Here is a 57,008-nt window from a genome sequence, read left to right on the forward strand (position 1 = left end):
GTCCACAAAATTTCCAACAATTAGTGGGGCAAGAGCACGTTCAACGCGCTATCGTGAACGCCATCGATCAAGGTCGGTTGCATCACGCCTACTTATTTACCGGAACTCGCGGTGTCGGCAAAACCACTATTGCTCGAATTTTTTCAAAATGTTTGAACTGTGAATCTGGCGTGACTTCTTCACCGTGTGGTGAATGTGCTATCTGCCAAGAAATCGAGCAAGGGCATTTTGTTGACTTGATGGAAATCGACGCTGCATCTCGTACCAAAGTAGAAGATACGCGTGAAATTTTAGATAACGTTCAATATCGACCTACGCGTGGTCGTTACAAAGTTTACCTCATTGATGAGGTTCATATGTTGTCTAACAGTAGTTTTAATGCGCTACTCAAGACTTTGGAAGAACCGCCTCCGCATGTCATCTTTTTATTAGCAACGACCGATCCGCAAAAATTACCCGTTACCGTTTTATCGCGGTGTTTGCAGTTTCATTTAAAAAGAATGACTCCCGAAGCGATTGTTGGTCACTTGCATCATATTTTATCGAATGAAGCTATCGAGTTTGATGCCGACAGTTTGAATCTGATTGCACGGGCCGCCGATGGAAGTATGCGTGATTCTTTGAGTTTATTGGATCAAGCTATTGCGTTTGGAGGAGGTACGCTTAAACAGAACGACGTTGCCGATATGTTAGGTGCGGTTGATCATCAATTTGTCGCAGAGTTCATTTTAGCTCTAGCCAATAAAGATGCTTCAGCATTATTCGATATTACTGAACGAATGAGTGAGTTTTCTCCCGACTACCAAGCCGTACTTGCAGAAATCATTTCAATGTTGCACCGATTAGCCGTTGCTCAAGCACTGGGAACAAATGGAAATGAGCTTGAAGAATCTATCGCGCAACTGAGTCAACAGCTGAGCCAACAAGATTTGCAGTTGTTTTATCAGCTGGCAACACATGCTCGAAAAGATTTGCCGTTGTCACCGGATCCGCGACAAGGTTTCGAAATGGCATTGTTACGTATGTTGGCATTTCAACCGGCAGTTGCGGGTCAAAAGATTACTGAAACTCAAAAGCCAAGTGTGCAGTCATCGCCAGCGATGCACTCTGGGCAAAAAAAAAATTCTGAAGGTATAGGCAAACTAACGAGTGAGCCTACAGAACAGTCAACACCGCATCAACAAACAACGCCGTATCAACAAAGTGGGACGGCAAAAAAGACTGTACAAGAATCAGATGAGCGTAATAAAGCGAACGATCCTTCTCCGGCCAGACTATTGAGTTCATCAGAATCAATGCCCTTGGAAAATCATTCATCGCAGCCGCCATCACCGACTAATCCTGTTTTGAACGAAGCGCCAGTATCATCGACACAAGAAATAAACGAGCCAATGGCGAGTCGGTCTCCGGTTTTACAAACAGACTCGATTGATCAAAATCAATTGAAATCCGCCGAGCAAGAAGCCGAGGATGAAGTTGTTGTTTGTGAAGGCGATAATCGAAACGAACAGGATCAAGAACCCTTAATATCCCGTGATATTTTAGAGATGCAAGCGGCAGCAGCAGAAGTGTTGTCGGTTGAACCGGCAATCAAGGAAAAAGCCAACCATTCAGACTCATCAATCACAGACGACTCAGTTAAGCCATCGAAAACTAATGAATCGAGTTCGTCTGCAGATGCAACCCAAGAATTAACGCAAGGTATTGAAGACAATATTCAACAGACTGAAGAAATCTTTGAACCGGCTTCGTTAGATGAACTTAAAGATACCACGAGCTGGCATAAGTTTGTGCAGCAACTGGGTTTATCAGGATCCATTTTTCAGGTTTTAAATAACAGTCGAGTTGTGTCGGTTGAGGGAGCAAAAGTAACACTGAATTTATTACAATCAGTCGAACATTTTTTAACAGACAATGCGCGCCAAAAAATTGGTGACGCATTGAATGAGTCATTAAACGATTCGTTAGTTGAGTCGCTAAACTCAAAAATTAAATTGGATTATTTATTCGTTGAAGAGGCTAGCGATACGCCTAAATTGATCTCTGAACGATTACACATTGAAAAACTTAAGTCAATTAAAGAAGGCTTTGAGAATAATCCAAAAGTTTCAGCATTGTTAGAGACCTTTGGGGCCAACATTTCGCTGGACGATATTCAATTAAATTAAAGTAGCTTGAGGTATTAAAGGTATGAAAGGGTTAGGTAATATGATGAAGCAAGCGCAAGAGCTTCAAGAAAAAATGAAGCGTGCGCAAGATGAAGTTGCTAATCTGGAGGTAACGGGGGAGTCCGGTGCGGGTATGGTCAAAGTTGTTATGACCGGTCGTCATGATGTTCGTCGTGTTGAAATTGACGATTCGCTGATGAAAGATGATAAAGAAATTGTTGAAGACTTAGTTGCTGCAGCAATTAATGACGCTGTTCGAAAAGTTGAGTCAGAAACACAGTCTCATATGTCTTCTGTAACTGAAGGCTTACCGATCCCGCCCGGCTTTAAGTTTCCTTTTTAACTTACTATGAAACAATCACCACTTTTGGAGAGCTTGATAGAAGCTCTCCGTTGCTTACCTGGTGTCGGGCGCAAAAGCGCCCAGCGCATGAGTTATCATTTATTGGAACGTGATCGAATGGGTGGCGCTCATTTGGCTGCTATTCTGAGTCAGGCAATGGAGCAAATTAAACACTGTAAGCAGTGTAAAAATTTTACTGAGCAAGAGCTCTGTTCTATTTGCAGTAATCCAAAGCGTGATTCGTCGCTTGTTTGTGTGGTTGAATCTCCAGCCGATGTGATCGCGATAGAAAGTTCTGGTGTTTTTAGCGGTACCTATTTTGTATTAATGGGACACTTATCACCGCTCGACGGAATTGGACCTGATGACCTGGGCCTTGATATATTTCAACAGCATCTGGCACAAGGAAATGTAAAAGAAATTATTATGGCAACGGGATCGACTATCGAAGGTGAAGCAACCGCGCATTATATTCGTGACATGGTTGAGTCTTATAATATTCCGGTGACGCGAATTGCTCAAGGCGTTCCTATGGGGGGTGAGTTAGAGTATATCGATTCCAATACTTTGGCACGCTCGATTACAGAACGAAGAAAGTTAGAGTTTTAAGTCGATTTTTTATAAGAAACTTATAATTCCATAAATAATTGATTTAAGAGACACTCCCCAGGGCAGCATGGAGCGGATATAAGCTGCTATAGTTAAGGTAGGATTTCGTAAAGGAATGTGCTGCCTTGTTAACCTACAAAGGGTTCGTTGCCCAGCTCGAATATGAGCCCGAATCCGATTGCATTTTAGGCGAAGTAATAAACGCACAAGATGTTCTCATATTCGAAGGCAAAAGCCTCAAAGATTTAAAATCCCGCTTTAGTCAGGTCATTGATGAGTATTTAGAGCTCAATCGAGACAGTCATAAAAGTAGTGTTACGCCGTTTGTTGGTCGCTTCACGATTTGTTTGAATCCAGATGATCAGGAGCGGGTATTTTCCGCTGCTAAAAAGGAAGCCATTGGTGTGCAACATTGGTTGAATCGCGAACTGCAGTTTATCATTAAAAAAATTCAGGATTAATGCCTCTAACCTGTTGAAAAATATTTGCCTGCCCCCATTAAACTCTCACTGAATTGAAACTCATATTTTAATGATTCTTATCTGACGGAGGTACAGGTTCAATGAGTGAGACAGCGTCTATGGAAAAACACAGTTTTCAGACTGAAGTTAAACAGCTATTGCACTTGATGGTTCATTCTTTGTACAGCAACAAAGAGATCTTTTTGCGAGAGCTAATTTCTAATGCGGCTGATGCCGTTGATAAATTGCGTTTTAAGTCGCTCGATAACGCCAATTTAATTGCTGATGATCCAGAATTCCGCATTCGGATTACGACGGATGAAAAGGCCGGCACTTTGACCATCAGTGACAATGGTATCGGCATGAGCAAAGACGATTTAATGTCGAATCTGGGAACCATTGCACGCTCTGGCACCGCGGAATTTATCTCTCAACTTTCTGGCGATCAGAAAAAAGACGCTAATCTAATTGGACAATTTGGAGTTGGGTTTTACTCCGGCTTTATTGTTGCCGATAAAATGACGGTTATTTCAAAAGCAGCCGGTTCAGATGAAGCTTGGCAATGGCAGTCAGAAGGTGAAGGTGAATTTGAATTAGCAGAAGCCGAGCGTAGTACACGTGGAACCGATGTTATTTTACATTTGAAAGAAGCTGAAAAAGACTTTTTAAACGATTGGCGCTTGCGTTCAATCATTAGCAAATACTCAGATCACATTTCAGTGCCTGTTGAAATGCTAAAACCGGCCGAACCAGCTGAAGAAGGCGAAGAAGCGAAACCATCGACTGAATTTGAATTGGTTAATAAAGCAACGGCTTTGTGGACGCGCTCTAAGTCGGATATTTCTGATGAAGAATATAAAGAATTTTATAAACATATTTCGCACGATTTTGCTGAGCCTGTTACATGGGCACACAACAAAGTCGAAGGGAAGCAAGAGTACACCAGCTTATTGTATATCCCTAAAAATGCGCCTTACGATATGTGGAATCGAGAGCGTTCTCGTGGTGTGAAGCTGTACGTCCAGCGAGTATTTATTATGGATGACGCTGAGCAGTTTTTACCGGTATATCTGCGTTTTGTACGCGGCGTACTTGATAGTAATGATTTACCTCTCAACGTTTCTCGAGAAATTTTACAAGACAGTTCAGTCACACAATCTTTGAAAAATGCTTGTGTGAAACGAGTGTTAGGTATGTTGGAAAAATTAGCAAAGTCTAATGCTGAGGAGTATCAACATTTCTGGGGACAATTCGGAAATGTAATTAAAGAAGGTCTGGGGGAAGATTTCAGCAATCGAGAAAAAATTGCAGGCTTATTACGGTTCGCTTCAACTCACAACGACACGGAAACACAAGACGTTTCGCTTGATGCTTATATTGAGCGAATGGGTGAAGCGCAAGATAAAATTTATTATATTACCGCTGAAAGTTTTGAAACGGCCAAGAATAGCCCTCACTTAGAAGTTTTCCGCAAAAAAGGCATTGAAGTTTTACTACTTTCGGATCGTATTGATGAATGGGCAATTTCTCAATTAACCGATTACAAAGACAAGAAACTTGTTTCTGTTACACAGGGTGATCTTGATTTAGGTGATTTAGAAGACGAAGCCGAGAAAGAAGAACGCGAAAAGGTTGAGAAAGAATCGCAACCGTTAGTTGAGCGTTTTAAAGAAGAGCTTGGTGAGCGGGTTAAAGAAGTGAAAGTTACCCATCGTTTGACCGATTCTCCGGCTTGTGTTGTCTCTCCCGAAGGTGATATGTCGGCACAAATGGCGCGATTAATGGCCGCAGCAGGGCAAGATATGCCTGAGATTAAGCCGGTGTTCGAGATTAATCCTGAGCATCCATTGGTTAAACTAGCGGCAGAAAAAGACGGCGATGAGTTTAAAGATTGGGCATTATTCTTATTTGACCAAGCCATGTTGTCTGAAAGTGGTTCACTGAAAGATCCGGGCACGTTTACTCGTCGCTTGAACAAGCTATTGATGAAGTAAGACTATCTTGACTTAACTGAATCAAAAAGGGCTGCCGTTGGGCAGCCCTTTTTTCTAGGTCAATGAGTAAAAATCCAGTAAGAAGGCATCAGGCGAGATAATTGCCTGAAATCTAATCATATGTTGCTAAATTTTCTCGACATTCGATATTACTCTGGAAAAGAGCCACAATTTCCTTGAGTTAGCCTTGCGTGATCGGTATCTTAGCGTCTACACAGATGAATTGGTCATTGGTTTGGCCGGATAATCGGCCTTCAGAATAAAAAACTCCCGGAGAAGAGTGTATGCGAGTTATTTTATTGGGTGCGCCAGGCGCAGGAAAAGGAACTCAAGCTCAGTACATAAAAGATAAGTACGGCATTCCGCAAATATCAACTGGTGACATGCTGCGTGCTGCCGTTAAAGCAGGCACGCCACTGGGTTTGGAAGCCAAAAAAGTGATGGATGCAGGAAAATTGGTTTCCGATGACATTATTATTGGCCTGGTCAAAGAGCGTGTTGCAGAGTCGGATTGTAAGAATGGGTATTTACTTGATGGCTTCCCTCGGACGATTCCACAAGCTGATGCCATGCGCGAAAATAATATTCACGTCGACTTTGTGGTTGAAATTGATGTCGATGATGAAGAAATCATAAATCGATTAAGTGGTCGTCGTGTCCATCCTGATTCAGGTCGTACTTACCATATTGAATACAATCCACCCAAGCAAGAAGGTAAAGATGACGTTACCGGTGAAGATTTAATTCAACGAGATGATGATAAGGAAGAAACGGTCCGTCATCGTTTGAATGTCTATCACGATCAAACGAAGCCTCTGGTTGACTATTACATGAAATTTGCAGAAGAGCGATCTGAACACTCACCTGAGTACGTAAAAGTACCCGGGGTCGGCACTATGTCCGATATTCGTGATAAGATTTTTGAGGCGCTTGCCAAGTAGTCACTTGCTCATACTATGACAATTTCAAATAAATTAGGTGTGCTTTTAGTTAATTTGGGCACACCTGATGAACCGACATCTGCTGCGGTTCGAAAATATTTAGCAGAATTCCTCCACGACAAGCGCGTTGTCGATCTTTCTCGCTGGATCTGGTGCCCAGTACTTCACGGGATTATTCTCCGGGTTCGTCCACCAAAAGTCGCTAAGTTATACCAGGCTATTTGGACGGACGAGGGTGCGCCGTTACTGGCTATTTCTAAAAAGCAAACGAGTAAATTACGGCAATTCTTTCGAGAGAATGAGGTTAACGTTTCTGTCGAGTTAGCCATGAATTACGGTAACCCTTCGATATCGAGTGGATTGGAAAAATTGCGCGACTGTTCGCGAATTTTAGTACTTCCCTTGTATCCGCAGTTTTCATCGGCGACGACGGCTTCGGTATTTGACCGAATCGCAAAAGTACAGGCTGCCCAATGGAATTTGCCAGCAATGGATTTTGTGCGTGATTATCATGATCATCCGCTCTATATTAAAGCGCTTGCTGAATCCGTCCGTCGACATTGGCAAAATAACGAGCGGGGCGATCGTTTGTTAATGTCCTTTCATGGTATACCACAACGTTATGCAACAAACGGTGATCCTTATCCAAATGAATGTGCAAGAACCGCAGAGTTATTGGCTGAGGAGTTAGGTTTGTCGAGTGACGAGTGGATTCTGTGCTTTCAGTCCCGATTTGGTAGAGAGCTCTGGTTACAACCTTACACTGATAAAACTATGGAAAAGTTAGGTCAGCAAAAATTGTCGGTTGATGTTATATGTCCTGGTTTTTCTGCTGACTGTTTAGAAACGATTGAAGAAATAGAGCAAGAGAATAAAGAGATTTTTCAGCAAAGTGGTGGACAGCGATATCATTATATTCCATGTTTGAATGATGATGATCAACACATTGTGATGATGGCCGAAATTATCCAATCGCGTTTAAATATTCAATCGACAGTAACCGCCGTTTGAACAAGAGGTAACATCAATTAAACAGAAGTTTGGGCAATGCTTATTATGTGGAAGAGTGACTGATCTTACTTTTCATCACTTGATTCCGCGTAAAATGCATCGTCGAAAACGCTTTCAAAAGCTATACTCCAAGGAACAACTGAATCAGGGCATTGATATCTGCCGGTTATGTCACCGTGGCATCCATAAAATATATGATGAAATGATTCTGGCAAACCAATTCAATTCATTGCAACAATTACTTAATGACGAAGTCTTAGCCCGGCATTTTAGTTGGGTATCTAAACAAAAAGTTAAAGCCGAAAAGCGTAGGTAATCGTATGAAGAAAGTTAGCTGGTTATTGGTGTTTTTTCTTGTACTAATCTGGTCGGGAATACAACCTAAAGATACTCTCACCTGGTTTCTCGAAGTCTTGCCGGCAATCATCGGTTTAGTCATTATCGCTTCAACTTATCAACGTTTTCCATTAACTCAATTGTTATATATCTTAATTTTAATTCACTCGGTCGTTTTAATGATCGGTGGACATTATACTTATGCCGAGGTGCCTTTGGGGCACTGGTTTCAAGATTGGTTTGGATGGCAAAGAAATAATTACGATAAACTCGGGCACTTTTTGCAAGGGTTTGTGCCTGCAATCATCGCACGCGAATTATTTGTTCGACATCAAGTCATAAATGGACGTCACTGGCAAAACTTGTTGATCATTTCGGTGTGTCTGGCATTCAGCGCTTTTTATGAGTTAATAGAGTGGTGGGTTGCTCTGTTGTCCGATGAGGCTGCAGAATCTTTTCTTGGTACTCAGGGATACGTTTGGGACACTCAATCGGACATGATGTATGCGCTGATTGGTGCTATTGTCGCCTTAGTAGCTCTCGGACATTGGCACGATCGCCAAATCCGAGCGCTGAAATAACTGAGACACTGTTCGATTTAAGTTAATTGCCGCGCAACACGACTCGTTTCTGCGAGTACAAAGTGATTGGTATCGATGTTGTGTCGTTTAACAATTTTATAAAAATCTGAGCGATTTCGACCTGCTAGTTTTGCGGCGTCAGGAATTGAGCCATTCGTTTGTTTAAGCAATTGCTTAACGTAGTTTCTTTCAAAAGCTTGTTTGGCTTCTGTTAATGGTGTAATAGCTTGCTCATCGGTTGGTAAGCTGGAGCGAACTAAAGACTCTGATATAACTTTGCTTGGACTCAAAGCAACGGTTCTTTCTACAAGATTTTGTAGTTGTCGAATATTACCTGGCCAATGATACCCCATGAGTAATTGCATTGCTTCTTCAGAAAACTTTCGTTGTGTTTGATTATTTTGTGATGCTACCTGATTTAGAAAGTGATTTACCAGTAAAGGAACATCTTCTTTTCGATCACGTAACCTTGGTAATTCGAGATTCACGACATTGAGACGATAAAATAAATCTTCACGAAATTCGCCGGTAGAAATTTGTTTTTCAATGTGTCGGTGCGTTGCCGCAATTACGCGAACATCAACGGGTATGTGCTGTGTCGAGCCGACGGGGCGAACGGTCTCTTCTTGTAAGACACGTAATAATTTAACCTGCAATGAGAGTGGCATGTCACCAATTTCATCCAAAAATAAAGTTCCCTGGTCTGCAGCCTGAAAAAGTCCTTGATGATCATTATTTGCGCCAGTAAATGCACCTTTTTTATGACCGAATAATTCAGACTCAAGTAACTCAGAAGGAATCGCTCCACAGTTGATTGGAATAAATGGATTATTATGGCGTCGGCTGGCAGAGTGAATCGCTTGCGCTAATAATTCTTTTCCAGTACCACTATCGCCAGTAATGAATACACTCACATTACTTTGGGCAACCATTTTTGCTTGCTCTAATAATTCAAACATACGTGGACTTCGGGTGATAATATTTGAAGACCACTCATCGGGCTGATTGACAACCGTTGTTGTGTTGCAAGCTTGCTCTAACGTAGTTATTAATTCCTGTTTATTAATAGGTTTTGTTAAAAATGCAAAAACACCTTTTTGAGCTGCAACGACAGCATCAGGAATAGAACCATGAGCAGTTAGCATAATAACGGGTAATAGCGGGCGTATCTGATGAATTTTTTCGAGCAGTTGCATACCATCCATGCCGTCCATCTTGAGGTCGGTGATGACTGCTGAAGGTGAAAAGTTATCGAGTTTATCGAGCGCTTCCTGACCAGAGCTACAGCAACAGGTATTAAAGCCTGCCGCAGTTAATCGCATATCGAGTAATTGTAGTAAGTCGTGGTCATCGTCGACAACCAGTACCGAAACACTGTTTGAATTATTGTCTTTCATTTTATCGCTCCCTTAAATTTATTTCTTGCTCAATTTTTGTGAGCGCTTCGATCGTTTTATGAAGCTTGTTAATAACTTTGTCTTTTTCTTGAATGCTATCGTTATGTATTTTTAATTGAGCATTCAACATGGTTGCCAACGAGTGATAGGTGTCTGGCCAATGTTTCTCATGCATTAATTTGTTTAACTGTTTTTTAAAAAGCTTTGAGAAACTTTCTGGGTAACAACTTGTCAGAACAAAAATCTCTAACTCCGAAGAGGGCTCCGATTCTTGTTGGTATTTCGAAATTTCCTGTTTTACCGAGCGGTTGTTTAATTGACAACGGTGTGTTCGGTAGGTCAAAACAGTGTCGATATTTGGAAATAATGACTTCTCTAAATTAATCGGAAGTGGTGTTTGCCACTGGCCATCAACTGTTTTGTAAGCGGCATCTGAACGTTGTGTTTGACATCCAGTGATTAAACCCAAAACCGTAGTAAGCAATAGTGTGAGTAGCATTATTGATTGTTTTGTCATGAGATACTCACTGTATTAGGAAACGAAATAGTAAATTCAGTGCCTTGATTGAGTTCGGATGTCACAGAAATTTCTCCCTGCATGGTTTCAACGCACTCTTTAACAATAGCAAGCCCAATACCGCTTCCCTTAACGGCACTTTGACGTTGACTATTTCCTTGATAAAAAGGTTCAAACACTTTTTCAAGTTCGCTTTCCTCAATTCCTAACCCGTTATCTTTCACCGAAAGATACCAGTTTGAATCGTTTTGCTTCCAATCTACATTGATTTTGGCAACTTCTTTAGAGTAATAAATTGCGTTTGAGAACAAGTTCCGCAAAATCATCTCGACTCTTTGTCGGTCGGTTGAAATAACCAATCCTTTGTCGGGAATCTGCCATTCTATCTGTTTATGAGACTGCGAAAGTTCCTTAATCAATGGGCTTACGAGTTCCTGCAAATCGAGTTCCTCGGTGAAGGTTGACTGCTTCACCAACGCGGTATTGTAGCTAAGCATGGTGGCAATTAAATTGTTTAATGTCTCAGAATTGACCTTCAAAATGTCTAGAACATGGGCCTGCTTCTCATTTATTTGACCCGGAATTTCGTCTCTTAGCAAAGAAGCGGCTTCCATAATCGCTGATAAAGGGGTTTTTAACTCATGGGTGACGTGTCTTAATATCAATTTTTTTTGTTCATCAGACTCCTTCAGTTGACGGCGCATCCATTCGAGACGTTGCCCAAGTATTGTCAAATCGAGCGGGCCAACAATGTTGATAGGATCTTGCCAGCGGCCACGTCCTAACAAATTGATGGCGCGGCTTAACGATTGCACCGGACGAGTAATCGATTTTAAGCTGTAAACAAAAAGCAGAATAGACAGAGGTACCACTAAACTTCCTAGTAAAACAATGTGCAGTTCTGCGGTTTTAAGATCCTGTTGGCTGTTGCGTAAATTATCATTTATCGCGTTATCGACAATATCGCTAATATTGGCTAACCATTCATAGGGCTTATCCATTGCCACTCGATTCGCATCCTCTGTTTCTACAGCCTTTACCATTTGAGACAGATGCTGATTTAATTCACCAAAGGTGCTCGCCAATTGTTTTAGAGCGAGTTTATTAAGTAAGGGACTTTGTAAGATGTGACTTTGTGTTGCTTTAAAATCGATTAGTTTCTGATTGAACAATTCAATGAGCTCTGGATTTTTGAGAACTATGTATTGTTTTAACGGCCGTTCCAGACGCGCCATCATACTGTTGAGTTTTAAATTTTGCTTTTTGAGATCCAGAGACTGCCGAGTTAACTGGTTTTGCAAATGCGATTGTTGGTCAATTGTCCAGAGCGCAAAAACGACTGAGCCAATGAATGGAAGCAGTGATAAGCACAGCGATAATGCCCATCGTTGCAAAATGGATAATTGAATGAATGGGCGATTTGTCACGAGTTGATGACTCTATTGATCACGTTGGTACACCTTGTGTTTCTTTTTTGCAACTTGCTAACCGTTTGATTTTAAATTGCTTTTCAAAAGTATTCTGATAACCAGTTGCTCTTTTGCAACGAATCAGCACTATTTTTCCTTTCTCGCCGGGATACTGCAAGGGCCGTTCCAATGTCCGTAAATATAACTCATTGATTAATTTGAAAAATATAAATGTGGCACAGTTTGTGAAATAGAGTCAGTGAACTTTGATAAACCACAATAAAATCCGAAAGGAGAGATAGATGAAAAAGCTAATCACATTATCAATTGCCGCAACGTTATCGTTCGTTTCTGTTGCTGATGAGAAGAAAGACGTTGAGAAAGTTGAAGTAGAGGTAGCAAAAATTTCAACTGATTTTAAAGCAATTGATAAAGATGCTGATGGATTCATTTCTATGGATGAATCTAAAGCAGTTCCGCATCTTACCGATGTATTTAAAAAGCTTGATACAAATCTTGATGAAAAACTAAATCGTGATGAGTACAAAGTATTTTTAAAAGCATCTAAGTAATTTGCTTAAGCGGGTGAGCTCAAAATTGGGTGAGCCCGCTAAATTGAGGGCCGAAAAATATGCACGACCAAGCGGTTATGATTGAGCCGGCACACATTAAAGTTGAGATAAAAGAAGAAACAGCAATTATCTCTGGTGTGGTATCTCAAGAAGAATACAAAGGTGATGTCGCAACATTATTTGGTCAACTTAATGGAATTAAAACAGTAAAAAATTATTTGTGTGTAATTGCTCCGTTTAAACCTTTTACCAGGATATTCGGACAAAACATAAAATCAAAAATTGACGATGACAGTATTCCTTTGGTTACTGTGACACAAATAAGAAAGCACCCTGATGATTTCGGACATGTGATATACCACAACACTTTAACGAGGGCTCAGGAATTTTTTAGACATAATTTGGATTATGTCGTTACAAGTTAATCTAGGAGATATTATGAAACTTAACTTACCTCTATTAATGATTGCGAGTGCGATAGCGTTAACGGGTTGTTCCAGTATGTCAACTCAAGAGTCCACTGCGAGTGTAGAAACCGAAGCACCGGTTGAAGAAACTGTCATTGTTGAAACACCGACAGCTCCGGATCATCATTTATTATTTGCTTTCGATTCTTACGAATTAAGCTTTTCGCAAGAAAGCACCTTAAATGAATGGATCGATTACTTACAAGAGTCCGGTGCGTCCGATATTTCTATTCATGGCCACGCAGATGAAGTTGGATCAGAGATGTATAACTATGAGCTTTCTAAAAAGCGGGCTCAAACAATTCAACAGGCGTTAACAGAAAAATTAGGCCGTAATGTATCGGTTGAAATTTTTGCTTACGGTGAAACGATGCCTTTAGTAGAAGGCTCAACTGACAGCGAACGTCAATTGAATCGTCGTGTTGAAATTAAAGTCTCTGAGTTCGACACCAGTTTGGCCATGAAGCAACAGTAAACCAAGCGCTAGAAGGCTGTAAAGAGCAACCATGCAAGCCTCAACTGACAGGATGTCAAACCACTTCGGTGGCTATTGTACCCGTGCTCAAGGATGAGCCAATCTTATGTTTTAACGACTCCTCTTTGTTTTAATTTTATAACTAAGTTTTGATTAAAAAATCTCAATCATTAATTTGTTACCTTTCTTCACAGATCTTTTGTTTTTTGCAATTAAAAAGTAGCGCATAATGCTTTAGAGTTTTTAGAGTTTTTAGAGTTTTTAGAGTTTTTAGAGTTTGTGAGACAAGGAGCAAGCAATGGGAATAAGAACTGAATATCAACCCGGCACCTTTTGTTGGGCCGAATTAGCGACAAGCGATGCGGAGAAAGCAAAAGCTTTTTATGCCGAGATTTTTGGATGGAAGTGGTCTGATATGCCAATGGAACAAGGTGACTATTCTATGTGGCAGCTTGACGACAAAGTCGTTGGTGCAATGTATCCAATGACCGAAGAGCAAATAAAAGCAGAAGTTCCACCACATTGGTTATCTTATGTATCGGTTGCGAATATCGACGATGCTGTAGATAAAATTAAATCTCTTGGTGGAAATGTGAGTTTAGGTCCTCATGACGTGGGTGATGCTGGGCGAATGGCTTTTGTCCAAGATCCTCAGGGAGCTGGTTTTGCACTTTGGGAGGCTAAGAATAATCATGGTGCGGAAATGGTGAATGAGCCAGGTTGTCTTTGTTGGAATGAACTGGCGACCAAAGACAGTAAAGCAGCAGCCGAGTTTTACTGCAATTTATTTGGTTGGACTGTGGAAACTGAGAAGATGTCGATGGGTCCGTACACCATGATTAAAAATGGTGATCAAGCCGGTGGAGGAATCATTCAAATGACCGAAGAGTGGGGTGATATGCCTTCTCACTGGATGACTTATTTTGCGGTAGATGACACGGATAAAGTTTGTGAAAGGGTCAAAGCCGCTGGAGGACAAGTATGTGTGGAGCCTTTTGTTGTTCCTGAAGTTGGTAAGCTAGCCGTTATTAACGATCCTCAAGGCGCTGTTTTTTCCATAATAAAGCTAGACGCTCCAGATCTATAACTTAATAACTTTCGTCTGTTGTTAAAAATGCAGCTTTATAGCTGCATTTTTTTATTAATGACAATATCTATGATATATCTTTATAGTGTATTTTTGATATAAATACTTTAATAATTAAAAGTCATTAAAGCGGTCACATAATAGGATGTGAAAATGAGTTACTCAAGCGGATTAAACAAAAATAGTATTTTCATTTGGCTGGCCGTAGCGACCGGAATATTGTTGTTGATTCCTTTGTTTGCTATGAAAATTACCGATAGTGTGAACTGGAGTGTTTTGGACTTTATGGTAATGGGGACGCTTTTGTTTTCCTCGGGCTCTCTCTTTATATTTCTTGCCAGAAAAATGGTACCCCAAAAGCGAGTATATCTCGCCTTGACTATTTTAATGGGTTTCCTTTACGTGTGGGCTGAATTGGCTGTAGGCATACTGTTTAACTTTGGTAATTAACGTAACAAGTGATTATAACGCGTCAAAATTATTAAAACTGCCTTATGATTGATTATCGATTAAAAGAAGAAAAAGACGTGGCTTTGTTTTTTGCAAACAAGCTTAATGATGGTTATGCCGAAGAGATAATTAATAGAGGACAAGTTGAAACAAGCGCTCAAGCACGTCATCTGGCACAGTTTTTTTGGAACATGGTCAATTACTCCAGTCAAAACAGTATTGACTTGCCGGTAGATGGTTCTAGTGAGTTATGGTTGGAAAAATTGTACAACACACTGGGTGGGTATTTGGAATCTCTTGGTTATGAAAAACAATGGAACGAGGAAGTTGATAAAGCTTAATGTCTTGGTTTCTAAGCTCAGTAAGTAGCAATACTCGGCAGAGGTTAAATTTGAGTAAACTTTACTACATCGGTAAAAGCTTTGTTTTGTCAGTTTTAATTTTATCTTTAACGGGATGTGCCGATCCGATTCCTACCAATCGATTCAACTATGTTGGGGAATGGCAAAGTAATGAGATGTCATTACTGATTTTGGCCGATGGATCGGTTTCATACAAGCGTTTGAAAAATGGTGGGTCAGTATCGGTAAATGGGCCTCTCAAAAAATTTGAGGGCGATAATTTTATCGTCGGTTTTCTATTTTTTACGACAACTTTTGAGGTCACAACACCACCCCATGAAATTGACGGTATCTGGAAAATGACGGTGGATGGTGTTGAATTAACGCGCGTTAATAATTTTGATAAATAAATTGAGTTTAATAAACTTCTTTTAATTCAATGAGATAGTGGTTTTTTACCCGTTTCCCTTCCAAATATTTGAGGTTTTGTTTTTAAAAACTTCATCACATAAAAGTCCTCTCAACTTATTTACTATGGCGTTTCGCTTAATGATTCAATGGAAAGTTATAAGGGTAGTCCAGAATGTTTTACAGGATGGGTTTACACAAATAGCAGGGTAGTGAGTAACGATGAGTTTTTATTCTTTAATTTTTAAAATGATGCCGTTTCTATTTCCGATAGTTGCGGGTTATGCTTTAGCGCGTTGGACTGGGCTGAATGCTCAGACACTGTCTATTTTAGTTCGTTTCGTTTGTTTACCACTCGTTCTTTTCAGTTCAATTGCTGGACGATTAAGTATCGAATTGTTTTTAAAGCTGTCTCTGACGGGGGCTGTCGTTGCGTTATTGGGATACTTACTTTTTACATATGGTAATCGACTGTTAAAAGTGCCCATGGGACCCTCTGTAAGCTTGCCTAATGTTGGTTATTTTACGATTCCATTTCTCGCATTATCGATGGGCGGTTCCGGACTAGGTACTGCGAGTGCGTTTCTTATTGGTGTTTTAGTAACGACATTTTCCATTCAAGTGGTTAAAAGCGGTGACTTTAAAAGTATTTTTAAAGAGCCCTGGGTGTATGCAACGGTTCTTGGCATTATTTTCATCCTGACACCGTATAAACTATCTTTATTGTATCAAACAATTGACCCTGCAATTGATGCTTCTTTCGTAGTATTCCTCCTTTATTTGGGGAGTTTCTTATTCCCATTTAGAGGTTACAAAGATGCCGAAGTCTATGTCACCGTATTTTTCCGTTTATTCTGTGGGTTTACGGTTGCTGCGATCGCTATTAATGTCTTGTCCTTGTCTTCGGTGATTGCTCAAGCTGTCATGATTAGTGCATTAGCTCCACCGTGTGCCATGAATATGGTATTTAACGCGAATTCGTCTGAACAAGATCAATCTGCGGCAAAAGTCGGGGTTTTGGTGTCGCTCGTTTTAGTCTGCTTGATTCTATTCTTTGGTTGGAGACCTTGGGCAATATTCTAATTTCTTTCAGGAAGTGAGAGTAACTTTCTCACTTCCTTCACTTTATACCGTCACTAACAAATTTTTATTAATTTCCATTATTAATCAGGGTGCGAAAGACGGTATCGAATTCTTCTTTTTTCGGTGCTTTGTAAGATTGTAATTGTGTCGCTTTCAATTCTTTTATCTGTGATCTTGAGTACTCAATTAACAACTTCGGGCAATCGATAGGTTGCTTCTCTGTTTGTTCTTTCTTTGCTGTTATAATTATTGTTAAGGCATCAAAAACATCTTGCCGATCATGGAGAATGTCTGTCATTAAGTCTTGAAATTTCATTGGTGGCGGTGTTTGATAGTTTTTCACCCAAAGTGCGCAGAGTAGTGTGCGATAAGCATAAAGTAATCGTTTAGCACTGAAAGATTCATTACCGTCCAAATCGAATTTCTTCGCAGACATTGCCAAATAATGGTGAAAAGCTTTCACTGGATTAAAAGCTGTTTGAGAAAAGTTTCTGAGGATGTTGGATGCCATTGAATTTTCCTGATAAATGATGGGGGAGTTTAGCCACTCGTGCACGACGGCATTTCCGGCATACATTAATTTTAATGCTTTGGCTATTTCCCAGCCCGCAATATCCAGCTCATTGGTAATTGGAACTTCTAAAGTGTCTTTACGATCAAATACGGAGAGATAATGTTGGACAGGATGAGAATAAATAATTCGAACATCGTAGTCACTGTCTTGCGATGGAAATCCCCAGGCTCGACTACCGCTTTCGATGGCTAGAAGAATGTTAATGCTGCGTTCTTGCTCCAGACTTTTCAAATTGTCCAATATGTCTTGTTCGATTGTCATGAGTTATACATTATGCCTTCATCTTTTAATATATTTGCAATTTTTTTCAATGCATCATACGAACGATCAACAGGTATAACAATATCCTCAAATGTATCATAGTGTTCTTCAAGGCAATCGATCAGTAGATGCCGAATGCTATCGATATCGGGTTTTTCTGGCAAAGAGCTTTTGGTGTATATCTCCTCCAAATGACTTTCTTTATCGCTGAAATACTGTTCCAATTGAGCTAAAGACCATTCTCCTCGACGAATCGACTTTAATTGCTCTTTATTTCGACTAAGATTGAGTTCTTGTGTCGTAAGAAGTTGTTCAACTTCATCCAGTAAACGAACAACATGATAAGCAAACTTTACATCATATCCATATTTTTCGATATACTGTTTGCGCGATCCTTCAGGTTGCTTGGTTCTTATTTTATGCAGCTGGGAGTAAGCATAACCTTTAAATTTTGACCAGCAACCTTTATGTAAAAAGATTTGGCGTTTTTCTCGAATGCGTTTGGCTATTGGTGAAGCGTATAAAATACAGTTCTCAGGAACATACAGGCTGTCGATAATATTGGGATTATTGTCCATTAACAGACGGAAGTATTTGGAGATAGAGTAGACTGTTAAATCGTACTCTCGTCCTTTACCACCGAGTGCTGTTGCATCCCATATATGATGTTGTTGAAATTGATGGAAGAGTGGCTCAAATGCATCAAAGCCTGGTATCTCTCCACGTACGTGAGGAAATAAGATATCTTTGGGCGGTATAGCAAAGCCATAAACATCCATATCGGATGTATCATTGGAAACACCATAAGCTACCGAGCCCATAATAACCAGATATTGTGCGGAGCTGGCTAAAAAACTGGGAGCATGAGGTAGTAACCCTTTGGAAGAAAGCTCGGATATTATATTTACCATAGTTGTTGCGATTCACAAGTTAAATTACATTTAATATTGAACCATGATGTCGGGTGATTCAAGTCTAAGTCAATACGCATCAAGATGAGCAACAGCTTTAAATAACTTCTAGAAAAGCTATAGAGCCGTTTGTATCAATGACTACACCTTCATTATTGTGATTATTCAAAAAAATAAAAGATGGGTTGTTAATTTCTTAGACCGTAGTTATTTATTGTGGTCCAGTTTGTCTGTCGAGTAATGGTGGAACGGTAATTCCATTATCCAGTTCATACTGATACATCGATGTATCATTTAAAACCCAGGTGTCGCCAGTGTGGCGATACAAACTATCGCTGGAAATACCACGATATTCATTCGTTGAATTACCACCGTCAATATAACCCGTACCTTCATTCCAATGTGGTCTTGAGCTGTTTTCAAAATAATTGGCTTCAAGCTTTGCTTGCGCGCCATTTGAAACGCTTACAGCGAAATAGCTAATATTTTTCCAGAGATTATTATATAAATGCGCTCGAGTGTCATCGCCCGTTAATTTGGGGTTTCGGCCTGACGTTCCATTCCAAAAGTTGTGGTGGAAAGTAACCTGGGAGTTGTGTGCTAAATTCGTATAATGATGTTGACTTCCGCACACTGCGTTATTGTACCCCTCAAATCGATTCCAACTAAGCGTGACATTTTGGCTGTCTTTTATATCGACATGGCCATCGCTGATGTGACGAAATCGAATGTGGTCGATAATGACGTGGCTCGTGTTCTCCAGTGTAATACCGTCACCTGCTTCAACTAAATCCGAGTTGACTTCTTCTAAGTGAAAATTGCGCAAAATAATGTTTTGTGAATTTCTTACATTAAAGTTGACGCCGCGAATTTTTGAGCGTGATCCTTGACCGATAATGGTAGTATTCGAGCCTACATCGATGCGTCGTTCATTACGTGTCTTTTCGACAAGGCGATCAGAAGAAGATCCAAGTTCGGAGCAGCGCTGGTTTCCTACGGGAATGCGAAAAATGGATTTGCCGGGATCTTGATAATCCGGACAGCGTATTTTACAGGCTTGCTGGGGTCGTGGTGAGGTGCGGCAGTCAAGAGTTTTGTTTGGCAGTACTAATACGTTCGGATTATTCGAAGCTGCAAACTCTACAAGTTGATCGCAGGACTCAATTGATATTGGTTGACTGTTTCCACCGCCCGTTGTTGTTTGTAATTCATTATTGCCTGGTAGCGAGGCAAATCCGCTCGCGCCTCCTTGTCGACCACATTGAGCATAAACGGGATTGAAGTGCCAACGTTGAGAGACATTTCCAGTATCGTTGTTTTGATAAATATTGGCGCCATTGTGGCTTCCTTCGACAGTGAGTAGCTGCCCGCTGTGTCGTGCAATAAGAGCAAATGAGCCATTGTCTTTCCTTTCTAGTCGCCATTGTTGATTATAAGTATTGGTTGCGTTCCATTGAATGATGTTGGCGCCACTAGACTGAGAAAATGCCAAAACATCTAAATTCATGCCGCTAAGCTGTGATTGGATGGTCCAATAACCGTTATCTAATTGCCGCAAATAAAAATGTTGGTTGGGACTGCCTTTATAACGCCAACTTAGAATATTAGCTTCTGGCTCTTTTGAAAACCCGGCTACATCTAAAGCGGCGCCTGAGCTGTGATTAATAATACTGTATAGGTTGCCATCAACGGGGCGATCATTGCAATTGTCCGCTAGCAAAGGAAATGATAGTAAACTGAGACAAGATAAAATTACCGGACGAAAAATTGATGGTCTAATATAGTCGAAAGAAAAACACGTATCCATGCCGCTACCTTTAAGGTATCTGTTTTTTTTATTATTTAATTTGCACCAGAGTATGAAGATAGGCTTGCTCAAAATCCAGAGGCTTAACCGACCTGTTTATAATTCTGCGTGAGAGTTCACATATTCTTGTGATACAAAAATATACGTCGAAGAAGAAGTAAACATCTATAAGATCATTGTGTGAAGTACTCGACATTTTTCATTTGAGTATTCAGCGAGGGCTGTATATAAACGACAAAATGTTCTGCGAGAAATAAATGCTTGATTGAATGAGTGGTGAATACCTGGGAAAAGTGTTGTTTGATAGATACTTTAGTTTATTGTTCCCCTTCGATTAGATCTTTGCCTTTCTGTGTTTCAAGCATATCGGCAGCTTTGATAAGCGCCTTACCCAGAGAGTTGATGTTAATCGGTTTTGGAATATAGTCACTCATACCGGCAGAAAAGCATTTCTCTTTGTCTTCTGAAAGTACATTAGCCGTCATAGCTATGATGGGAGTTTTCTTATAATTCGTCATTGTTCGTAAAAATTTAGTTGCTTCAACACCATCCATCTCTGGCATTTGCATATCCATAAAAATAATGTCATATTGCCGCTTTTGAGCTTGCTCAATCGCTTTCTTTCCATCCTCGGCGATTTCAATAGTGTAACCAAGCTTTTCTAACATTTTTTTGGCAATAACTTGATTTACATGGTTATCTTCGACCAGTAAGATATCAAGATCTTTATTGAACTCGAACTGAAAGTTTTTCTTTTTAACTTCAACTTCTGATCTTTTTGATTTTTTGAAGGACAGTTCAAAAAAGAATTTTGAGCCTTTATTTTCTTCGCTTTCTATATTGATATCACCACCCATTAGATTCACGAGCTGTCTGGATATCGTTAGTCCGAGACCAGTACCTCCAAACCGACGCGTGATAGAAGTATCTGCTTGAGAAAAGGGTTGAAATAAATAATCGATGTCATCCTCACTAATACCAATACCTGTATCAATGACAGAAAAACGAATAACAACATTCTCGTCAGACTCTGAACAATTTTTAACTTCCAGGCTAACTTTACCTTGCTTAGTGAACTTTATGGCATTACTTATTAGGTTTATTATGACTTGTTTTAATCGAAAAACATCACCAATAATGTAGGATGGAAGTGTATTCAAGCCCTTGTAATATTCAAATCCAATATTTTTCTTGTTTGCTTCGTTTGAAAAAATAAAAGCGAGTTCTTGTACCATTGCTTTTAAGTCAAAGGGTTGGTTTTCCAGAGTTATTTTTCCTGATTCGATTTTACTAATGTCCAAAATATCATTCAGTATGGTTAACAAACCTTCGCCTGACGAAGAGATGGTATTCAGCATTTCTTTTTGTTCTTGGTTCAAAGGTGTTCCTTGCAGTAAGCTGACCATGCCTAAAATTCCATTCATGGGCGTTCGAATTTCATGGCTCATGTTAGCCAAAAAATCGGATTTTACTTGCGTTGTCTTTTCCGCTTTTTCTTTGGCTTTCTGTAATTGCTCACTCATTCGCCTGAACTCATTAGCTGCATTAGCGAGTAGACCAATTTCATCTTTACGCTGTGAACCTGGTACGGAGCTACTGTAGTCACCATCAATATACCTTTGAAAAGCAATGGCAACTTTTTTAATTCCATTTGAAATGTGATAGTTATAAAATAGAAATAAAGAAAATAGAACGGGTACGGATATAATTAAAGTGAGTAGGAGTAGTTCTTCTCCATTGTCGAGATTAAGTTGACTTGTCTCTTTAATTTTATTGAGCCTATCCAGTGATATTTCTTTGAGCTGATTTGCTAAAGTTGTAAACTCGAGGGCTTCGCCTGCCATGACAACGTTAACCAAAGAAAGGTAGATTCTATTGGCTTGTACGCTTTGCTCAAACGTTTCCTGAAGCTGAACAGCGGTCTCTAATAAACTCGAAAATAGTTTTTGGTTTTTTTCGATAAAGTCATCAGAAAAATATTCGGGTGTATTTTTTATATCTTCTATCGTTTTCAAAAAATCTCGTTTTTTAACATATTTTCGGTTACTTATAAAATCGATGGCGCTTAATTTTAGGTTTAGCCATAAAGATAGTGTTTGATGAGATAAAGCGTAGTTTTGAGTGCCAACTTGCGAGTGAAGAATAATTTTGTTGATAATTCCTATACCCTCATCATGGAGTTCAGGTAGTTTTATCGATATCAACTCTCTTCGATATTGAAACCGGTTTTCCAATACATCAATATTTTCACCGTATCTTAGAACCACTTCTCGCATATTTTGAATAAGTCGTTCACTGGCTTCATGATTCGTTTGATAACTGACCTGCTGAAGTCGTCTTAGAATATCAGACTGGTTTTCTTTCATATTCTCAATGACTGATTGGCTACCCGAAATGCCGTAGACTGAAGCCGCTTTTTGAAGTTCTGCGACATCTTTGTTGATTTCTAAAACTGTCGTAGAAGTATTCGAAATGGTTGCTAAACGATCGACAGAGCTTTCAATAGTTTGGAAGGTTCCCAAAATTAGATAGAAAACAAGTCCAAAAAAGGCAATGATTAGCCCAATTCCTAAACTAATTTTTAGCCCAATCGTTGGGCCAGATGTTTTCATCAATTTATTCTCAAGAGTTTAAGAACTCATACCAGCGGTCAAGGCTGTAATCGTAATTATCCATTACGGTGTTCCATACGGCGATATTCGAAAAACGTTTAATATAACTGCCACCATCTCTAACTTCTCCCGATTTTACTGATATGCGCCCATCAGTGCCTTTTAAAGCTTCAGTCGCTTCTTTTCCCTCATACCAATAATTCCATTCAGGAACCGACATTAATTCTCTCGAACGTTCTGGGTTCGAAATGTAATAGCCTTGTCGCGCGATAAAGGCACCTGGATAACCCGATAGCCACCAGTTCATATATTCATAAGCTGCATCCTTAACATGACCTTCGGTTTTTGATGATAAACACATGACTCCATGCCAGGCTCGATAGCCTTCTTTAGGTGCGGCATAAACGACAGGAATCCCTTTGCCTTTGCAGGCAGTGACACCGGGCGAAAACATGCTTTGAATGATTACCCGCTTCGAAACCATGTAATCGACCGATTGAGGAACCGATGTCCAAAATCCTGCAAAATGACCATTTTGCTTTTTCTCAATTAAGATATCGAACAGTTGATCGATTTCATCGGTCGTCATATTTCCTATGTTTTTAAACCTCATTAGTCCTTTTGCTTGTGCGGCTAAAGCAGCATCGAAAATTCCAATCGTTGGTGCATTGACCAACGCGACTTTACCTTTGTGCTCATCGTCTAATAACCAGCCCCAACTTTCTGTTTTATAAGATTCTCCTTTAGGAATGACTTGGGTGTTGTAACCAAAAGAATCTGTGTTGTGTACATAGGGCATATAACTGATTAATGGCGATGGTTGGCGACTGAGTTTTCCGTCGGGTTGAATAAATAATATTTTATTGGGCGCATCTCCTGCGCCTACGTTTGCTGACTCGATGATTTTTCCAGTTTTGGTTAATGAGTTTATCTCATTCCAATATTTCAAACGTTCAACTTCAATAGGTTGTATCGCTTTGGCTTGCCACAGAATGTTAATACTGTCAGACCATTGTTCATATAAATCAAATGAGCCTGGATTTGACGCTGCTTTTTGTAAAACGGCAGCACTGCCTTTCGGTTCGAATTGAATCTTAATACCCAATTCATTCATCGCTTTTTGTCGCAACTCTTCTTGCAACGTAACATGCGTTCCCATCACACGAAGTGTGATTTCTTTTTTGCCGAAAACAAAAGGAGCTTTGGCAGCGGCGGCACACAAGGCGGTGGTTTTTAATAATTTCCTACGAGATATTCGTTGAGCTGACACAATCAATTCCAATAACTAAAGTCCTTATAGAATTAGTTTAGTCGAAGAGTGACTGATTTACCGAGTTTATCTCATTGAAATGACTTGAATTAATAGACTGTTAATTAAAAAACACGTTTAATAAAAACATTAGGTTAAATAAGGTTATAAATTCTTTAGTGAAGAGTGTTGAGGCATATAGTGGAGGATGGCTTATGCCTCCTCCAGCTCCAATAAATCACCAGGTTGGCAGTCGAGTGCTTGGCAAATTGCGAGCAGTGTTGAAAATCGAATGGCTTTCGCTTTTCCTGTTTTTAAAGTCGACAAGTTTGCCATGGTAATTCCGACTTTTTCAGACAGTTCGGTTAACGACATTTTCCGTTGAACCAGCAACAAGTCGAGATTTACTTTAATTGCTTGACTCATATTAAATTGTCAGCGATTGTTCTTTCTGAAGAATCGCTGCCTCTTTAATAACTTGCGCTAATACGATAATGGACAAACCCATAAATAATCCGTACAAATTAGTAGAGACAGCAGGTGTTAAGTGAATGTACTCACTGTGTTCACCAATGTCGCTTAGGATCGCCATGCCACCCAGATAAACCAGTATCGGATACACGATATTCCAAACAACGACAACAATCCCAAATTTACGAATGCAATTAGCATTTTCGTCTGCAAAAGGGCGTTTGTCGTTTAAGTTTATGAAAAGTTTTCTAATGTACATTAAGCCAAACAAACCAATAACGCCCATGATCATCATGATGCCATTAGAAATAAACCAGGCAGAATAACTTTGTGTGTTACTCAATTTTATATCGGCCTCTCCTTTAATCAGTTCACTCATATTACCTAAGTTTTCTGCCGATGTTATCGGTTCAGGATAAACTTTAAAATTCAAAAGAAAAGTAATGTCGGTATGTCTGTCTTGCGGGGCTTCTGGAATGCTCAGTCCGTTAAGCACCATGAAAATACACCAAAATATCAATGAGCAGATGGTGAAATACCAAATGAAGTTAATGAATTTGGTGACGATATTGGTTAATCGTAAATAGCTTTGCTCATTCAGCGTTGAGCTCTCGGAAGTAGGAGAATCTTGCATAATGGCGTTCCGTAATGATGGTTGATTTGCATCCACTATAATGGCGGATGAATCGTAATTCAATAATTAATTATCGAAAAACAATAAATACATTTCTTTAATCGATAAACTTACCGGCTGGGTATGGACGGTTACTTTTCAAATCTCGTTAATTTTGTCGACAATAAAGGGTGAAAACCTTGAGTTTGGCTGTTTCTTTGCTAAGATTGTCGACAATTCTGAATGCCATGGTGCTAAACGTGTTAGTTGCTGAACAACCTATCACCAATGCCGACAAAACCTTTGTCCGTTTACGTAACGATATCGTGGAAGGCGTGGTTCCTGCAGGCTCAAAATTGAGCGAAATGGAGCTATCGACCAAGTATGCGGTAAGTCGAGCCGTAGTGCGAGAAGCCATTAATCGGTTGGAGTCATGTCATCTGGTAGAACGCAAGGCTAATGTTGGCGCTAAGGTTGTTGCGCTTACCGAACAAGGGTTAAATGAGCTTTACCAGGTTAGAGAGTCGCTGGAGGGTATGGCGGCGCGATTGGCGGCTACACAAATGACCGATCTAGAAATCGCCGACCTGAATGATCTGCTAAGCTCTCATTTCCAAACGGTGAAAACAGGCGAAACTTATTATCAAGAAGCAGGAGATGTCGACTTTCATTATCGGATCATCTTAGGCAGTAAAAATAACCATTTGATTACGATGCTTGTCGACGGCATTTACCATCTTATTAGAATGTATCGGGTTCAACTTGGTATGGCCGGTCCCAGAGTAACTACTGCATTCGATGAACACAAACACATTGTGCAAGCCATTTCTAATCGCGATCCGGAATTGGCGGAAATGCTGATGCGCAGACACATTCAGTACACCAAAAAGAATTTAGCAAAAAAACTTGAGTCTTAAATTTAATACATTAATCGGGAAGTTATTATGAACACGAATTATCGTAAAAAATTAGAAGGTACTAATCTCAGTTATTACGACACGCGCCAAGCGGTAGAAGATATTAAGCCCGGCGCATATAAAACTTTGCCTTATACGTCGCGTGTTTTAGCTGAGAACTTGGTGCGTCGTTGTGAGCCCGAAAAATTAACCGATTCTTTAAAGCAAATTATCGAACGCAAGCGCGACTTAGATTTTCCATGGTTTCCAGCGCGCGTTGTGTGTCACGATATTTTAGGTCAAACCGCATTGGTTGACTTAGCGGGTTTACGTGATGCTATCGCGGAGAAGGGCGGCGATCCAGCGAAAGTCAATCCGGTTGTGCCAACTCAATTAATCGTTGATCACTCGTTAGCGGTCGAACACGCCGGTTACGAAAAAGATGCATTTGAGAAAAACCGTGCCATTGAAGATCGTCGTAACGAAGATCGTTTTCACTTTATTAACTGGACCAAAACTGCGTTTAAAAATGTTGATGTGATTCCACCCGGCAACGGCATTATGCATCAAATTAATTTAGAGCGTATGTCACCAGTCATTCAAGCTCGCGATGGCGTTGCTTTTCCAGATACATTAGTCGGCACCGACAGTCATACACCGATGGTTGATGCACTCGGTGTAATTGCTGTGGGCGTCGGTGGTTTAGAAGCGGAAAGTGTTATGCTTGGTCGTGCTTCTTACATGCGTCTTCCTGACATCATTGGTGTTGAATTAAAAGGTAAACCACAACCTGGCATTACCAGTACCGATATTGTTTTAGCCATTACTGAATTTTTAAGAAAAGAACGTGTGGTGTCGAGTTACCTGGAGTTCTTTGGTGAAGGAGCTTCGGCATTAACTTTAGGTGATCGAGCTACCATTTCTAACATGACGCCAGAGTTCGGTGCGACCGCTGCTATGTTCTACATCGATCAACAAACTATCGATTACTTAACTTTAACCGGTCGTGAAGACGATCAAGTGAAACTCGTTGAACAATATGCAAAAGAAACTGGTTTATGGGCCGACGAATTAACCGAAGCGGAATACGAAAGAGTATTAACTTTTGATTTGTCTTCTGTCGGTCGAAATATTGCGGGTCCTTCGAATCCACACGCACGTGTTTCAACTTCCGATTTAGCGGCAAAAGGTATAAGCGGTGTTGTTGAAAACGAAGAGGGCAAAATGCCCGACGGCGCTTGCATTATCGCTGCGATCACCAGTTGTACAAATACCAGTAACCCACGCAACATGATCGCGGCGGGCTTGATTGCGCGTAACGCGAATAAATTAGGTTTGGTACGTAAGCCTTGGGTTAAAACGTCTTTAGCACCCGGATCAAAAGCCGTTAAATTGTATTTAGAAGAATCTAATTTATTGCCTGAACTCGAAAAGCTTGGCTTTGGCGTGGTTGCGTTCGCTTGTACATCGTGTAACGGAATGAGTGGTGCATTAGATCCAAAAATCAAACAAGAAATTGAAGAGCGTGATTTATATTCTACAGCGGTACTATCGGGTAACCGCAACTTCGATGGTCGAATTCATCCGCACGCGGATCAAGCGTTTCTTGCATCACCTCCACTGGTTGTTGCTTACGCTATTGCGGGAACCATTCGTTTCGATATCGAGAAAGATGCTTTAGGGACCGATAAAGACGGCAATCCAATTACGCTAAAAGATATTTGGCCAACGGACGAAGAAATCGATGCGATCATCAAAGAGCACGTTAAACCAGAGCAATTCCGTAACGTTTACGAACCGATGTTTAACGTTAATGTTGATATGGGTGAAAAATCAGAACCGCTTTACGACTGGCGTCCAAAAAGTACTTACATCCGTCGTCCTCCGTATTGGGAAGGTGCATTAGCCGGTGAGCGTACTATGAAAAGCATGCGTCCATTAGCGGTCTTGGGTGACAATATTACAACCGATCATTTATCACCGTCGAATGCCATTCAAGCGGCCAGTGCTGCTGGTGAATACTTAGCGAAAATGGGGTTACCTGAAGAAGACTTCAACTCTTATGCGACGCATCGTGGCGATCACTTAACGGCGCAGCGCGCAACCTTTGCTAATCCAAAACTGTTAAATGAAATGGTTCGTGATGAAAACGGTGATATCAAACAAGGTTCGCTAGCCCGCGTTGAGCCAGAGGGCAAAGAAACGCGCATGTGGGAAGCGATTGAAACTTACATGAATCGCAAACAACCCTTGTGCATTATTGCGGGAGCCGATTATGGACAAGGTTCATCGCGCGACTGGGCGGCCAAAGGTGTTCGTTTAGCGGGGGTTGAAGTGATCGTTGCCGAGGGATTCGAGCGTATTCACCGAACCAACTTAATTGGCATGGGTGTGTTACCGCTTGAGTTTATGAATGGTGAAACCCGCAAAACCTATAACATTGATGGCACCGAAACATTCGATGTGGAAGGCGAGCCAACACCCGGTGCAACATTAACATTAACAATCAATCGTAAAGATGGTGAGCGTGTTGAAGTACCTGTTAAGTGTCGTTTAGATACCGCTGAGGAAGTGTCTATTTATTCTGCCGGTGGTGTACTGCAACGTTTCGCGAAAGACTTTTTAGAGTCCGAAGCGGCTTAATCATCACATTAAAATTTACAACGTTTAAAGAAGCCATCACTTTGTGTGATGGCTTTTTATAAAAGTCTCGTTTAAAGACTTATCTTAAGGAATGGTTTTATGTCTCACGCACCTCAAATAAAAATACCCGCAACTTACATGCGTGGCGGCACCAGTAAAGGTGTCTTTTTTAAATTAACGGATTTACCCGAAGCGGCACAAGTGCCAGGCGAAGTGCGCGATAAAATTTTATTGCGTGTTATTGGTAGCCCCGATCCATACGGTAAACACACCGATGGTATGGGCGGTGCAACGTCCAGTACTTCCAAAACTGTTATCTTGTCAAAAAGTGATAAAGAAGATCACGATGTAAACTATTTATTCGGACAAGTAGCGATTGATAAACCTTTTATCGATTGGAGTGGTAACTGCGGCAATTTAACGGCAGCTGTCGGTTCCTTTGCTATTTCTAATGGTTTGGTTGATCCATCACGCATTCCAGAAAATGGCATTGCCGTGGTTCGTATTTGGCAAGCCAACATTGAAAAAACAATTATCGCTCACGTACCGATTACCAATGGCGAAGTGCAAGAAACGGGTGATTTCGAGTTGGATGGTGTTACCTTTCCCGCAGCAGAAGTAAAAATTGAATTTATGGATCCGACCGATGCGAAATTATTTCCTACCGGTAATTTAGTCGACGAATTAGAAGTTCCGGGCATTGGGACTTTTAAAGCAACGATGATCAACGCTGGGATCCCCACCATCTTTTTAAATGCCGAAGATATCGGTTACACAGGAATCGAATTGCAAGAAGCCATCAATGGCGATCCCGAAGCCTTGCAAAAGTTTGAAACCATGCGAGCTCATGGTGCGGTAAAAATGGGATTGATTAAAGAGATTGAAGAAGCCGCAAATCGCCAACACACACCAAAAATTGCGTTTGTGAATGGTCCGGCCGATTACGTGTCTTCAAGTGGCAAAAAAATTAATACTTCTGATATCGATTTAAACGTACGTGCATTATCGATGGGTAAATTACATCATGCGATGATGGGCACAGCGGCGGTTGCTATTGCAACGGCGTCAACCATTCCCGGCACGTTGGTAAACCTCGCTGCAGGTGGCGGTGAGCGCCAATCGGTTACCTTTGGTCATCCTTCTGGAACGTTGCAAGTGGGTGCCGAAACGGAATTAAAAGGCGATGAGTGGATTGCCAATAAAGTAATTATGAGCCGTAGCGCACGTGTATTGATGGAAGGTTGGGTACGAGTGCCTGGAGATTTATAATGCTTCTTTTTAATAATTGAAAAATGTGGCAAGGAAGCCATTTTTCTTTTAATACGATAGAAAGTCTTTTTTAATAGCCGCTTTTATATAAAGGCTCTACCAAAAAAATTGTGCCTTTGACTATTAGATTTGCAGGAAAGTAAGCTCGATAGGTTCCTTTAAGAACTTCGTCAATTACAAAAATTAAATAGCCGTCTTCTATTACCTTCTCCAAGAATATAACGATGTTAATGTCGTCTTGTTCGTAATAAATACTTCCGTCTTTGTAACTTACTTTCCAGCCTAAGTTGTTAAAAGAAGAATTTTTATCTACTTTGTTCGATAGCGATAATGGCAGTTGACTCACATTAACATTTTTATAGATTTTATCTAAAAATTCTCTCTTATTATTAATGTCTTCTTTAGCAAGTAAATAAGAGCACTCTAGATATTCTCCTGCAACACTTCTATTCCTATTTGTGCTTAAAAGTCCTACCTCATTTCTGAGTGAGTTATATTTTTCACAGTTATTGGTTACACGCCCATCTAACATTTTAATTTTTGTTAGTTTGATTTTCTCTTGGGCAAAGGATTCGAAAGTTATAAAAATAAAAACAAGTATCAAAAGTCTCATTTAATTCGCCTTCGTTTTGTAAGCCTATAATCCCTGTGAGGAAAAGGTAAATGAACTATGTTAATTGGATATAATTTTGTATGTAAAGAAACTAAGCGATAGATAACCCCTAAGATTTAATCGCTCCGTTTATATCGTTTCATTGTTTATATCTACTCATTAAATTTTCGTGTTTACGGAATAGCAGTTTGCTGTATCGTTGCAATACGATTACAGCAGTAGGAAGTGGGTTTGGTTTATTTAACTGGCATTTTAACCCTAGTTTTGGGTCTTCTCATACTGATTGACTACACCGATAATTCGAATGGTACAGGCATGTGGTGGATGGGAAAAGTATTACCACCGTTGGGTCTTCTTGCTTTTAGTTTCATTCCTGTTGACTTAATAACCTCTATTTTTTGGTTGTTGGCTGCAGTGGTTATGTTGGTTTCTGTTATTAGTCTTTTTATAAAAGTATTTAAATGGACCATTAAATGTTACCGCAAACGTTCGATTGATTTCAGGTACATCGCAGAAGAGGGTGTTCGTCCACTGTTGTGTATTATTTGCTTTTACACCGCAAGTCACATTGTCAACCTGTCGGTTTATTCTGCGAATGAAAAAGCACTTCAGTTAGCCTTGGAGATGAAGCAGTATGTGCACGAAAATGGCACTTGCAGTGTAGAAAAACCAGTTTGGGCCAATGAACATCTCTCGAAAGGTCACAGCTCATTTTCAATGCGATACGGTGAGTATGGCACCCAATATCAAATTAATTATCAATGTGATCCAGAGAACGATAAGTTTTCCTATTGGGTTAGAATAAGCCAAGATGAGTCGTTTGGTATTGAAGGAAGCTTTGACGGAAAAATGGAAGTTACCTATGGCGACTATGGTAATCCAACAACAGTCACTTTGGATGATAGTATAGATATTTCAGCTTTAATTAAAATGAATCTCGATCTTGAAGGAAGAAAATTGTGAGGTTATTAACTTTTAATAGTGAGAAATGGTAGTCTATACATGTAATCGAAATTTCCACCTATCCTGATGGTGTTAATGTAAGGCGTAAAGCTCGCATGATAAACTTAAATGACCATTTGATAACAAACTTGATAAAAGGATGCTAAACCATGCCAAAAGCGAACGGTGTTATTAAATCGGATTTTTTCTGGTTCTGAGAGTCTTATCGATCTATAGATTGTTGAGTATGGACAAGCGTTAAATTGGTAAGTACTACATTTAAATCCTACACTGAATTAAACGAAAGAAATATTCATGCTTGGTTAACAAGGAAAAATAATGAAAGTGTATTTAACTAGAGTAGCAATATTAATATTCTGTTTGATGTTGAGAACCGCGTTAGCAGATAATCATCTGGTTATTTCAGAATCACTTCCGTCCGATTCTCTTTCTCAACAACACTATAGGGTATGGTTGCCTGAATCCTACAAGAGTGAGGGTAATACTCGATATCCACTTCTTCTTGTTTTGGATGGACAAAAATACGGTAACTTAGTTGCGAGTAATGCCAAATTTTTAGCCTATTCGGAAGATATTCCTGAGCATATTATTGTGACGCTTGATGTAAAAAATCGACTTTTAAATTACACACCCACTGATTCCTCAGATTGGGATGGTGATGGCGGAGCCCCAAAGTTCTTGACGTTTATCACTGATGAATTACTACCAGAGTTGGAGAAAAAGTTTCGTTTTTCTGAAACTCGGATTATGTGGGGACATTCTGCGGCGGGCTTGTTTGCCATGTACGCTTTTATGAATGCTCCACATGGTTTTAATGCCTTTCTTGTCAACGATGGATCGCTTGATTGGGATAATCGATATATTTATAAATCGCTCTCTCTGTATTTACAGAAATTTCCTAAGCGAAATCGGTTTTTGTATTTGAATACCAGCTTTCTTGATCCAGATGCTCCAGATGAGTTTAAGTTTATTGAGCCAATCGTTAATTTACTTGAGGCTCGAGCTATCCCTCAGCTGCGCTGGGTGTATCAGCCGATGCCTGATGAATCACATGCGAGTATTCCTTTGTTGGGCAGCATTCATGGCTTAAAAGCGTTGTATAAAGGTTTTCGTATTCCTGAAAGTATTATCCTTAAAGGTTTACCTGCCGTTAAGAGTTATTTTGAGTCGGTAAAGGGACAAATCGGTGCTCGGAAGAAAATACCAGAGTCAGTGTTACTAATGACTGGTATCATTGGAATACAGCATAACAAGAAGGAAGCGATTGAAGCATTTCGTTTTTGTATTGAGTTGTATCCAGAGTCTCTAGATGCAAGAGAGCAACTCGCGGAAGCTTATCTTATGAATGAACAAACAAAGCTTGCTATTATGGCTCTAGAAGAAGCTATTCTCGTTGCAAATGAATTAAAAAGTGAACGTACCGAAGGTATTAAGCAAAGACTTAAATTGTTAAGAAAGAAGCTTAATGATTGAATGAATTAAAAGCTATAAATCTAAGTTAATATACGATACAAACTAACTAGCGATTTAATTTATTCTTTTGATTATCCTAATATTAAGAATAGTCGTGTTAAAATATCCTGATGCTTATACTCAAAAAAAAATCCAAAGGAAGTGTAAATGGAATCCATTTCTTCTAGAAAAGAGAAGGTTTTTCAGCTACTTAAACGTGGTTTTATTGAGCTTATATCGGTATTTGTAGCAATCCTTTTAGCATTGTGGGTAGATGAGTTGTACGAAGATTATCAGCGCCAACAAAGAATAGGACTGGCGATGCAATCGGTAATGTCTGAGATGAAAGATAATCATAAATTGTTGTTGAAGGCACACGACTTTCAAACTAAAACCTTATCGATAATCAGAGATAAATTTTCTAAAAATGAAGATGTTACTGAAGTGCAGGCGGAAGAGTTACTTGCTAAAATGTATCAGCGTAGCATGTTTCACCCGGCTCGCCTGATAGACACTGCGTGGCAGGTGATGCTACAGTCTCAACTACTTAATTATATGCCCCACGAAACAGTACTTAAATATGCACACCATTATAAAGCTCAGCAAGATATGATGGAGAGACAAAAACTAATACTCCAAAACTTGGATAATTATCGTATTAACTCTGAAAATTATTCTCAAATGTTATACTTATATAACCACTCGGTAAATGAGATTTGGTGGAGCGAAAAGAATTTATTGGCATCATTTTCTAATCTTGGAGTGTCTGCTGATAACTCAAATAAATAACAAGCCCAGTACTCGGGAGATTTATTTACTTTTCAAAAAAAGCAGGGGATTCGGTATTGGTATGGTCGGGTAAGGTAAATTCTCAGTTTTTTTCTTTTTTTTATAACCTATTTCTTTTGGCTATTTTCTGGAAAAATAATGTTGTGGTTTGCCATAATTCTTATGCGGAAAGTCATTAAATAGCTAGTGAGATGTAAGCTAGAGTGAAAGTTTAGGATAAGACAATTAGTCGAAGGTGTCCGTTTACTGTTGTGTATTAATTGCTTTCTACACCGCAAGTCACATTGTCAATCTGACATTTTATTCCGCCGATAATAAAGCATTTCGGTTAGCTTTGGAGATGAAGCGGTGTGTGCACGAAAATGGCACTGGCAGTGTAGAAAAACCAGTTTGGGCCAATGAACACCTCTCGAAAGGTCACAACTCATTTTCAATGCGATACGGTGAGTATGGCACCCAATATCAAATTAATTATCAATGTGATCCAGAGAACGATAAGTTTTCCTATTGGGTTAGAATAAGCCAAGATGAGTCGTTTGGTATTGAAGGAAGCTTTGACGGAAAAATGGAAGTTACCTATGGCGACTATGGTAATCCAACAACTTTAATCTTGGACGAAACTGTTAACTTGTCTGACTTGGTGACAATGAAAATCAAGCGCCAAAAAGCCGAGTAAAGGTATTTTACATGAAACTTCTGATATAAACCTTAGCACATCAGTAACCGATAGAACTTCACCCGGTCAGCTACACATCTTATAATCAATCCATATTATTATTAAAAATAACCCACTTCTCGTGAACCGACTTCGGGTTTCAATCGTCTTTTCTATAACAGCAATAACAATGAGCAGCGAATGCAGCAGGCAGAGCAGGATTTATTAGTACTGGAAGCACAAAGTGGCAATGCACAGGCGCTTGAGTGTTTGATCGCTGTGTTTCATCCGTTGTTGGTGCAATTTGCTACGAGCTTGTCTGGCAACCATGCTTTGGCGAAAGACGCAGTACAAGATGTTTGGCTAAAGATTGCCAAAAAGTTGCGTCAGCTGAATGATCCGCGGGCGTTTAGAAGTTGGCTTTATCGAGCGGTTCGTTGGCGTGTGAGCGAGCTTATGCGAGGCAAAGCGGAGCAGTTTGAGCGACTGGATGAATCGGTTGCAACGACTGAACTCGACGAAACCGAAATCGAGAACCGAGCGTTAAGACGGCTTGTTCATCAACTCGCGGATACCGAGCGAGAAGTCATTTATTTGCATTATCTGGCTGAATTGTCGGTCGCTGAAATGGCTTTAGTGTTGGAAATTCCGGCTGGGACGGTTAAATCTCGCTTAAGCCGGGCTCGTAAACAATTGCAACAGATGATTGATTCTTAATGAAATTGAGTTGACACAACCTGAGGAGGTTATCATGAACTTGGATGATAAAATTAAACAGGCTCTTAAAATGGACCAGGCGGAAGTTGAGCAGGTTTTACTGAGTGAGAAAGGTTTGTTACCCAGAGTATTGGGTGTTTTTAAAGGAAGTATGAAAGGCTGGAATATTATGGGATTTATTTTAGCGGTCGCGACAGCCATTGGTATGTTCTGGTGTGGCTACTACTTCTTTGTCAGTGACAATCTAATGGAACAAGTCTTTTGGGGATTTATTGCATTGGCATTTCTAACCGCTAATATGGCAACTAAAATTTGGTTTTGGATGGAAATGAATCGTCACTCAACCAGTCGAGAAATTAAGCGACTAGAAGTTGTTATTGCTCAGTTAGTGGCTCAACTTAATGAGTCGAAATAACATGCTTGAGCGGAGTATCTGTTGCTCCAAGGTGTTAATCTCTGTTGAAGATTAAAGAAAGTTCACGTAAATTGGGATATGGCCTATTTTATTGGTTGAAAATTGCTCATTGGTAATTTTTGTTATATTGACGTGTGAGCAATTTGGAGAATAATGCCATCGATGCGGAAGTTGGAGAGAGTTAGTCTGTATTCAAGGAGATAGAATGAAGAGTTATGCATGAGTCTTTCAGATAGCTTTTGGTGCAAATCGTTTTAGATGGATTGTTTTTGATGTGTTTGAAGGAGTGTATATGAAACATTTAATGATTGTTTTGTTTTTGTCATTTGCAAGTCTCGCGTTTGCTCAAGATAAAGAAAGCGTTATTGAAGAGTTGATAGACCAAATTATTAGTACTAATGAAGATATTCAAAGAACTGAAGAATACTTAAGTAAAAGTCGTGAGGAACTGATCGATTCTTTTAAACCGGATTATAAAGGTAACGTTTCCTCTAAAGTGCTCGCGATGCAAGAGCAACTGTATAATGACGTTAAAGCATCTTCATTGTATTTAGGTTATATTGAAGGAACTCGTAAGGCTTATGCTGAAGATTTGAGAAGTGAGTTTTCGACGCCCGAGCTTGTCGAGTTGTTAGAAATGATAAGGAGTCCATTGTTTGAACGATTGAAGAGTATTCAACTTTCGGGTAACTCACAAGGTATGAAGTTTATTGAACAGTGGACGAAAGAAAATGAAATATTGGTTGAGGAGTTTATGAAAAGAGACGAAGCGATCAATTATGAATTAAAAATTGACTTGATGACCAAACCTAAACAACGGGATCAAGAAGAAAAGTAGTTATAAGAAAGGATGTTTTAAATGATTTTTGAAGGAATCGTCACATTAGTCATTATTTATTTCTCTGCTAAGTTTGTTTTGAGTCGTAAACAAAAAACGCAACTTGCGTATATTCAGAATTATAAATTTAACTCGGCAATTAGCAAAAAGGTAAAGGAAAAATATCCTCATTTATCAGCTCAAGATATTTCGTTAGTGCTTAGAGCGTTAAAAGATTATTTTTATATCTGTAATAAAGCGAAACGAAAAATGGTTTCGATGCCTTCGCAAGTAGTTGATGTGGCATGGCATGAATTTATTTTATTCACGCGACAGTATCAACAGTTTTGCGATAAAGCGTTGGGGCGCTTTCTTCATCACACGCCTGCGGAGGCGATGACAAAGCCAACCGCAGCACAAGACGGTATCAAGCGAGCTTGGCGAATTGCTTGTGAGAAATACAACATTCATCCCTCTAGTCCTAATCGACTTCCGTTAATTTTTGAAATTGATACTAAGCTGAACATTCCAGACGGTTTTAAATATTCAACAAACTGTCTATCAAAATCAGCTAAGTCTGCAGGTGCAGATTATTGTGCCGCTCACATAGGGTGTTCGTCGGGATGTGCTGGTGATTCTGGCGGCGATTCTGAGGGTGGTTTCTTTGATAGTTTCGGTGGTGACTCTAGTGGCTGTGGTGGAGGCTGCGGTGGCGATTAAAATAGTAAGCAATTTTTGCAAAACGTTAGTTTTTGCTATTCGGATTTAATAAGCAATGCCAATTAAATTCCATTTAATTTTATTAACTCTTTCTAAGGTAATCGCCTTAATCGGTATTTTTATCTTAGGCATGAGCTTTTATGAATCGATTCATCAACTGCTACCTGAGGTGATGCAAGAAAAAGTAATTGGTTTTGTCGTTTTCGGAATGATTCCGGCAGGATTAAGCCTTCTATTAGTCGACTTCTTATTTAAACACTTTATTAGCGCTCGATGCAGTAAATGCGATGGTAAAGCGGTTTATCGTCCCAGTCAACAAGAGAAGGGACCATTTGGTGGTAAGCAGAAGACGGCGATATCTTATGAATGCCAAAAGTGCGGTTACGTCCATCGCACCAGTGTTTTTTCTGGTATCCAAAAGGATATTACTTAATTCAATTCAGCGCTGTTGACTTATACCAAATCTGGACGAATAGAGTTTAAGCATCTAAACTTTTTCGTGCTAATATTTAGCGTTATTGTCTTCCATATTTGTGTTAGCAATCTATATAAGGATAAAGCTGAAATGAAGGTGATTTTCAATATATTTTCTTTATTAATAATCGTATTTGCCATTCAAGGGTGTTCTGGCAATTTAATGACTAAGTCAAAAACAGGTGTTGTTCCCCCTCCAGCGAGTGGTAAGGCGACTATTGTATTTATGCGTTCGTCGTTTGTTGCCAGCGCTATTGGTGTTGAGTTATTTGAAATTAATAATGGGGAGTTAACATTTGTTGGTGAGCTGCCCAATGGTAGTAAGATAGCGCATCAAACGACACCCGGTGAGAAAGTGTATATGGCTTACGGAACTGCGGCCGATTTTATGATTGCGAAAGTGATTGGTAATAAAACCTATTACTCAATTGTTCGACCGAATTGGGGCACGGGAGGATTTGCTCCAACTCCTATTAGAGCGGATGGTTCGTCAGATTACAATATGAACTCGTCTGAGTTTGAAGACTGGAAAAGTGATACCGATTTACTTGAAAAGAAACCTGATGCAAGAGAGTGGTTTAAGAAAAATAAAGATAAATATAAGAAGATTTATAATGAATACTGGAGTCGCTTTCAGAAAAAAACTGCAGCAGAAAAATTAGAGAGAACGATGCAAGTTTCGGATGGCATTTAGTCAATTACATTGAATAAGATAGATGTTGTAGATTAGCATTTTTGCATAGACACTTTTATCTTGGATAGGAGTGTCTGGGCTTTTTATATTGTTGCTATCCAAGGCAGGACATAAAGTATTATTCATTGTATTCGGTTAGGGTTTGTATCTTCGGATTTTAATTAACTTTTAGTGAGTAGCAAATACTCAGCTGCTGCTATTGTTTTTAAGACCTTTTGGGTGTGAAGATAGCGGCATTTAAATCGCTTATGATTTTTTGCACTATTCTCTCCTGCGAGTCCATAAGTCAGCATAAATCCCTAGATATGAATTGTCTTCGGTACGCCCAGCTAAACCGTAGTCAATAGAATCCATGGGTGATATATAAGTCCCGAGCAATTTATCCCAAATGACAAACAAACCGCCAAAATTTCCATGGTGATGTTTACTGTGATGAACGCGATGATTTGCGGGAGTGTTAAAAATAGCGTCAAAAACCTTGTTGGGGCCGATGAGTTCGGTATGTAGCCATCCTTGATAATGAAAAACAAATAGCTGAGCGGAGAGTAATACCAATGGTTCAATGCCTAGGAGCAACCAGGGTAAATAAAATAGGGGAGCAATAAACAGATTTAGCCCATTGACGCGAAATGCCAGAGGTATATCAAATTGTTGACCGGTATGATGCGTTCCATGATAAAGACGCCAAAGAAAAGGTATTTTATGAGCAAACCTATGTTCACAATAATAGCTAAAATCACACAATAGTAAGCTTAATGGAAAAGCGATGAAAATATTGCTCACGGAATAAACGGCAAAATCGTTTAACCATAGATAGAGAGCTTCCCAATAGGGCGCAACTACTAGGTAGATCACAATATTGGGTGGGATCGTGCTAATAGAAATTAAGTTTTGTTTTGATAACTTTTTATTTCTAAGCCATTCTATTAACCCAAGGATTATTGCTGCAGTAATTATCAAACCAATGATAAGGCTCAATATTAATTTTTCTATATTTAGGTCAATCAGCATCAATAAATTTATGTTTAATTGCTAGCGCCGTTTGCGTATGTTTGCCATGAATTTTAGGCTTATGATTCCAACTGTCTTGCTTACGGAATAACGTATTGTACTCGCAAAAAGACATGAGTTGCCCATCGGTACTCAGTATGTGGTGACAGCAATTGGAAACTCGATCTGAGTCATAGTTATAGTGGTCCATAAATGGTTTTATCGCAATACCAAAAACATCTTTTGGGCGAACTAATCGTTTAGCAAAAGCAATTAATTTTCGATGTAGCCAAGGTAGCTTTCTGTTACCGAGTACAGATTGTATCTCATCTTTTTCAAGTCTTGTTTTGTAAGCGACGTCATTGATGATGGATTCTAGATTGATTTTTGGGGTAATATTAAATAACAATCCAAATCGTCGAGCAAATAAGCTTGTCCATCCACAGTTGGGATGTGAGCAGGGGATAGGCAAAAAGTCCTTAATGCCTACTTTCGAACTTAAGGCTTTAGATATTGCATGGACAACAGTTGATAATGTTGGGCGTTCGCTACCACTTTGAGACAGTTGGTACCGACCTGTGTAAAATGAGGGTAGAAAACCGACCAGTCGAATATGTTTTTGCTTTAATCCTTGATTCAATACCCAGCCAATTTCGTCCTCGCTAATGTCTTGAGCAACAGTCATTGTTAATTGCATACAAATACCATATTTTGCGAGAAGCTCAATAACTAACTCTCTGGACTTTAAAGTGTCTGCTCTTCTCAAGGCTTGATTTGTTTCTTTTTTGCTTCCATCAAATTGCAATAGAATGAGTAGTTTTGCCTTTATGGGTATCAACTTTTGTAAAATCATGTCATCTGATAGAACAAGACCATTTGTCGGTAGATAGATCATCCCAATTGATGGTTGTTCATATAGCCAAGTAATGATGTCCCAGAATTGAGGGTGGATGGTCGCTTCTCCACCGGTGACTTGTACTGAATCAATAAATTTCTTGTCATTAATGAGTTGGTTAATAAAAAGCTTAAACTCTTCGAATGGTAGGATCCTGTCGCCAGATGCATCGGCATAGCAGACGCGGCAGGCTAAATTACAGGCATTTGTTACCTCCACTAAAATAGTGCAGGACTTATTAGTTAACTGCTTAGTGTACTGGTTGTCATTAATACTGCATTTGTCTTGAAGCTTTGAGGAAGTAGGAGTGTGATCCTTACTAAGTTCAAACGGATTATTACTTGCGACTGAAGAACTATCACACGAACTTTTACTGCCACAACAAGTAGAAACTTGAGGAATGAAAAATTCTTTGTTCGAAACGTAGCTGACTCCCCAGGTATCCTTATTTGAGGTTCGATAAAAAGACGCATCGTTCTCAATTAAGTTAATGGATTCTTTATTGATGGACTTATTTTTTTTATTTTCGCATTGATTACATGCTTTTTTAATCCATACTTTTTTTTGACGTTCGAATATCACGGCCGCTACATAATTTAAACAATGTTCGCAAACACTAATGGTACTTTTGTAGATTACTTCGTCTTGATGAAAGTTGAATAAAACTCGTACATCGCTTTCATTTAATGATTTTAAAAACTGAGATAACATCGCCTTTGTTTTTGAACCGTCGTCAGATATTATGTTGTCTGTTGTAGGTCTTTTAAACGTGGTTGTTCTATCAGTCGACATGTTTAATACTCCATTCTAAAATGTGACTCGAAATTGAGTACAGTTGTCGATTAAATTTAGGTAGTTGATGTTTGTACTGTGTAACAACTTTTCGCAGCTGTTGATAAGAGAACTCTCTACTTGCTCGACACTCGGCCAATCGATGTTGAGTCATTACGTTTTTTGCTTGTGCCCTGGGAAGCAAGTCATAAACTGCATTTTTCGTATATTCGACGTGTCGATTTTCATCATTTAATACTCGACCCACCACCTTTTCTGTATAGTTAACCGGTGAGTATGTGCAGGCATCCAAATGAATCTTTAACGAATGACTTATGCGCTTTTCTAGGAAATGCAGGTGAGCCATAAAGTTTGCCAGTTTTCTTATTCGAATATCTTTATTATCTTCTTTAGTTATGTGAAAGCTTTCGGCGGTGTGATTTTTGATAACATGATTATAAATGTCTATCATTGGTAGTTCGATAATGGGTTGGTCTAATTTTCTGATTGCTTTTTTATACATTTTTACATGGCGATCTTCATCCATCATGTGGCTTTTCATTAATCCTACTACCTCAGGCTCATCGATTAATTCGATTGGAAAATAATCATTTACTTTGTGAGGATACTCCTCGCCATTTAAATATAAATTAAGCACAAAAGCGTGGAGTTCTGGGATCTTGCATATGTCTCGATGCAAATTCTTTTTTATAATCGATATCATTAATTTTTAAAACCGCTAAACAAGGGCTAAACAAGCGCCAAACACTAAAGTAACAATCCCTAAAAATATTAATATAATAATAAATAGTGCGCTGATACATCCGCTTAATTGACTTGGTGCTTTGCCCGATGGCGTGGGTAGAGAGGAGGATGGCTTTTGAGGTTCGTTCTCTTGATTTTTATTGGGATAGTCGCTTTCTGAGTTTGAGTTATTTTGCTCGTTGTTGTTACTCATGCATTTACCTCGTTAGTCATTAAGGACTTTTGCTTATTTCTTAATATGAATGAGAGAATACCCGTGATGATGAGTATTAAAGCAAACCATTGGTAAGCAGAATAGCCTAGAAAGGCTTTATCGGTTGCTCTAATGAATTCACTCAAGAACCTAAAGCTGCCGTAAGCTATCATAAACAGAGCAAATATCTGCCCTTGAAACATTTTTTTCCGAAATAGGTAAATTAATATAGCGCCAATCGTTAAGTGAAATGAGATTTCAATCAGTGCGATAGGATAGCGTTCAATTCCATCTAAATGCTTTATTGCGCCAAATGATTTTGATTCAATACCCAAACAACAACCACTGAACCAACAGCCGATTCTGCCAATGGCAATTGAAAAAGGTATAATAACTGCAAATCTATCATTGGGCAGGCGACGATAACCCATTATAGGCTTTGCAATTTCTGAGAAAATGAATCCAAAAAGAAGAGCACCAACAATTGAACGTCCTGAAAAAATAAGATTGAACCATTGATCGAAAGGTTTTATTGGCCAGAGAACATCCCCCATTAGCACAGCGAGCTTAGCTCCAAAAATTGCACCAATAAAAGTGATAGCTTGCAAATAAAAATATTGATGTTTCTCTTTGGGACACTGGAAGTCTTTTGTTAATGGGAAGAGAAATACCAAAACAAACGCTGTTAATAATGACAATGCATAAATTGGACTAATCCAAAGCTTAGACGTTCCTACTATTAAATCGTCCATAGCCAATATCCTATAAATACAGTCAATGCTATACCCGCCAGACGATGAACCTTAACTTCCTTTGGGTGTAAGTTTTTATGATAAATAAACTCATCAATAATCATTAATGGAAAGCTGATGATTAAATGCGTGAAAGCTATTTTATGATATCCAAGGTAGACTGAAATTATAAATCCTGCCATTAGAGGTAAGATTATGGCGTGAAGTAATTTTTCTTTTTTAGGGACAATGCGATCGCGCTTATGCATTAACATATCATATACGGATAATCCGATATATGGGGCTGAGATTAGGATCAGTATTGGGTTAGCCAAGATCGCCATGGTTGTATTTATTGATTTTTAAATAAATCATACTCTGGGTTGAGTAATGAAGCAATCAATCAAGTTAAATTCAACTTTTCCAATAATTGCTCTTCGAATACAGGAAGCATTCTGGACAACAAAAAGTTTCATCCGACCGATTCTTTTTGCGGTCGCCATTCGTCTACTTAATAACGTATTTTCAAAGAAGACGATTTGGAGGTTTAAATGACGCAATTTACTCATTTTTCTACCGCATTTCCCCATGGAAGGCTTCGCGAGGTGTTTAATGGTATTTGGTTTGTAGAAGGCGGCTGGGATATGCCGGTACCCTTGAAGCCGCGAATAAGTCGCTCGATGACAGTTATTCGGCACGATGATAACTCGCTAACATTGGTTAATAGCCTGCGTTTGAGCGAGGCTGGTCTGAAAGAGCTTGATAAATTAGGACGAGTTGAGAGAGTCATTCGATTGGCTTCGATGCATGGTGCTGATGATGCATTCTTTCGTGAACGCTATAACGCAAAAGTGTTTGCGTTAAAGGGGACTCGATACATTCGAGGATTAACAGCAGACACTGATGATATTGAAAGTTACTTTGAGCCTGATGAGTGGTTTGATGAAAAAACTGGATTGCCAATTCCTGACTCTTGTGTGTGGGTTATGAATAGCCCCAAGTTAAAAGAAGCCTGTGTTCTTTTACAACGTGATGGTGGTATTTTGCTTGCGGGAGACATGCTACATAACACTCCTGTTCCATCGCCTTATACCAATCGAATTGCTAAGATAGGTATGCGACTGTTCGGTCTTGCTAAGTCATGTAATATCGGTGTCGGCTGGTGGATGATGACAAAACCGAGTGGCAGTGAATTACTCGACTTATTGAGTTTGCCTTTTCAACATGTTTTACCCATTCACGGTGAGCCTGTCATTGGAGATGCCAAAGCAAAGTATCAACCAGCCATCGAGCGATATGCAAAACGATCGCAAAGAAAAAAATGGAGAGGCGAAGTTCAAGAGAGTTTGAATTAGAAATTTAGAATTGAGATCCTCGCTAAGGATGGCTGTTACTGTTTCTATCATAATGTAGATATTATAGGTTATAAAATTCTTACCACATTAATTAACGTTACTGTCAGTAGGCTAAAGATTGTTCTAGCCTATATTGTGAGCACGAACAGACTCAATCGCCTTTGATAGCTTATTCAGCTTGAATTCATTATCGTTTACTTAAGATATCTCACGTTTCTTATCACGAGTAAGAGACCAAATAAAAGATATTTAAATTTAATAAATTTGACGTAAACTATTTTTATGGGGATTTCGATGAATAATGTAACGATTAAGTTATGTTGTATTTTATTTTTTGTCGCTCTTACGGCGTGTAAAACAGATAATAACGGCGATAGAAAACCGCCAGTGTTGACTTTAAACGGAGAGAAAGAAGTTACGATTTTCGAAGGTCATTTATTTAAAGATGATAGTGCTACTGCGATAGATGACGTCGATGGCGTGTTAGAAGTAAAAATTGATACGGATTTAGATATTAATCAAGTGGGAACCCAGGTTCTTGTATATCGAGCGACTGACCAGTCAGGTAATACCGCTACAGTAGAGCGAATTGTCCATGTTAATCCTTATGCAGCTTTTGTAACTCAGTGGAATAATGTTGAAAAGGTTCGCATTCAAACGCATACATCAGAAGGTGAGTTGGATGATGCTGCAGAATACGAAATAGATTATTTTATCGACTGGGGAGACGGAAGAATTGATCACATTCAGTCGCCAGTAGCCATTCATAATTATGCCGAACAAGGAAACTACGAAATCAGTATTCGTGGTCAATTCCCTGGCCCTAAAATGTTGTGTAGTCAGGACGGTTTTAATGCTGTGTTGCAGTGGGGTGATATTGAATATCGTTCTATGGAGAATGCGTTTGGTGATTGTTCTGAAGTCAGCGGAATATCCATTCTTGCTAATGACTCGCCTAATTTATCTTCAGTAAAATCGATGCGAAGTCTTTTTCAGGACGTAATCTTATTAAGTGCAGATTTGAGTCAATGGGATGTGTCTAATGTTGAAGATATGAGCTATATGTTTTTTTCCGCAGAGTCTTTTGGCGGAGAGGGAATAGATAACTGGGATGTTTCTTCAGTAAAAGACATGAGTAACATGTTTGCAGAAACAGATGAGTATGGTGATGATTTAAGTAATTGGGATGTTTCAAATGTTGAGAATATGAGTGGCATGTTTAAGCATTCTCGAGGTTTTTATCGGAATATTAGCAATTGGAATGTATCTAACGTAAAAGACATGAGCTATATGTTTTCAAATGTATGGGCTGCACTCGTAGATTTAAGCGAGTGGGATGTGAGCAACGTTCAAAATATGGAAGGCATGTTTGCAGATACAGTGCAATTTAATCCGGATGTTAGCCAATGGAATGTTTCCAAAGTGACTAATATGAATTACATGTTTTACTGGGCGGAAAGATTTGATCAAAACATAAGTCAGTGGAATGTATCTAATGTTGAGTCGATGCGTGGTATGTTTTATGGCGCGCATAAGTTTACTCATGACCTAAGTCAATGGGATGTTTCGAAGGTTCATGACATGAGTTTGATGTTTTTCCTTGCGATGGACTTTAATGCCAACATTAGCTCTTGGAATATTTCAAATGTGACGACAATGGAAGATATGTTTTACGCTGTTGAAGGCGTGGCAGAATATTATGATGATATATTAATCGCTTGGAGCAGGCTACCGGTTCAGACAGGAGTTAAGTTTAATGGTGGGCGTTATGCAAGCTATTCGATCGATACTCAGGCAGCGAGAGATGTTTTAACGCAAGTGTTTAATTGGGATATCAGTGATGCCGGTTTAAGGGAGTAGTTGCTTTACATTTAAAGATAGAAGATAAAAAAGCCTCGTATGAAAATATGAGGCTTTTTTATCAAAAGATTAAGCTTTAAAACTTAAACGTTACACCAACATTAAATGTTTTTGCTTCAAGCTCGTCCGTATCGAAGAGTCTTGTCCACTCAAAGTTTATCGATGCATTGTCTTCGAACATGACATCCAAACCTAACCCGTATGAAAATCCGCCTTCGTCGTCAGAAATTGATCCGAGATCACTTCGTAAATCAAACTCAGCGTAAGAGTATCCAAGTACACCATATAGATTTAAAACTTTGTCAGGTGTTGTATTTAACTTCCCATACACACCATACATATAATCGACATCGGCTTTACCATTGATAGCTTCCATTCCATCAATAGAGTCTTTACTAAAACCTTTTGCAACTCGGCCTTCGACAGAAAATAATGGATTAATTTCATAACCACCACGTAATGTGATTGCGGTAGGTGTTGAATCTTCTGCATTGATAATTGAATAGTTGCCACCAAAATTAGTATCTGCAGATGCCTGTAAAGACAATGTGCCAGCAATGGCTAATGTTAAAAGACGACGCTTCATAGAATCTCTCCTTAGCTAATCATTAAATAAAATGTGTCTTATTAAAAAAACGTGCGGATTAAAACACAAGTGACTTTACTTTTCGTGTTGGCTTTCACATTTATTAATGAATAATTGCGGGATCCAATGAATGTGTGAATATTTAACAAACATATCAAAAGAGTTGGTTTATATTTGACCAATTACCAGCGTTATTGTCGGTGAGGAAAACGTTAAAATAAAAGAAGGTGTTGATCGTTATATTAATCAACACTGCTGTTATTGTTTAACGGCCAGCCTCCGAGGGCTTTGTAGCGATTGACCATCGTACAAAATAAATCGGCTGTTTTTTCGGTGTCGTACAACGCGGAGTGAGCTTCTGTATTATCAAAACCAACACCAGCAGTTTGGCACGCTTTTGCCAAAACGGTTTGTCCAAAACAAAGCGCAGCGAGTGCAGCGGTATCGAAGGTTGAAAACGGGTGAAATGGATTGCGTTTTATGGCATTGCGCTCAGCAGCTGTTTTAACAAAATTGAGATCGAACGTTGGATTATGGCCAACCAGGATTGAGCGTTGGCATTCTGCGTTTTTCTGTCCTTTGCGAATAAACTTGAACAATTCTTTTATCGCTTCGATTTCGTGTATTGCGCCGCGTAGAGGGTTATAAGGATCGATGCCCGTAACATCTAATGCTGCCTGTTCAATATTGGCGCCATCGAATGGCTCAACATGCGCATGGAATGTTTGATCTTTCACCAAACGACTTTCACCGTCGAATTTTAGCGTAATGGCTGCAACTTCTAATAATGCATCGGTTTCGTGATTAAAACCTCCGGTTTCAACATCGACAACTACTGGAAAAAATCCACGAAATCGTTTTGCGAGCATAATGGTTCCTGATCAAAGCTTAAGCCGGGCATTGTCTTATATTTTAAAGGTAACCTCCAGAGTCAATGGGCTGGCAATTGAAATAAAACAAGAAATTAATGATTTCGATGCTCAAGTCGCATGTTTATGGGCCGATAAGTCTGATAAGAAACTGATTTGAAGGCCCTGTTTCCTTTGTTGCAGAAAGGCCGATTCTGAATTTAGTAGAGAACCATGATTCGACGATTAAGCGCTTTATTGCTGACTTTTTGTGTACTCTTTTCGGTTGGGGCCGGTGCCGAGTTTCGTACTTATTTGGCTGATATTGAACAATCTAAATGGTCTTTTTCAGGGAATCCAGTCCGCTGCGAATTAAAACATAAAATTCCTCGATACGGAGAAGCGGTCTTCTTCGCCCGTGCGAGTCGTACGCCAAACATGGCTTTTGTGCTTGATAGTATGCGTAATCGGCTTAAAACCGACCGTTTAATTGGCGTTAGAGCAATAGCGCCAACTTGGCGGCCAGGTAAACGAGCAGTACAAATGGACTCTGTCAGTGCCATTCCTGGTGAAAAGACGCTCAATATACTCGACGATTCCGCTTGGAAACTGTTGGTGGCCTTGGAGCAGGGAATGAATCCGGCGTTTTATTACCGCGACTTCGAAGATAAGCGAGATAGGGTAGCGATTGCCTTGTCCGCTGTGAATTTTCAGTCGGTATACGATAATTTTTTAACCTGTGTTGAATCTTTACTGCGCTATGATTTCTGGGAAATCCAGTACACCATGGTGAATTTTGGCTTCAATAAGTCGAACTTAACTAACGATGACAAACATAAGTTGGATGTTTTGTCCGAGTTTCTGAAGTACGATCCTGACATTCAAGTTGTGTTGGTGGAAGGGCATACGGATAGTATTGCTTTTCGTCGATATAACAAGGCCCTAGGCCATCGTCGTGCAAATTCTGTGAAGGCTTATTTAGTCAATAAGGGCGTTAATCCGGGCAAAATAGTGACTCGTTCTCACGGCGAGCGGCGTCCACTGGAAAGCAACCATACCCCCGAGGGACGAGCATTAAACCGTAGAGTGTTCATCACGTTAAGTAAGACTGAGAGCTGATCGACTCGATTAGAACATTTATTTGCTTACCGTTACCAATTTCCCGAACCGATCTTCCCGGAGAAGTTTTTCTGCTACCGTTTGAGCTTAATTCAGACAAGGTTGTCCTATTTTTAATCAGTAAATTCCATAAATGTGAATTTTGGCATTGCCTAAAGAGATAATTTCCGTAATATCCCCACCATTCTTACACCTATTCAGGAAATTAACTGTGCATATCATTATTGGAGCTATTTCTGCTATCGCCGGGCTAATTTGGGCGATTACAGCGTTGCGAAATTCAGGGTTCGACCCTAATTCTCTTAATCCATTTTTATGGTTACGTCGTCGTAACTGGGAAAAGAAATTAGGGACTAAACCGATGCATGCGCTTACTCAACCTTTGGAGGCTTCTGCCTTATTGTTGGTTGCAGCGGCCCAGTTCAGCGGTGATCTTTCGCGTGATGGTAAGCAAGAACTTATCAAAATGTTTGAAGATGAGTTTGGAATTGAGCATTCATTTGCGAAAGAATTGTATGGCTCGTCCGTTTATTTATTAAAAGATTGCGGCCAACTCAAAGCAGAGGTGCGACATATTCTTGCTCCCTCTAAATCTGAATTCACAGTAGAACAAAAAAATTCATTTCGAAAGATGCTTGATCGTGCTGTGGTAATTGAAGGTCAACCATCTAACGATCTGAGCGAGGTTTTGGCAGCAATTGAGAAAGAACTCGATTTAACAGCGGCTTGATTCAAAGAAAGTTTCTATGCAATCCTAGCTTTTGGCAGTCCTTAACTTTTGAATACTGTTATTTAGTCGTTAAGTTAAGGACTTTCAAACACCATTGAGTTGATTGGCGAATGACAGTCTTGCCAATTAGATTTCCGTTTTTTGTTTGTACTCACATAAATCTTCAATTATGCAGGAGCCACATCGTGGTTTACGAGCAACACAAGTGTAGCGTCCGTGCAGAATAAGCCAATGATGAGCATCTATTAAATAATCTTTTGGTACGAATTTAAGCAGTTTTTTTTCAACTTCCAGTACTGTTTTTCCTGGCGCGACTTTCGTACGATTGGACACTCGATAAATATGAGTATCGACGGCCATAGTCGGTTGACCAAAAGCAGTATTTAAAACAACGTTTGCCGTTTTTCTGCCAACGCCAGGTAAGGCTTCGAGCGCCTCTCGATTATCAGGTACTTCTGAGTTGTGAAGATCGATCAATGCTTTACATGTTTTGATAACATTTGCAGCTTTAGAATTGTAAAGACCAATGGTTTTAATGTATTCCTTAAGACCTTCAACACCCAAAGCATAGATAGCTTCAGGTGTATTGGCGATCGGATATAGTTTTCGAGTGGCTTTGTTGACGCCGACATCGGTGGCTTGTGCTGATAATATAACAGCAACTAACAATTCAAATGGAGTTGTATATTCTAGTTCGGTCGTTGGTTTAGGATTATTTTCTTTAAACCGTCGAAAAATTTCTTCGCGTTTCGTTTTATTCATAACAATTGATTCAAACTTCGAATAAGAAAAGAGATTAAATGAGTTTGTCGAGCACAGGTTCGCCATTTTTCACGACGCCAACGCAAGGATTGTGACCAAATGCGTAAGGAAGTTCACAAGGAGCTTTAATATCCCAAATGGCAAAATCTGCACGTTTACCAACAGCGAGAGTTCCAAGTTCTTTTTGTAAACCTAATGCTTTTGCCGCGTTTATCGTAACGGCACGTAATGTTTCTTCGGGTGTCATACGAAATAGAGTGCAGCCCATATTGAGCATAAGCAATAGCGATGTGCAGGGTGCACTGCCTGGATTACAGTCGGTTGCCAGTGCCATAGGTACTTTGTATTCTCTCAGCCATTCTATGGGGGGCACTTGTTTTTCGTGCAAGTAATAGAAAGCTGCGGGAAGTAAAACGGCGACTGTTCCTGAGCTAGCGATGGCGGCAATGCCTTCTTCACTCACATACTCTAAATGATCTACTGATAATGCTTTGTAGCTTGCGGCAAGTTGAGTGCCTTCTTGATCACTTAATTGTTCCGCATGTAATTTTATCGGCAAGTCTGCGTTTTCAGCTGCGGCGAAAACTTTTTCAACTTGTTCTTTCGAAAACCCAATATTTTCACAAAAAGCATCAACAGCATCGGCTAAGTTATGCTCGACCACTTGTGGTAATACTTCGTCACACAAATAGCTAATGTAGTCATCGGGATTTTCTTTATACTCAGGTGGAACCGCGTGGGCGCCTAAAAAGGTGGTTTTAATGGTTGCCGGAATTTGTTCTTCTAATGCGCGAGCTACTTTTAGCATTTTTATTTCGGTTTCTAAATCAAGGCCATATCCCGATTTAATTTCAATGGTTGTAACGCCTTCACTCAATAGTCTTTCAATCCGTTTTATTGCTGAAGCGGTTAATTCGCTTTCGCTAGCAGCGCGAGTGGCTTTAACAGTGGATAAAATACCACCGCCTTGGCGCGCAATTTCTTCGTAACTAACACCGGTTAAGCGCATTTCGAATTCTTTGGCGCGATTGCCGCCGTAGACAATATGGGTATGGCAATCAATTAATCCGGGCGACAGCCATTTTCCTTGTAAATCGGTGTAAGAAATATTGAGCTCATCCAATTGCTGCTCAAGGCCGACCGTCATTGGTTCGATGAGTGAAATTCGTCCTTTTTCGGTCGCGATGACTGCATTTTCAACAGTGCCATAAGGCAGTTCGTTGTTGAACGTCATTAAGTTTGCGTTGAGCCAAATTCCGTCAGCTTGCTTTAAAGTGTTGAGCGACATAATTATGATTTCTTGATTATTTTAAATTCAAGCAGTATGTTAGCGCGACTGGCAGCGATGGGAAAGTTTCAATGAGATATTACGCAAAAGAAATTCTACTGCGCGATGGTTGGGCATCGGATAAAACGATTTTTGTCGAAGACGGCGTGATTATAAAGATAGAGTCTGGTCAAGCAGAACAGGCTGAAATACTGAATGGACCTGTCATTCCAGGAATGGTTAACTTGCATTCGCATGCCTTTCAAAAAGCCTTTGTCGGACTAACTGAGTATCAAGCGAATAAAGAAGATTCGTTTTGGAGCTGGCGTGATTTAATGTATCGATTACTGCAGCGGTTAAACGTTGAAGATATGAATGTGATTGCGCAATACGTTTATGAAGAAATGCTGCTTAATGGTTATACAACATGTGCGGAGTTTCATTATTTACATCGCCAGGCTAATGATGTAAACGGCGATTCTTTGGCGGCGTCGCAAGCGGTCATTGAGGCAGCTCGTACAGCAGGCATTGGGTTATGCCATTGTCCGGTGTTTTACAGCTATAGTGGTTTCGGCAAAACCGCTCCAGCCAAAGAACAATATCCATTTGTACACAGTTTGGATGAGTATAAGCATTTGCTTGAACGACTGCAGTCGACTTACGCCAATGATCCTATGGTTAGCTTTGGAATTGCTCCGCATTCTTTACGCGCTGTGTCTGAGGAACAGTTGCGAGATTTAGCGCAGTGGTGGTCACCACAAGGACCCATTCATCTACACATTGCTGAACAAATCAAAGAAGTGGAGGAGTGCGTCGACTTTTATGGCCAGCGCCCTGTTGAATGGTTGTTGAAGAACCAGAATGTAAATCAGCGTTGGTGCTTGGTTCACGCGACGCATTTGAATGATATCGAAGTTAGTCAGTTGGCGAAAACTGGCGCGATTGCTGGAATTTGTCCTCAAACTGAAGCTAATTTAGGTGATGGTATTTTTCCGGGTGTCGAGTTTGTTGCGGCTGAAGGTGCTTTTGGCATTGGGTCTGACAGTCACATATCCATTTCACCGTGGCATGAGCTTCGATTGTTTGAATATACGCAGCGATTAAGTCATCGAAAGCGCAACCGACTTTGCTCTGATGATAATCCAAATGTGGGTAGTTTTCTTTGGCAACATGCGACAAATAGTGGTGCTCAGGTTGTTAATCGTTCAGTTGGTTCATTAGCTGTCGGTAACAAGGCTGATTGGGTTGTTTTGGATACCAATATTTCAGAACTCGCCGTTCTGTCGGGCGAGCGCTTATTAGATGCAGCCGTGTTTGCCGTCAATCAAAATCCGGTACTGGACGTTATGGTCCATGGTCAATGGCGTGTTAAGTCTGGAGAATTAATTGGCGAAGGCGTCAAGAACAACTATGTGAAATTGCTACGCGACAAAGTGGTGAATTAAATTTTTAATACTTTGCTGTTCTGTTTAAGACTCGATAGTCGGTCGTAGTGAGTTTGACAGCTGGATTACTTTATCCCAAAGTAAGTGCATGTCGACGGGTTTAATGATGTAATCGTCGGCGCCAGCTGCTTGAAGGCGTCGGTGATTTTCGGTGACAATGTCAGCCGTTAAAATGAGAATGGATATTTTCGTATTCTTTGCACGTTCCAGTGCGCGAAGACGTTGAATTAAGTCGATAATAGAAATATCAGTAATGTTTGTATCGGCGATGATTAATTGAAAGTCTTGTTGACGCATTTTCTCGAGTGCTATTTTACCATTGGTTGCAGTTTCTACTTCTGCACCAATTTTATTGAGCATATCTTTGGTGACCATTTGATCAATTGAACTGCTCTCTATTACGAGAATATTTCCTGAATAGCTCGGGGTTTCCATTGGTTTATTCTTCGCGTCCGAATTATTTCTTTGCGGTTGGAAAAATGGAAAATCAAACTCGATCAAAAATCGTGTTCCTTTATTGGGAACGCTAGTGACATTAAATTTTCCACCTAGCAATATTGTCAGCTTGTGAGCAATGGTTAATCCAAGACCTGAGTTGGGTTTGTAAGGTTGGTTTAAGTCATGTTTTTCACTGTGAGACTTGAACAAATTACCTAATTGCTCTGATGAAAATCCAATGCCAGTATCGGTAATTTCGATGGTGACATGTAGCAACGAACTTTCGTTATTATCGGCGGGTAACTCTCCGGCTACGCGAATATCGATGCTGCCGTTTTCTGTCCTCCGAATAGAGCAATCAAGAATGTGGTAAATAATTTTTTGCAAATGAACTTGATCGGCTTCGACAATCACTTCGTTATCTAAACCATCAAAGAATAAATGTGAATCGATATTTTTTTTATTACAGGCACTAATAAAAGGTACGAGGCTGCGGCGGAATAAACGTTTAAGATCGAAGCGAATATTTTGTAGCACGATCGATTCGACTTCAATTTGAGAGTAATCGAGAATATTGTCAATAAGTTCAACCAGCAGTGCGGACGAACTAATTCCCTGAACAATGTATTGCAGTTGAGAGTCATTGGGAGAACAGGATTCTAACAATTGTAAACTGCCAATGGTCGCGTTCATTGGTTCGCGAAGCTCATGACTCATTTGTTCCAAAAACTCACTTTTTGCTCGACTGGCAGATAATGCTTCAGCTCGCGCTTGTTCTAATGCCATCGCGTGTTCAAGCTCTCGTCGTTTAGAGGACTCTAGTGTGCTAGCCATTTTATTTAGATTAGATTCAAGGACTCCCAGTTCTCCGCCTGAGCGTTCATCGACTCGTGCCGATAGCATACCTGACTGAAAAAGCTTAACTGTTTTTGATAATGTTTGAATCGGTTTGGCAATGGTTCTTGCGATAAACAGTGCCAGCAGTGTCGATAGTAATAAAGCTCCTAAACCAATAATAATACCGCCTACCAAAGCATCGTTTTGTTCTTTAATAACCTGGCTGGTTGATAACGCCAGAATAATGGTGCCTATGACATTTGACTCAGGCTCATTGATACTTTCATCCAGTCCAATATCAAAGTCGTTAGATTCCAGAGGGACGTCTTGCAAAGTGATTTTAGAACTAAACCTAATTATATTATCTTTGTTGTTATTGCTGAGTAATGAAAGATCTTTTCGTGCAAGCAGAAGTTCTCCATCTCGGTCGTAAATTTCGACATAGGCGACATCGTTATCATCCAGTATGGGAGAAACGATGTCTTCTAATAAACTGGGATTTTTTATAAAAACGGCGTACTCACTGGCCGGAGCAAGTTGTTGAACCAGCAAGTCGCCTTTGTGTGTTAATTGATCCTGAAGGACATTAAATTTGTCATGAATATAGTAACCTGTTAGCAAGACAAACATGAAAAAAGCCGGAGTTAATCCGAGCAAAATGGTGCGGCTGGAAATGGACCATTTATTCATAGAATTTGCCGTCTCCAAGATTAATTTCACTGGCCTGAATAACATCCACATAGTGACTGTTATCTCGAATATTCAAATTGAGAGAGCGAGCGACTTGTTCATTGAACTCGACGCTAAACTGGTCACTGTAATGAGTATTCGGCAACTGCTTATTTTCAAAAAAACGGGCGATATCGCCGGTGACTTCATCCAATAAGTTTTGCATTGAGGTATAAGTAGTGGCGACACTGCCTGCGCGGACAAAGCTTTTGTCAGCACCGATTAGAAATTTATTATGACGATAGAGTGTGAGCAGTATAGTTTTAATGGTAGAGCGATTGTAGATGGATTCATTTTTGGTTGCGATTATGGCGTCGCTGCGTTTAATCAGTTTGATTAAATTCAAAGTGAGTTCTGCTTCATCGCGCACAATCTCATATTCCAAAATCAGGTTCAATTTAATGGTGAAATCTTTAATATCTTTTATGAGATGTTCTTCATTTGGGGTTAATAAAATACCGATTCTTTTTCCTGACGGATAAAACTCTTTAAATAATAGAATTTGTCGTGATAATGGCGCTTGATGAAAGACGCCAGAAAGGCGAATGTCCGGGTTTGGATTTTCTTTGGTAATCTTTTGATATTCTGAGGCAGAAAGTAGTGTAGCAAGTACAGAGCCACGATAATTCGAGTTTAATAAAAATACTAACGCTTCTTTACCGACGGCAATGGCAAGTGGCGCTTTTAATGTTAATTGAGAATTATCGAGTGTTGTTCGAGTAACTTGATAACGCTGAGAGGGTAAAGCAATACTTTTCGTGAGGCGCGTAGCAAAAGTTTGGCTGATGACACTGTTGCCATACTCAACAATTAGAACGGATGAATTGGAGGGATTATCGGCGCTAGGTTGTGCGTGATCAGAATCGCTGGCGCGGGATGCGACAGAACTCAGCACAATGACTGCAAGGCAGCTAAGTAAACGTCCGATGATTTTTACCATTAATATCCTAACCGATCAATGGCGGTCCAAGCCTCTTTATTATGTTATGCATCTAACCAAAGTGTAACACACACACAGAAATATGACTGTGCCATATTTACGCGTTAAATATCGGCCCATTGAATGGGCTCTTGTTGATGCGCGATCAGTGCCTGATTGGCTTTACTGAAGTGTTTACAGCCTAAAAAACCTCGGTGCGCTGAGAGGGGCGATGGATGCGGGGCTTTTAGGATGGTGTGTTTCGAATGGTCGATCAATTTTGCTTTCTTTTGCGCATGAGAGCCCCATAGCAAAAAGACAATGTGCTGCGGTGCATGATTGAGACTTGAGATAACATGATCGGTAAATATTTCCCAACCGCGATCTTTGTGTGAGTGCGCTTTTGAGGCTTCAACCGTCAATACCGTATTGAGTAATAAAACACCTTGTTTTGCCCAACCGGATAAATCGCCATCGTTTCCACAGGTAACGCCCAAATCAGCTTCTATTTCTTTAAAAATATTTTTTAAGCTAGGAGGTAAACGAATGCCTTTATTAACGCTGAAAGCCAATCCATGTGCCTGGTTGGGACCGTGATAGGGATCTTGACCCAAGATAACAACTTTAACGCCAGCAAAAGGAGTGAGCTTTAAAGTTGCAAAGACTTCCGATTGAGGCGGGTAAATCGTTTTTCCTGCTTGTCGCTCATCGGCAACAAAGGACATAACATTGTTAAAATAATCTTTTTGTTTTTCAGATGCGAGGACATCCGTCCAAGTGGGTTGTGCCATGAGATTTGTTTTTATTGTCATACTTTAGTGGCTGGCGATCGTAACGCCTGGCCAAACAAATCGCAATCATTCGCTGAAAATGAACGTTTAAATTAATCGTGATCAATCTGTTTTAATGCATCATGAATATTGTATTCGACAAAGAGTATGTCGGGATGAACATCTTGTCGCTCAACTTCGTAAGCGCCACTCCAGTCATCGGGAGCATCAACCTCTATTGGCGTTAGAGATTCCCAATCGTTGACGTCGAGCGATTCGATTTCACCTTCATAGTGCTGCAACTCAATTGTTTGTTCATTATCGTCGAGACCAATGACTTCGACCGGCTCTAAAGTGAAATTTATTCGGTACCAGTGACCAATTTCTGCGTTGTTCATGAGATCGTCCTTATCGTTTGCTCATAAGGTTAGTATAAGAATTAACCAGCTAATGAGTCAGATTATTGTTTTTTAAAGGATCCCCTTTTTATGCACTTGGGGAATCATTATAATCCAGACCAATTGGTTTGTTGGGGAGCAAAATTATGGTGTTACGATCATTGGTCGTTGGAATACTCATGGGGTTATCGCCATGGGTAAATGGAGAAACCGACTTTTCAGCAGTGGCTGGTGCTGAAGTAAGAATTTTTACGGAAGAGGCCGATCAAGGTCAAGATGATGCTGGATTATCGTTTTACTTCGAACCTGAATGGTTTCTCGACTTTGACGATTCC

62 protein-coding genes (2 of these 62 cut by a window edge) are annotated in these 57,008 nt (G+C 39.9%); 37 read left to right on the plus strand and 25 right to left on the minus strand.

What is annotated here, in order from left to right; all coding sequences use genetic code 11:
* The 9 genes from dnaX to FAX86_RS18485 all read left to right on the plus strand — a co-directional run.
* Nucleotides 1-2,168, plus strand: partial view of a DNA polymerase III subunit gamma/tau gene (gene dnaX / locus FAX86_RS18445; protein WP_144394961.1) — the 3' portion only. The gene continues 31 nt to the left of window position 1, outside the view; the window shows 2,168 of its 2,199 coding nt (coding positions 32-2,199); its start codon lies beyond the left edge, outside the window; it ends in the stop codon at nucleotides 2,166-2,168.
* A 22-nt stretch (nucleotides 2,169-2,190) separates the two neighbouring features.
* Nucleotides 2,191-2,511: a YbaB/EbfC family nucleoid-associated protein gene (locus FAX86_RS18450; protein WP_205859253.1), complete on the plus strand. Its 321-nt coding sequence runs from the start codon at nucleotides 2,191-2,193 to the stop codon at nucleotides 2,509-2,511.
* A 6-nt stretch (nucleotides 2,512-2,517) separates the two neighbouring features.
* Complete coding sequence (gene recR / locus FAX86_RS18455; protein ID WP_144394963.1) at nucleotides 2,518-3,120, plus strand: recombination mediator RecR; 603 nt, start codon at nucleotides 2,518-2,520, stop codon at nucleotides 3,118-3,120.
* A gap of 125 nt (nucleotides 3,121-3,245) precedes the next feature.
* Nucleotides 3,246-3,581 (plus strand): hypothetical protein, encoded by a 336-nt coding sequence (locus tag FAX86_RS18460; RefSeq protein WP_144394964.1) that lies wholly within the window; start codon nucleotides 3,246-3,248, stop codon nucleotides 3,579-3,581.
* A gap of 101 nt (nucleotides 3,582-3,682) precedes the next feature.
* Nucleotides 3,683-5,575, plus strand: a complete 1,893-nt coding sequence (htpG, locus tag FAX86_RS18465) for a molecular chaperone HtpG (RefSeq protein ID WP_144394965.1) — start codon at nucleotides 3,683-3,685, stop codon at nucleotides 5,573-5,575.
* Between the two features lie 284 nt (nucleotides 5,576-5,859).
* Nucleotides 5,860-6,516, plus strand: a complete 657-nt coding sequence (gene adk, locus FAX86_RS18470) for an adenylate kinase (protein WP_144394966.1) — start codon at nucleotides 5,860-5,862, stop codon at nucleotides 6,514-6,516.
* A 15-nt stretch (nucleotides 6,517-6,531) separates the two neighbouring features.
* Entirely contained in the window at nucleotides 6,532-7,527 is a 996-nt protein-coding gene (hemH, locus tag FAX86_RS18475) for a ferrochelatase (RefSeq protein ID WP_144394967.1), read from the plus strand.
* Between the two features lie 55 nt (nucleotides 7,528-7,582).
* Complete coding sequence (locus FAX86_RS18480) at nucleotides 7,583-7,843, plus strand: hypothetical protein (protein ID WP_246128665.1); 261 nt, start codon at nucleotides 7,583-7,585, stop codon at nucleotides 7,841-7,843.
* 4 nt (nucleotides 7,844-7,847) lie between these two features.
* Complete coding sequence (locus FAX86_RS18485) at nucleotides 7,848-8,444, plus strand: DUF2238 domain-containing protein (RefSeq protein ID WP_144394969.1); 597 nt, start codon at nucleotides 7,848-7,850, stop codon at nucleotides 8,442-8,444.
* 17 nt (nucleotides 8,445-8,461) lie between these two features.
* Here FAX86_RS18485 and FAX86_RS18490 read toward each other — a convergent pair whose 3' ends face one another.
* The 3 genes from FAX86_RS18490 to FAX86_RS18500 are packed head-to-tail and all read right to left on the minus strand — an operon-like array spanning nucleotide 8,462 to nucleotide 11,785.
* On the minus strand, nucleotides 8,462-9,841 hold the full coding sequence (locus FAX86_RS18490) for a sigma 54-interacting transcriptional regulator (protein ID WP_144394970.1): 1,380 nt from the start codon (nucleotides 9,839-9,841) through the stop codon (nucleotides 8,462-8,464).
* Nucleotide 9,842: 1 nt separating this feature from the next.
* Nucleotides 9,843-10,358 (minus strand): hypothetical protein, encoded by a 516-nt coding sequence (locus FAX86_RS18495; RefSeq protein WP_144394971.1) that lies wholly within the window; start codon nucleotides 10,356-10,358, stop codon nucleotides 9,843-9,845.
* Nucleotides 10,355-11,785 (minus strand): HAMP domain-containing sensor histidine kinase, encoded by a 1,431-nt coding sequence (locus FAX86_RS18500; RefSeq protein ID WP_144394972.1) that lies wholly within the window; start codon nucleotides 11,783-11,785, stop codon nucleotides 10,355-10,357. Before FAX86_RS18500 ends, FAX86_RS18495 begins: the two co-directional genes overlap by 4 nt.
* A gap of 284 nt (nucleotides 11,786-12,069) precedes the next feature.
* Here FAX86_RS18500 and FAX86_RS18505 point away from each other — a divergent pair, with 284 nt between their 5' ends.
* The 8 genes from FAX86_RS18505 (at nucleotide 12,070) to FAX86_RS18540 (ending at nucleotide 16,650) form a co-directional block, all read left to right on the plus strand.
* Entirely contained in the window at nucleotides 12,070-12,339 is a 270-nt protein-coding gene (locus FAX86_RS18505; RefSeq protein ID WP_144394973.1) for an EF-hand domain-containing protein, read from the plus strand.
* Between the two features lie 59 nt (nucleotides 12,340-12,398).
* Nucleotides 12,399-12,764, plus strand: a complete 366-nt coding sequence (locus FAX86_RS18510) for a hypothetical protein (RefSeq protein ID WP_144394974.1) — start codon at nucleotides 12,399-12,401, stop codon at nucleotides 12,762-12,764.
* A 13-nt stretch (nucleotides 12,765-12,777) separates the two neighbouring features.
* Nucleotides 12,778-13,281 (plus strand): OmpA family protein, encoded by a 504-nt coding sequence (locus tag FAX86_RS18515; RefSeq protein WP_164503668.1) that lies wholly within the window; start codon nucleotides 12,778-12,780, stop codon nucleotides 13,279-13,281.
* A gap of 298 nt (nucleotides 13,282-13,579) precedes the next feature.
* A complete protein-coding gene (locus FAX86_RS18520; protein ID WP_144394976.1) occupies nucleotides 13,580-14,368 on the plus strand; it encodes a VOC family protein in 789 nt (262 codons plus the stop codon).
* Nucleotides 14,369-14,521: 153 nt separating this feature from the next.
* Nucleotides 14,522-14,818 carry a hypothetical protein gene (locus FAX86_RS18525; protein WP_205859254.1) on the plus strand — a complete coding sequence of 99 codons (297 nt, stop codon included), beginning with the start codon at nucleotides 14,522-14,524 and terminating at the stop codon, nucleotides 14,816-14,818.
* A 44-nt stretch (nucleotides 14,819-14,862) separates the two neighbouring features.
* Nucleotides 14,863-15,159 carry a hypothetical protein gene (locus FAX86_RS18530; protein ID WP_144394977.1) on the plus strand — a complete coding sequence of 99 codons (297 nt, stop codon included), beginning with the start codon at nucleotides 14,863-14,865 and terminating at the stop codon, nucleotides 15,157-15,159.
* Between the two features lie 50 nt (nucleotides 15,160-15,209).
* On the plus strand, nucleotides 15,210-15,569 hold the full coding sequence (locus tag FAX86_RS18535) for a hypothetical protein (RefSeq protein WP_246128667.1): 360 nt from the start codon (nucleotides 15,210-15,212) through the stop codon (nucleotides 15,567-15,569).
* Between the two features lie 220 nt (nucleotides 15,570-15,789).
* On the plus strand, nucleotides 15,790-16,650 hold the full coding sequence (locus tag FAX86_RS18540; protein WP_144394978.1) for an AEC family transporter: 861 nt from the start codon (nucleotides 15,790-15,792) through the stop codon (nucleotides 16,648-16,650).
* A 67-nt stretch (nucleotides 16,651-16,717) separates the two neighbouring features.
* On the opposite strand, the gene FAX86_RS18545 is transcribed toward FAX86_RS18540, so the two are convergent.
* The 7 genes from FAX86_RS18545 to FAX86_RS18575 all read right to left on the minus strand — a co-directional run bounded on the left by FAX86_RS18545 (nucleotide 16,718) and on the right by FAX86_RS18575 (nucleotide 25,169).
* Entirely contained in the window at nucleotides 16,718-17,485 is a 768-nt protein-coding gene (locus FAX86_RS18545) for a nucleotidyltransferase domain-containing protein (RefSeq protein ID WP_144394979.1), read from the minus strand.
* The gene (locus FAX86_RS18550; protein WP_144394980.1) at nucleotides 17,482-18,396 is read right to left on the minus strand and encodes a nucleotidyltransferase domain-containing protein; all 915 of its coding nucleotides are present in this window, start codon (nucleotides 18,394-18,396) and stop codon (nucleotides 17,482-17,484) included. Before FAX86_RS18550 ends, FAX86_RS18545 begins: the two co-directional genes overlap by 4 nt.
* A gap of 211 nt (nucleotides 18,397-18,607) precedes the next feature.
* Nucleotides 18,608-20,203, minus strand: coding sequence for an RICIN domain-containing protein (locus FAX86_RS18555; RefSeq protein WP_144394981.1), 1,596 nt, complete (start codon nucleotides 20,201-20,203; stop codon nucleotides 18,608-18,610).
* 317 nt (nucleotides 20,204-20,520) lie between these two features.
* A complete protein-coding gene (locus tag FAX86_RS18560; protein WP_144394982.1) occupies nucleotides 20,521-22,815 on the minus strand; it encodes a hybrid sensor histidine kinase/response regulator in 2,295 nt (764 codons plus the stop codon).
* Between the two features lie 10 nt (nucleotides 22,816-22,825).
* Nucleotides 22,826-24,085: an ABC transporter substrate-binding protein gene (locus tag FAX86_RS18565; RefSeq protein WP_246128669.1), complete on the minus strand. Its 1,260-nt coding sequence runs from the start codon at nucleotides 24,083-24,085 to the stop codon at nucleotides 22,826-22,828.
* A gap of 192 nt (nucleotides 24,086-24,277) precedes the next feature.
* Nucleotides 24,278-24,490: a helix-turn-helix domain-containing protein gene (locus FAX86_RS18570; protein ID WP_144394983.1), complete on the minus strand. Its 213-nt coding sequence runs from the start codon at nucleotides 24,488-24,490 to the stop codon at nucleotides 24,278-24,280.
* A gap of 1 nt (nucleotide 24,491) precedes the next feature.
* A complete protein-coding gene (locus FAX86_RS18575; protein WP_144394984.1) occupies nucleotides 24,492-25,169 on the minus strand; it encodes a DUF2975 domain-containing protein in 678 nt (225 codons plus the stop codon).
* A gap of 179 nt (nucleotides 25,170-25,348) precedes the next feature.
* On the opposite strand from FAX86_RS18575, the gene FAX86_RS18580 reads away from it, so the two are divergent.
* The 3 genes from FAX86_RS18580 to prpF all read left to right on the plus strand — a co-directional run bounded on the left by FAX86_RS18580 (nucleotide 25,349) and on the right by prpF (nucleotide 29,956).
* A complete protein-coding gene (locus FAX86_RS18580; protein WP_246128671.1) occupies nucleotides 25,349-26,065 on the plus strand; it encodes a GntR family transcriptional regulator in 717 nt (238 codons plus the stop codon).
* Between the two features lie 27 nt (nucleotides 26,066-26,092).
* A complete protein-coding gene (acnD, locus tag FAX86_RS18585) occupies nucleotides 26,093-28,687 on the plus strand; it encodes a Fe/S-dependent 2-methylisocitrate dehydratase AcnD (protein WP_144394985.1) in 2,595 nt (864 codons plus the stop codon).
* 99 nt (nucleotides 28,688-28,786) lie between these two features.
* Nucleotides 28,787-29,956: a 2-methylaconitate cis-trans isomerase PrpF gene (gene prpF / locus FAX86_RS18590; RefSeq protein WP_144394986.1), complete on the plus strand. Its 1,170-nt coding sequence runs from the start codon at nucleotides 28,787-28,789 to the stop codon at nucleotides 29,954-29,956.
* Nucleotides 29,957-30,026: 70 nt separating this feature from the next.
* Here the strand turns inward: prpF and FAX86_RS18595 are convergent, their stop codons facing one another.
* Nucleotides 30,027-30,569: a hypothetical protein gene (locus FAX86_RS18595; RefSeq protein WP_144394987.1), complete on the minus strand. Its 543-nt coding sequence runs from the start codon at nucleotides 30,567-30,569 to the stop codon at nucleotides 30,027-30,029.
* A gap of 231 nt (nucleotides 30,570-30,800) precedes the next feature.
* Here FAX86_RS18595 and FAX86_RS18600 point away from each other — a divergent pair, with 231 nt between their 5' ends.
* The 10 genes from FAX86_RS18600 (at nucleotide 30,801) to FAX86_RS18645 (ending at nucleotide 38,265) form a co-directional block, all read left to right on the plus strand.
* Entirely contained in the window at nucleotides 30,801-31,532 is a 732-nt protein-coding gene (locus FAX86_RS18600) for a hypothetical protein (protein ID WP_144394988.1), read from the plus strand.
* A gap of 318 nt (nucleotides 31,533-31,850) precedes the next feature.
* A complete protein-coding gene (locus tag FAX86_RS18605; protein WP_144394989.1) occupies nucleotides 31,851-33,005 on the plus strand; it encodes an alpha/beta hydrolase-fold protein in 1,155 nt (384 codons plus the stop codon).
* Nucleotides 33,006-33,152: 147 nt separating this feature from the next.
* Nucleotides 33,153-33,773 (plus strand): hypothetical protein, encoded by a 621-nt coding sequence (locus FAX86_RS18610; RefSeq protein ID WP_144394990.1) that lies wholly within the window; start codon nucleotides 33,153-33,155, stop codon nucleotides 33,771-33,773.
* Between the two features lie 235 nt (nucleotides 33,774-34,008).
* Complete coding sequence (locus FAX86_RS18615) at nucleotides 34,009-34,449, plus strand: hypothetical protein (protein ID WP_144394991.1); 441 nt, start codon at nucleotides 34,009-34,011, stop codon at nucleotides 34,447-34,449.
* Nucleotides 34,450-34,629: 180 nt separating this feature from the next.
* Nucleotides 34,630-35,145: an RNA polymerase sigma factor gene (locus FAX86_RS18620; RefSeq protein ID WP_144394992.1), complete on the plus strand. Its 516-nt coding sequence runs from the start codon at nucleotides 34,630-34,632 to the stop codon at nucleotides 35,143-35,145.
* A 34-nt stretch (nucleotides 35,146-35,179) separates the two neighbouring features.
* On the plus strand, nucleotides 35,180-35,560 hold the full coding sequence (locus FAX86_RS18625) for a DUF6768 family protein (RefSeq protein WP_144394993.1): 381 nt from the start codon (nucleotides 35,180-35,182) through the stop codon (nucleotides 35,558-35,560).
* A 292-nt stretch (nucleotides 35,561-35,852) separates the two neighbouring features.
* A complete protein-coding gene (locus FAX86_RS18630) occupies nucleotides 35,853-36,398 on the plus strand; it encodes a hypothetical protein (RefSeq protein ID WP_144394994.1) in 546 nt (181 codons plus the stop codon).
* Nucleotides 36,399-36,419: 21 nt separating this feature from the next.
* Nucleotides 36,420-37,097 (plus strand): glycine-rich domain-containing protein, encoded by a 678-nt coding sequence (locus FAX86_RS18635; protein ID WP_144394995.1) that lies wholly within the window; start codon nucleotides 36,420-36,422, stop codon nucleotides 37,095-37,097.
* Nucleotides 37,098-37,152: 55 nt separating this feature from the next.
* Entirely contained in the window at nucleotides 37,153-37,530 is a 378-nt protein-coding gene (locus tag FAX86_RS18640) for a hypothetical protein (RefSeq protein ID WP_144394996.1), read from the plus strand.
* 132 nt (nucleotides 37,531-37,662) lie between these two features.
* Nucleotides 37,663-38,265, plus strand: a complete 603-nt coding sequence (locus FAX86_RS18645) for a hypothetical protein (protein ID WP_144394997.1) — start codon at nucleotides 37,663-37,665, stop codon at nucleotides 38,263-38,265.
* Nucleotides 38,266-38,526: 261 nt separating this feature from the next.
* On the opposite strand, the gene FAX86_RS18650 is transcribed toward FAX86_RS18645, so the two are convergent.
* The 6 genes from FAX86_RS18650 to FAX86_RS18675 are packed head-to-tail and all read right to left on the minus strand — an operon-like array spanning nucleotide 38,527 to nucleotide 42,879.
* Nucleotides 38,527-39,243 (minus strand): sterol desaturase family protein, encoded by a 717-nt coding sequence (locus tag FAX86_RS18650; protein WP_164503669.1) that lies wholly within the window; start codon nucleotides 39,241-39,243, stop codon nucleotides 38,527-38,529.
* A gap of 22 nt (nucleotides 39,244-39,265) precedes the next feature.
* The gene (locus FAX86_RS18655) at nucleotides 39,266-40,942 is read right to left on the minus strand and encodes a radical SAM protein (protein WP_144394999.1); all 1,677 of its coding nucleotides are present in this window, start codon (nucleotides 40,940-40,942) and stop codon (nucleotides 39,266-39,268) included.
* A complete protein-coding gene (locus FAX86_RS18660; RefSeq protein ID WP_144395000.1) occupies nucleotides 40,932-41,645 on the minus strand; it encodes a hypothetical protein in 714 nt (237 codons plus the stop codon). The genes FAX86_RS18655 and FAX86_RS18660 overlap by 11 nt, the downstream gene beginning before the upstream one ends.
* Before the next feature lie 15 nt (nucleotides 41,646-41,660).
* Nucleotides 41,661-41,879, minus strand: a complete 219-nt coding sequence (locus FAX86_RS18665; RefSeq protein ID WP_144395001.1) for a hypothetical protein — start codon at nucleotides 41,877-41,879, stop codon at nucleotides 41,661-41,663.
* Nucleotides 41,876-42,631 carry a prolipoprotein diacylglyceryl transferase gene (locus tag FAX86_RS18670; protein ID WP_144395002.1) on the minus strand — a complete coding sequence of 252 codons (756 nt, stop codon included), beginning with the start codon at nucleotides 42,629-42,631 and terminating at the stop codon, nucleotides 41,876-41,878. The genes FAX86_RS18665 and FAX86_RS18670 overlap by 4 nt, the downstream gene beginning before the upstream one ends.
* Nucleotides 42,619-42,879 (minus strand): hypothetical protein, encoded by a 261-nt coding sequence (locus tag FAX86_RS18675; protein ID WP_144395003.1) that lies wholly within the window; start codon nucleotides 42,877-42,879, stop codon nucleotides 42,619-42,621. Before FAX86_RS18675 ends, FAX86_RS18670 begins: the two co-directional genes overlap by 13 nt.
* Before the next feature lie 282 nt (nucleotides 42,880-43,161).
* Between FAX86_RS18675 and FAX86_RS18680 the strand changes: the two genes are divergently transcribed.
* Both FAX86_RS18680 and FAX86_RS18685 read left to right on the plus strand, forming a co-directional pair.
* A complete protein-coding gene (locus FAX86_RS18680; protein ID WP_144395004.1) occupies nucleotides 43,162-43,965 on the plus strand; it encodes an MBL fold metallo-hydrolase in 804 nt (267 codons plus the stop codon).
* Nucleotides 43,966-44,259: 294 nt separating this feature from the next.
* On the plus strand, nucleotides 44,260-45,825 hold the full coding sequence (locus tag FAX86_RS18685) for a BspA family leucine-rich repeat surface protein (RefSeq protein WP_164503670.1): 1,566 nt from the start codon (nucleotides 44,260-44,262) through the stop codon (nucleotides 45,823-45,825).
* Between the two features lie 76 nt (nucleotides 45,826-45,901).
* Here the strand turns inward: FAX86_RS18685 and FAX86_RS18690 are convergent, their stop codons facing one another.
* Nucleotides 45,902-46,411 carry a porin family protein gene (locus FAX86_RS18690; RefSeq protein ID WP_144395006.1) on the minus strand — a complete coding sequence of 170 codons (510 nt, stop codon included), beginning with the start codon at nucleotides 46,409-46,411 and terminating at the stop codon, nucleotides 45,902-45,904.
* A 242-nt stretch (nucleotides 46,412-46,653) separates the two neighbouring features.
* The gene (gene rnt / locus FAX86_RS18695; RefSeq protein WP_144395007.1) at nucleotides 46,654-47,280 is read right to left on the minus strand and encodes a ribonuclease T; all 627 of its coding nucleotides are present in this window, start codon (nucleotides 47,278-47,280) and stop codon (nucleotides 46,654-46,656) included.
* Between the two features lies 1 nt (nucleotide 47,281).
* Between rnt and FAX86_RS22315 the strand changes: the two genes are divergently transcribed.
* The 3 genes from FAX86_RS22315 to FAX86_RS18705 all read left to right on the plus strand — a co-directional run bounded on the left by FAX86_RS22315 (nucleotide 47,282) and on the right by FAX86_RS18705 (nucleotide 49,108).
* Nucleotides 47,282-47,440: a hypothetical protein gene (locus tag FAX86_RS22315; protein ID WP_164503671.1), complete on the plus strand. Its 159-nt coding sequence runs from the start codon at nucleotides 47,282-47,284 to the stop codon at nucleotides 47,438-47,440.
* Nucleotides 47,441-47,493: 53 nt separating this feature from the next.
* Entirely contained in the window at nucleotides 47,494-48,378 is an 885-nt protein-coding gene (locus tag FAX86_RS18700; protein WP_144395008.1) for a flagellar protein MotY, read from the plus strand.
* A 211-nt stretch (nucleotides 48,379-48,589) separates the two neighbouring features.
* Entirely contained in the window at nucleotides 48,590-49,108 is a 519-nt protein-coding gene (locus FAX86_RS18705; RefSeq protein WP_144395009.1) for a hypothetical protein, read from the plus strand.
* A 126-nt stretch (nucleotides 49,109-49,234) separates the two neighbouring features.
* Here FAX86_RS18705 and nth read toward each other — a convergent pair whose 3' ends face one another.
* Nucleotides 49,235-49,870: an endonuclease III gene (nth, locus tag FAX86_RS18710; protein ID WP_144395010.1), complete on the minus strand. Its 636-nt coding sequence runs from the start codon at nucleotides 49,868-49,870 to the stop codon at nucleotides 49,235-49,237.
* 34 nt (nucleotides 49,871-49,904) lie between these two features.
* Complete coding sequence (hutI, locus tag FAX86_RS18715) at nucleotides 49,905-51,158, minus strand: imidazolonepropionase (RefSeq protein WP_144395011.1); 1,254 nt, start codon at nucleotides 51,156-51,158, stop codon at nucleotides 49,905-49,907.
* Between the two features lie 71 nt (nucleotides 51,159-51,229).
* On the opposite strand from hutI, the gene FAX86_RS18720 reads away from it, so the two are divergent.
* Entirely contained in the window at nucleotides 51,230-52,582 is a 1,353-nt protein-coding gene (locus FAX86_RS18720) for a formimidoylglutamate deiminase (RefSeq protein WP_144395012.1), read from the plus strand.
* Nucleotides 52,583-52,606: 24 nt separating this feature from the next.
* Here FAX86_RS18720 and FAX86_RS18725 read toward each other — a convergent pair whose 3' ends face one another.
* The 4 genes from FAX86_RS18725 to FAX86_RS18740 form a co-directional block, all read right to left on the minus strand.
* Complete coding sequence (locus tag FAX86_RS18725) at nucleotides 52,607-54,547, minus strand: ATP-binding protein (RefSeq protein ID WP_164503672.1); 1,941 nt, start codon at nucleotides 54,545-54,547, stop codon at nucleotides 52,607-52,609.
* Nucleotides 54,540-55,526: an ABC transporter substrate-binding protein gene (locus FAX86_RS18730; protein ID WP_144395014.1), complete on the minus strand. Its 987-nt coding sequence runs from the start codon at nucleotides 55,524-55,526 to the stop codon at nucleotides 54,540-54,542. Before FAX86_RS18730 ends, FAX86_RS18725 begins: the two co-directional genes overlap by 8 nt.
* Before the next feature lie 104 nt (nucleotides 55,527-55,630).
* A complete protein-coding gene (gene ung, locus FAX86_RS18735; protein ID WP_246128673.1) occupies nucleotides 55,631-56,317 on the minus strand; it encodes a uracil-DNA glycosylase in 687 nt (228 codons plus the stop codon).
* A gap of 71 nt (nucleotides 56,318-56,388) precedes the next feature.
* On the minus strand, nucleotides 56,389-56,673 hold the full coding sequence (locus FAX86_RS18740) for a DUF6763 family protein (protein WP_144395015.1): 285 nt from the start codon (nucleotides 56,671-56,673) through the stop codon (nucleotides 56,389-56,391).
* A 146-nt stretch (nucleotides 56,674-56,819) separates the two neighbouring features.
* Here FAX86_RS18740 and FAX86_RS18745 point away from each other — a divergent pair, with 146 nt between their 5' ends.
* On the plus strand, nucleotides 56,820-57,008 hold the start of the coding sequence (locus tag FAX86_RS18745) for a hypothetical protein (protein ID WP_144395016.1). It continues 1,026 nt past the right edge of the window; only the first 189 of its 1,215 coding nucleotides appear in the window; it begins with the start codon at nucleotides 56,820-56,822; the stop codon falls past the right edge of the window.

The organism is Pleionea sediminis, from assembly GCF_007570825.1.
GTDB classification, from domain to species: Bacteria; Pseudomonadota; Gammaproteobacteria; order Enterobacterales; family Kangiellaceae; genus Pleionea; species Pleionea sediminis.

Excerpts from the sequence above, each read along its gene's own strand:
- FAX86_RS18610 (WP_144394990.1), top strand. The coding sequence starts at position 33,153 with ATGGAATCCATTTCTTCTAGAAAAGAGAAGGTTTTTCAGCTACTTAAA.
- adk (WP_144394966.1), top strand. The coding sequence starts at position 5,860 with ATGCGAGTTATTTTATTGGGTGCGCCAGGCGCAGGAAAAGGAACTCAA.
- FAX86_RS18635 (WP_144394995.1), top strand. The coding sequence starts at position 36,420 with ATGATTTTTGAAGGAATCGTCACATTAGTCATTATTTATTTCTCTGCT.
- FAX86_RS18485 (WP_144394969.1), top strand. The coding sequence starts at position 7,848 with ATGAAGAAAGTTAGCTGGTTATTGGTGTTTTTTCTTGTACTAATCTGG.
- FAX86_RS18720 (WP_144395012.1), top strand. The coding sequence starts at position 51,230 with ATGAGATATTACGCAAAAGAAATTCTACTGCGCGATGGTTGGGCATCG.
- FAX86_RS18700 (WP_144395008.1), top strand. The coding sequence starts at position 47,494 with ATGATTCGACGATTAAGCGCTTTATTGCTGACTTTTTGTGTACTCTTT.
- FAX86_RS18625 (WP_144394993.1), top strand. The coding sequence starts at position 35,180 with ATGAACTTGGATGATAAAATTAAACAGGCTCTTAAAATGGACCAGGCG.
- htpG (WP_144394965.1), top strand. The coding sequence starts at position 3,683 with ATGAGTGAGACAGCGTCTATGGAAAAACACAGTTTTCAGACTGAAGTT.
- FAX86_RS18450 (WP_205859253.1), top strand. The coding sequence starts at position 2,191 with ATGAAAGGGTTAGGTAATATGATGAAGCAAGCGCAAGAGCTTCAAGAA.
- FAX86_RS18510 (WP_144394974.1), top strand. The coding sequence starts at position 12,399 with ATGCACGACCAAGCGGTTATGATTGAGCCGGCACACATTAAAGTTGAG.
- hemH (WP_144394967.1), top strand. The coding sequence starts at position 6,532 with ATGACAATTTCAAATAAATTAGGTGTGCTTTTAGTTAATTTGGGCACA.
- FAX86_RS18640 (WP_144394996.1), top strand. The coding sequence starts at position 37,153 with ATGCCAATTAAATTCCATTTAATTTTATTAACTCTTTCTAAGGTAATC.
- FAX86_RS18495 (WP_144394971.1), bottom strand. The coding sequence starts at position 10,358 with ATGACAAAACAATCAATAATGCTACTCACACTATTGCTTACTACGGTT.
- FAX86_RS18540 (WP_144394978.1), top strand. The coding sequence starts at position 15,790 with ATGAGTTTTTATTCTTTAATTTTTAAAATGATGCCGTTTCTATTTCCG.
- acnD (WP_144394985.1), top strand. The coding sequence starts at position 26,093 with ATGAACACGAATTATCGTAAAAAATTAGAAGGTACTAATCTCAGTTAT.
- FAX86_RS18490 (WP_144394970.1), bottom strand. The coding sequence starts at position 9,841 with ATGAAAGACAATAATTCAAACAGTGTTTCGGTACTGGTTGTCGACGAT.
- FAX86_RS18595 (WP_144394987.1), bottom strand. The coding sequence starts at position 30,569 with ATGAGACTTTTGATACTTGTTTTTATTTTTATAACTTTCGAATCCTTT.
- FAX86_RS18685 (WP_164503670.1), top strand. The coding sequence starts at position 44,260 with ATGAATAATGTAACGATTAAGTTATGTTGTATTTTATTTTTTGTCGCT.
- FAX86_RS18675 (WP_144395003.1), bottom strand. The coding sequence starts at position 42,879 with ATGCATAAGCGCGATCGCATTGTCCCTAAAAAAGAAAAATTACTTCAC.
- FAX86_RS18530 (WP_144394977.1), top strand. The coding sequence starts at position 14,863 with ATGATTGATTATCGATTAAAAGAAGAAAAAGACGTGGCTTTGTTTTTT.
- FAX86_RS18560 (WP_144394982.1), bottom strand. The coding sequence starts at position 22,815 with ATGAAAACATCTGGCCCAACGATTGGGCTAAAAATTAGTTTAGGAATT.
- FAX86_RS18620 (WP_144394992.1), top strand. The coding sequence starts at position 34,630 with ATGCAGCAGGCAGAGCAGGATTTATTAGTACTGGAAGCACAAAGTGGC.
- recR (WP_144394963.1), top strand. The coding sequence starts at position 2,518 with ATGAAACAATCACCACTTTTGGAGAGCTTGATAGAAGCTCTCCGTTGC.
- prpF (WP_144394986.1), top strand. The coding sequence starts at position 28,787 with ATGTCTCACGCACCTCAAATAAAAATACCCGCAACTTACATGCGTGGC.
- FAX86_RS18525 (WP_205859254.1), top strand. The coding sequence starts at position 14,522 with ATGAGTTACTCAAGCGGATTAAACAAAAATAGTATTTTCATTTGGCTG.
- FAX86_RS18575 (WP_144394984.1), bottom strand. The coding sequence starts at position 25,169 with ATGCAAGATTCTCCTACTTCCGAGAGCTCAACGCTGAATGAGCAAAGC.
- FAX86_RS18660 (WP_144395000.1), bottom strand. The coding sequence starts at position 41,645 with ATGATATCGATTATAAAAAAGAATTTGCATCGAGACATATGCAAGATC.
- FAX86_RS18545 (WP_144394979.1), bottom strand. The coding sequence starts at position 17,485 with ATGACAATCGAACAAGACATATTGGACAATTTGAAAAGTCTGGAGCAA.
- FAX86_RS18555 (WP_144394981.1), bottom strand. The coding sequence starts at position 20,203 with ATGGATACGTGTTTTTCTTTCGACTATATTAGACCATCAATTTTTCGT.
- FAX86_RS18630 (WP_144394994.1), top strand. The coding sequence starts at position 35,853 with ATGAAACATTTAATGATTGTTTTGTTTTTGTCATTTGCAAGTCTCGCG.
- FAX86_RS18645 (WP_144394997.1), top strand. The coding sequence starts at position 37,663 with ATGAAGGTGATTTTCAATATATTTTCTTTATTAATAATCGTATTTGCC.
- FAX86_RS18550 (WP_144394980.1), bottom strand. The coding sequence starts at position 18,396 with ATGGTAAATATAATATCCGAGCTTTCTTCCAAAGGGTTACTACCTCAT.
- FAX86_RS18680 (WP_144395004.1), top strand. The coding sequence starts at position 43,162 with ATGACGCAATTTACTCATTTTTCTACCGCATTTCCCCATGGAAGGCTT.
- hutI (WP_144395011.1), bottom strand. The coding sequence starts at position 51,158 with ATGTCGCTCAACACTTTAAAGCAAGCTGACGGAATTTGGCTCAACGCA.
- FAX86_RS18605 (WP_144394989.1), top strand. The coding sequence starts at position 31,851 with ATGAAAGTGTATTTAACTAGAGTAGCAATATTAATATTCTGTTTGATG.
- FAX86_RS22315 (WP_164503671.1), top strand. The coding sequence starts at position 47,282 with ATGGTTCCTGATCAAAGCTTAAGCCGGGCATTGTCTTATATTTTAAAG.
- FAX86_RS18740 (WP_144395015.1), bottom strand. The coding sequence starts at position 56,673 with ATGAACAACGCAGAAATTGGTCACTGGTACCGAATAAATTTCACTTTA.
- FAX86_RS18730 (WP_144395014.1), bottom strand. The coding sequence starts at position 55,526 with ATGGTAAAAATCATCGGACGTTTACTTAGCTGCCTTGCAGTCATTGTG.
- FAX86_RS18515 (WP_164503668.1), top strand. The coding sequence starts at position 12,778 with ATGAAACTTAACTTACCTCTATTAATGATTGCGAGTGCGATAGCGTTA.
- rnt (WP_144395007.1), bottom strand. The coding sequence starts at position 47,280 with ATGCTCGCAAAACGATTTCGTGGATTTTTTCCAGTAGTTGTCGATGTT.
- FAX86_RS18505 (WP_144394973.1), top strand. The coding sequence starts at position 12,070 with ATGAAAAAGCTAATCACATTATCAATTGCCGCAACGTTATCGTTCGTT.
- FAX86_RS18670 (WP_144395002.1), bottom strand. The coding sequence starts at position 42,631 with ATGGACGATTTAATAGTAGGAACGTCTAAGCTTTGGATTAGTCCAATT.
- nth (WP_144395010.1), bottom strand. The coding sequence starts at position 49,870 with ATGAATAAAACGAAACGCGAAGAAATTTTTCGACGGTTTAAAGAAAAT.
- ung (WP_246128673.1), bottom strand. The coding sequence starts at position 56,317 with ATGACAATAAAAACAAATCTCATGGCACAACCCACTTGGACGGATGTC.
- FAX86_RS18665 (WP_144395001.1), bottom strand. The coding sequence starts at position 41,879 with ATGAGTAACAACAACGAGCAAAATAACTCAAACTCAGAAAGCGACTAT.
- FAX86_RS18690 (WP_144395006.1), bottom strand. The coding sequence starts at position 46,411 with ATGAAGCGTCGTCTTTTAACATTAGCCATTGCTGGCACATTGTCTTTA.
- FAX86_RS18520 (WP_144394976.1), top strand. The coding sequence starts at position 13,580 with ATGGGAATAAGAACTGAATATCAACCCGGCACCTTTTGTTGGGCCGAA.
- FAX86_RS18655 (WP_144394999.1), bottom strand. The coding sequence starts at position 40,942 with ATGTCGACTGATAGAACAACCACGTTTAAAAGACCTACAACAGACAAC.
- FAX86_RS18725 (WP_164503672.1), bottom strand. The coding sequence starts at position 54,547 with ATGAATAAATGGTCCATTTCCAGCCGCACCATTTTGCTCGGATTAACT.
- FAX86_RS18570 (WP_144394983.1), bottom strand. The coding sequence starts at position 24,490 with ATGAGTCAAGCAATTAAAGTAAATCTCGACTTGTTGCTGGTTCAACGG.